Origin of the sequence: Cytobacillus sp. BC1816, from assembly GCF_051353635.1 — a bacterium.
GTDB classification, from domain to species: Bacteria; Bacillota; Bacilli; order Bacillales; family Cytobacillaceae; genus Cytobacillus; species Cytobacillus oceanisediminis_C.
The window spans coordinates 705,652-763,322 of record NZ_CP195611.1 but is presented as its reverse complement, the minus strand read 5'-3'; the positions used below and the strand labels follow the sequence as shown (position 1 = coordinate 763,322).

General features: G+C 38.4%; 53 protein-coding genes, 4 pseudogenes and 1 riboswitch (2 of these 58 only partly in view). Of the genes and pseudogenes, 13 read left to right on the top strand and 44 right to left on the bottom strand.

Features of this window, described 5'->3' with window-relative positions; all coding sequences use genetic code 11:
- On the bottom strand, nt 1-207 hold the start of the coding sequence (locus ACR42H_RS04120) for a PAS domain S-box protein (protein ID WP_436374805.1). It extends 567 nt beyond the left edge of the window; only the first 207 of its 774 coding nucleotides appear in the window; it begins with the start codon at nt 205-207; the stop codon falls past the left edge of the window.
- 431 nt (nt 208-638) lie between these two features.
- Here ACR42H_RS04120 and ACR42H_RS04115 point away from each other — a divergent pair, with 431 nt between their 5' ends.
- Nucleotides 639-1,184 (top strand): DUF1697 domain-containing protein, encoded by a 546-nt coding sequence (locus ACR42H_RS04115; RefSeq protein WP_113885457.1) that lies wholly within the window; start codon nt 639-641, stop codon nt 1,182-1,184.
- Nucleotides 1,185-1,735: 551 nt separating this feature from the next.
- Here ACR42H_RS04115 and ACR42H_RS04110 read toward each other — a convergent pair.
- Complete coding sequence (locus tag ACR42H_RS04110) at nt 1,736-2,416, bottom strand: DUF421 domain-containing protein (RefSeq protein ID WP_113885455.1); 681 nt, start codon at nt 2,414-2,416, stop codon at nt 1,736-1,738.
- A 527-nt stretch (nt 2,417-2,943) separates the two neighbouring features.
- Between ACR42H_RS04110 and ACR42H_RS04105 the strand changes: the two genes are divergently transcribed.
- Entirely contained in the window at nt 2,944-4,305 is a 1,362-nt protein-coding gene (locus ACR42H_RS04105) for a TrkH family potassium uptake protein (protein WP_113885454.1), read from the top strand.
- Nucleotides 4,302-4,511, top strand: a complete 210-nt coding sequence (locus ACR42H_RS04100) for a hypothetical protein (RefSeq protein ID WP_113885453.1) — start codon at nt 4,302-4,304, stop codon at nt 4,509-4,511. The genes ACR42H_RS04105 and ACR42H_RS04100 overlap by 4 nt, the downstream gene beginning before the upstream one ends.
- A 746-nt stretch (nt 4,512-5,257) precedes the next feature.
- On the opposite strand, the gene ACR42H_RS04095 is transcribed toward ACR42H_RS04100, so the two are convergent.
- From ACR42H_RS04095 to ACR42H_RS04070, 6 genes are all read right to left on the bottom strand, one after another.
- Nucleotides 5,258-7,339, bottom strand: coding sequence for a HAMP domain-containing sensor histidine kinase (locus ACR42H_RS04095; protein ID WP_436374804.1), 2,082 nt, complete (start codon nt 7,337-7,339; stop codon nt 5,258-5,260).
- Nucleotides 7,314-8,000, bottom strand: coding sequence for a response regulator transcription factor (locus ACR42H_RS04090; RefSeq protein ID WP_113885451.1), 687 nt, complete (start codon nt 7,998-8,000; stop codon nt 7,314-7,316). The genes ACR42H_RS04095 and ACR42H_RS04090 overlap by 26 nt, the downstream gene beginning before the upstream one ends.
- A gap of 349 nt (nt 8,001-8,349) precedes the next feature.
- The gene (locus ACR42H_RS04085) at nt 8,350-9,306 is read right to left on the bottom strand and encodes an ATP-grasp domain-containing protein (RefSeq protein ID WP_436374803.1); all 957 of its coding nucleotides are present in this window, start codon (nt 9,304-9,306) and stop codon (nt 8,350-8,352) included.
- Nucleotides 9,307-9,321: 15 nt separating this feature from the next.
- Nucleotides 9,322-10,371, bottom strand: a complete 1,050-nt coding sequence (locus ACR42H_RS04080) for an LLM class flavin-dependent oxidoreductase (protein WP_436374802.1) — start codon at nt 10,369-10,371, stop codon at nt 9,322-9,324.
- Between the two features lie 108 nt (nt 10,372-10,479).
- A riboswitch (SAM riboswitch) is annotated at nt 10,480-10,583 on the bottom strand.
- Nucleotides 10,584-10,696: 113 nt separating this feature from the next.
- Complete coding sequence (locus ACR42H_RS04075) at nt 10,697-11,680, bottom strand: ABC transporter permease (protein WP_436376834.1); 984 nt, start codon at nt 11,678-11,680, stop codon at nt 10,697-10,699.
- Nucleotides 11,681-11,687: 7 nt separating this feature from the next.
- Nucleotides 11,688-12,614: an ABC transporter ATP-binding protein gene (locus ACR42H_RS04070; protein WP_436374801.1), complete on the bottom strand. Its 927-nt coding sequence runs from the start codon at nt 12,612-12,614 to the stop codon at nt 11,688-11,690.
- 104 nt (nt 12,615-12,718) lie between these two features.
- Here ACR42H_RS04070 and ACR42H_RS04065 point away from each other — a divergent pair, with 104 nt between their 5' ends.
- Complete coding sequence (locus ACR42H_RS04065; RefSeq protein ID WP_436374800.1) at nt 12,719-13,492, top strand: SGNH/GDSL hydrolase family protein; 774 nt, start codon at nt 12,719-12,721, stop codon at nt 13,490-13,492.
- Nucleotides 13,493-13,622: 130 nt separating this feature from the next.
- Here the strand turns inward: ACR42H_RS04065 and ACR42H_RS04060 are convergent, their stop codons facing one another.
- The 7 genes and pseudogenes from ACR42H_RS04060 to ACR42H_RS04030 form a co-directional block, all read right to left on the bottom strand.
- Nucleotides 13,623-14,372 carry an ABC transporter permease gene (locus ACR42H_RS04060; protein WP_436374799.1) on the bottom strand — a complete coding sequence of 250 codons (750 nt, stop codon included), beginning with the start codon at nt 14,370-14,372 and terminating at the stop codon, nt 13,623-13,625.
- Nucleotides 14,373-15,134 carry an ABC transporter ATP-binding protein gene (locus tag ACR42H_RS04055; protein ID WP_113885444.1) on the bottom strand — a complete coding sequence of 254 codons (762 nt, stop codon included), beginning with the start codon at nt 15,132-15,134 and terminating at the stop codon, nt 14,373-14,375. It abuts the gene before it with no gap.
- Between the two features lie 172 nt (nt 15,135-15,306).
- Complete coding sequence (locus tag ACR42H_RS04050; RefSeq protein WP_009335229.1) at nt 15,307-15,648, bottom strand: DUF1048 domain-containing protein; 342 nt, start codon at nt 15,646-15,648, stop codon at nt 15,307-15,309.
- A gap of 71 nt (nt 15,649-15,719) precedes the next feature.
- Entirely contained in the window at nt 15,720-16,040 is a 321-nt protein-coding gene (locus tag ACR42H_RS04045; protein ID WP_019379484.1) for a PadR family transcriptional regulator, read from the bottom strand.
- 258 nt (nt 16,041-16,298) lie between these two features.
- Nucleotides 16,299-16,646: pseudogene (locus tag ACR42H_RS04040) on the bottom strand (VOC family protein).
- 114 nt (nt 16,647-16,760) lie between these two features.
- Nucleotides 16,761-17,408: a type A chloramphenicol O-acetyltransferase gene (catA, locus tag ACR42H_RS04035; protein ID WP_113885443.1), complete on the bottom strand. Its 648-nt coding sequence runs from the start codon at nt 17,406-17,408 to the stop codon at nt 16,761-16,763.
- Nucleotides 17,409-17,598: 190 nt separating this feature from the next.
- Nucleotides 17,599-18,216: an alpha/beta hydrolase gene (locus ACR42H_RS04030; RefSeq protein ID WP_436374798.1), complete on the bottom strand. Its 618-nt coding sequence runs from the start codon at nt 18,214-18,216 to the stop codon at nt 17,599-17,601.
- Between the two features lie 585 nt (nt 18,217-18,801).
- Between ACR42H_RS04030 and trmL the strand changes: the two genes are divergently transcribed.
- Nucleotides 18,802-19,272, top strand: a complete 471-nt coding sequence (gene trmL / locus ACR42H_RS04025) for a tRNA (uridine(34)/cytosine(34)/5-carboxymethylaminomethyluridine(34)-2'-O)-methyltransferase TrmL (RefSeq protein ID WP_113885441.1) — start codon at nt 18,802-18,804, stop codon at nt 19,270-19,272.
- Between the two features lie 80 nt (nt 19,273-19,352).
- Here trmL and ACR42H_RS04020 read toward each other — a convergent pair whose 3' ends face one another.
- The 6 genes from ACR42H_RS04020 to ACR42H_RS03995 form a co-directional block, all read right to left on the bottom strand.
- A complete protein-coding gene (locus ACR42H_RS04020) occupies nt 19,353-19,526 on the bottom strand; it encodes a serine kinase (RefSeq protein ID WP_436374797.1) in 174 nt (57 codons plus the stop codon).
- 129 nt (nt 19,527-19,655) lie between these two features.
- The gene (locus ACR42H_RS04015) at nt 19,656-19,943 is read right to left on the bottom strand and encodes a hypothetical protein (RefSeq protein ID WP_113885440.1); all 288 of its coding nucleotides are present in this window, start codon (nt 19,941-19,943) and stop codon (nt 19,656-19,658) included.
- Between the two features lie 65 nt (nt 19,944-20,008).
- Complete coding sequence (locus ACR42H_RS04010; RefSeq protein ID WP_436374796.1) at nt 20,009-20,899, bottom strand: alpha/beta fold hydrolase; 891 nt, start codon at nt 20,897-20,899, stop codon at nt 20,009-20,011.
- A 107-nt stretch (nt 20,900-21,006) separates the two neighbouring features.
- On the bottom strand, nt 21,007-21,630 hold the full coding sequence (locus tag ACR42H_RS04005) for an FMN-binding negative transcriptional regulator (RefSeq protein WP_436374795.1): 624 nt from the start codon (nt 21,628-21,630) through the stop codon (nt 21,007-21,009).
- A 22-nt stretch (nt 21,631-21,652) separates the two neighbouring features.
- A complete protein-coding gene (locus tag ACR42H_RS04000; RefSeq protein ID WP_113885437.1) occupies nt 21,653-22,171 on the bottom strand; it encodes a GNAT family N-acetyltransferase in 519 nt (172 codons plus the stop codon).
- An 11-nt stretch (nt 22,172-22,182) separates the two neighbouring features.
- Nucleotides 22,183-22,608, bottom strand: coding sequence for a MarR family winged helix-turn-helix transcriptional regulator (locus ACR42H_RS03995; RefSeq protein WP_113885466.1), 426 nt, complete (start codon nt 22,606-22,608; stop codon nt 22,183-22,185).
- A gap of 277 nt (nt 22,609-22,885) precedes the next feature.
- Here ACR42H_RS03995 and ACR42H_RS03990 point away from each other — a divergent pair, with 277 nt between their 5' ends.
- Nucleotides 22,886-24,661 (top strand): dihydroorotate dehydrogenase, encoded by a 1,776-nt coding sequence (locus ACR42H_RS03990; protein WP_436374794.1) that lies wholly within the window; start codon nt 22,886-22,888, stop codon nt 24,659-24,661.
- Between the two features lie 62 nt (nt 24,662-24,723).
- Here the strand turns inward: ACR42H_RS03990 and ACR42H_RS03985 are convergent, their stop codons facing one another.
- From ACR42H_RS03985 to ACR42H_RS03945, 9 genes are all read right to left on the bottom strand, one after another.
- Nucleotides 24,724-26,244: a DHA2 family efflux MFS transporter permease subunit gene (locus tag ACR42H_RS03985; RefSeq protein ID WP_436374793.1), complete on the bottom strand. Its 1,521-nt coding sequence runs from the start codon at nt 26,242-26,244 to the stop codon at nt 24,724-24,726.
- 62 nt (nt 26,245-26,306) lie between these two features.
- Nucleotides 26,307-28,643, bottom strand: coding sequence for an RNA polymerase recycling motor HelD (helD, locus tag ACR42H_RS03980; protein ID WP_436374792.1), 2,337 nt, complete (start codon nt 28,641-28,643; stop codon nt 26,307-26,309).
- 692 nt (nt 28,644-29,335) lie between these two features.
- Nucleotides 29,336-29,887 (bottom strand): DUF402 domain-containing protein, encoded by a 552-nt coding sequence (locus ACR42H_RS03975; protein WP_436376832.1) that lies wholly within the window; start codon nt 29,885-29,887, stop codon nt 29,336-29,338.
- Between the two features lie 44 nt (nt 29,888-29,931).
- Nucleotides 29,932-30,408 carry a GNAT family N-acetyltransferase gene (locus ACR42H_RS03970; protein WP_436374791.1) on the bottom strand — a complete coding sequence of 159 codons (477 nt, stop codon included), beginning with the start codon at nt 30,406-30,408 and terminating at the stop codon, nt 29,932-29,934.
- A 105-nt stretch (nt 30,409-30,513) separates the two neighbouring features.
- Nucleotides 30,514-31,137, bottom strand: coding sequence for a class I SAM-dependent methyltransferase (locus ACR42H_RS03965; RefSeq protein WP_113885431.1), 624 nt, complete (start codon nt 31,135-31,137; stop codon nt 30,514-30,516).
- A gap of 302 nt (nt 31,138-31,439) precedes the next feature.
- Nucleotides 31,440-32,930 (bottom strand): MFS transporter, encoded by a 1,491-nt coding sequence (locus ACR42H_RS03960; protein ID WP_436374790.1) that lies wholly within the window; start codon nt 32,928-32,930, stop codon nt 31,440-31,442.
- Between the two features lie 123 nt (nt 32,931-33,053).
- On the bottom strand, nt 33,054-33,491 hold the full coding sequence (locus tag ACR42H_RS03955) for an NUDIX hydrolase (RefSeq protein WP_436374789.1): 438 nt from the start codon (nt 33,489-33,491) through the stop codon (nt 33,054-33,056).
- 350 nt (nt 33,492-33,841) lie between these two features.
- Nucleotides 33,842-34,897 carry a flavin-containing monooxygenase gene (locus ACR42H_RS03950; RefSeq protein ID WP_436376830.1) on the bottom strand — a complete coding sequence of 352 codons (1,056 nt, stop codon included), beginning with the start codon at nt 34,895-34,897 and terminating at the stop codon, nt 33,842-33,844.
- A 179-nt stretch (nt 34,898-35,076) separates the two neighbouring features.
- Complete coding sequence (locus ACR42H_RS03945) at nt 35,077-35,604, bottom strand: CueP family metal-binding protein (protein WP_436374788.1); 528 nt, start codon at nt 35,602-35,604, stop codon at nt 35,077-35,079.
- A 179-nt stretch (nt 35,605-35,783) separates the two neighbouring features.
- On the opposite strand from ACR42H_RS03945, the gene ACR42H_RS03940 reads away from it, so the two are divergent.
- Nucleotides 35,784-36,737 (top strand): arsenic resistance protein, encoded by a 954-nt coding sequence (locus ACR42H_RS03940; RefSeq protein ID WP_436374787.1) that lies wholly within the window; start codon nt 35,784-35,786, stop codon nt 36,735-36,737.
- A gap of 103 nt (nt 36,738-36,840) precedes the next feature.
- Here the strand turns inward: ACR42H_RS03940 and ACR42H_RS03935 are convergent, their stop codons facing one another.
- Both ACR42H_RS03935 and ACR42H_RS03930 read right to left on the bottom strand, forming a co-directional pair.
- Nucleotides 36,841-37,380, bottom strand: coding sequence for a PadR family transcriptional regulator (locus tag ACR42H_RS03935; protein ID WP_113885425.1), 540 nt, complete (start codon nt 37,378-37,380; stop codon nt 36,841-36,843).
- A gap of 135 nt (nt 37,381-37,515) precedes the next feature.
- Nucleotides 37,516-38,748 carry a cytochrome P450 gene (locus tag ACR42H_RS03930; RefSeq protein WP_436374786.1) on the bottom strand — a complete coding sequence of 411 codons (1,233 nt, stop codon included), beginning with the start codon at nt 38,746-38,748 and terminating at the stop codon, nt 37,516-37,518.
- Between the two features lie 579 nt (nt 38,749-39,327).
- On the opposite strand from ACR42H_RS03930, the gene ACR42H_RS03925 reads away from it, so the two are divergent.
- Complete coding sequence (locus tag ACR42H_RS03925; RefSeq protein WP_436374785.1) at nt 39,328-40,170, top strand: alpha/beta fold hydrolase; 843 nt, start codon at nt 39,328-39,330, stop codon at nt 40,168-40,170.
- A 504-nt stretch (nt 40,171-40,674) separates the two neighbouring features.
- The gene (locus tag ACR42H_RS03920; RefSeq protein ID WP_436374784.1) at nt 40,675-41,124 is read left to right on the top strand and encodes a DUF1569 domain-containing protein; all 450 of its coding nucleotides are present in this window, start codon (nt 40,675-40,677) and stop codon (nt 41,122-41,124) included.
- Nucleotides 41,125-41,380: 256 nt separating this feature from the next.
- Here ACR42H_RS03920 and ACR42H_RS03915 read toward each other — a convergent pair whose 3' ends face one another.
- From ACR42H_RS03915 to ACR42H_RS03905, 3 genes and pseudogenes are all read right to left on the bottom strand, one after another.
- Nucleotides 41,381-41,755, bottom strand: coding sequence for a YciI family protein (locus ACR42H_RS03915; RefSeq protein ID WP_436374783.1), 375 nt, complete (start codon nt 41,753-41,755; stop codon nt 41,381-41,383).
- A 163-nt stretch (nt 41,756-41,918) separates the two neighbouring features.
- Nucleotides 41,919-42,246, bottom strand: a pseudogene (locus ACR42H_RS03910) (YkvA family protein).
- Nucleotides 42,247-42,402: 156 nt separating this feature from the next.
- Complete coding sequence (locus ACR42H_RS03905) at nt 42,403-42,753, bottom strand: YciI family protein (RefSeq protein ID WP_436374782.1); 351 nt, start codon at nt 42,751-42,753, stop codon at nt 42,403-42,405.
- Between the two features lie 460 nt (nt 42,754-43,213).
- Here ACR42H_RS03905 and ACR42H_RS03900 point away from each other — a divergent pair, with 460 nt between their 5' ends.
- A complete protein-coding gene (locus ACR42H_RS03900) occupies nt 43,214-43,768 on the top strand; it encodes a DUF3231 family protein (protein ID WP_113885795.1) in 555 nt (184 codons plus the stop codon).
- Between the two features lie 917 nt (nt 43,769-44,685).
- Here the strand turns inward: ACR42H_RS03900 and ACR42H_RS03895 are convergent.
- Both ACR42H_RS03895 and ACR42H_RS03890 read right to left on the bottom strand, forming a co-directional pair.
- Nucleotides 44,686-45,840, bottom strand: a complete 1,155-nt coding sequence (locus ACR42H_RS03895; protein ID WP_436374781.1) for a hypothetical protein — start codon at nt 45,838-45,840, stop codon at nt 44,686-44,688.
- A 54-nt stretch (nt 45,841-45,894) separates the two neighbouring features.
- On the bottom strand, nt 45,895-46,782 hold the full coding sequence (locus tag ACR42H_RS03890) for a hypothetical protein (RefSeq protein ID WP_436374780.1): 888 nt from the start codon (nt 46,780-46,782) through the stop codon (nt 45,895-45,897).
- Nucleotides 46,783-47,224: 442 nt separating this feature from the next.
- Here ACR42H_RS03890 and ACR42H_RS03885 point away from each other — a divergent pair.
- Nucleotides 47,225-48,137 (top strand): annotated as a pseudogene (locus ACR42H_RS03885) (IS110 family transposase); the annotation flags it as partial.
- Between the two features lie 191 nt (nt 48,138-48,328).
- On the opposite strand, the gene ACR42H_RS03880 reads toward ACR42H_RS03885, so the two are convergent.
- The 3 genes from ACR42H_RS03880 to ACR42H_RS03870 all read right to left on the bottom strand — a co-directional run bounded on the left by ACR42H_RS03880 (nt 48,329) and on the right by ACR42H_RS03870 (nt 50,796).
- A complete protein-coding gene (locus tag ACR42H_RS03880; RefSeq protein ID WP_436374779.1) occupies nt 48,329-49,609 on the bottom strand; it encodes a purine/pyrimidine permease in 1,281 nt (426 codons plus the stop codon).
- 123 nt (nt 49,610-49,732) lie between these two features.
- Complete coding sequence (cynS, locus tag ACR42H_RS03875; protein WP_436374778.1) at nt 49,733-50,182, bottom strand: cyanase; 450 nt, start codon at nt 50,180-50,182, stop codon at nt 49,733-49,735.
- Nucleotides 50,183-50,214: 32 nt separating this feature from the next.
- Nucleotides 50,215-50,796 carry a beta-class carbonic anhydrase gene (locus ACR42H_RS03870; protein ID WP_436374777.1) on the bottom strand — a complete coding sequence of 194 codons (582 nt, stop codon included), beginning with the start codon at nt 50,794-50,796 and terminating at the stop codon, nt 50,215-50,217.
- Nucleotides 50,797-50,982: 186 nt separating this feature from the next.
- Between ACR42H_RS03870 and ACR42H_RS03865 the strand changes: the two genes are divergently transcribed.
- Complete coding sequence (locus tag ACR42H_RS03865; protein ID WP_436376828.1) at nt 50,983-51,396, top strand: Lrp/AsnC family transcriptional regulator; 414 nt, start codon at nt 50,983-50,985, stop codon at nt 51,394-51,396.
- A gap of 500 nt (nt 51,397-51,896) precedes the next feature.
- Nucleotides 51,897-52,239 (top strand): annotated as a pseudogene (locus ACR42H_RS03860) (IS110 family transposase); the annotation flags it as partial.
- A gap of 227 nt (nt 52,240-52,466) precedes the next feature.
- On the opposite strand, the gene ACR42H_RS03855 reads toward ACR42H_RS03860, so the two are convergent.
- The 4 genes from ACR42H_RS03855 to ACR42H_RS03840 all read right to left on the bottom strand — a co-directional run.
- Nucleotides 52,467-52,817, bottom strand: a complete 351-nt coding sequence (locus tag ACR42H_RS03855) for an aspartyl-phosphate phosphatase Spo0E family protein (protein WP_436374776.1) — start codon at nt 52,815-52,817, stop codon at nt 52,467-52,469.
- Nucleotides 52,818-53,505: 688 nt separating this feature from the next.
- A complete protein-coding gene (locus ACR42H_RS03850; RefSeq protein ID WP_436374775.1) occupies nt 53,506-54,153 on the bottom strand; it encodes a hypothetical protein in 648 nt (215 codons plus the stop codon).
- Between the two features lie 51 nt (nt 54,154-54,204).
- Nucleotides 54,205-54,918, bottom strand: a complete 714-nt coding sequence (locus ACR42H_RS03845) for a hypothetical protein (protein WP_436374774.1) — start codon at nt 54,916-54,918, stop codon at nt 54,205-54,207.
- Between the two features lie 170 nt (nt 54,919-55,088).
- Nucleotides 55,089-57,671, bottom strand: partial view of a S8 family serine peptidase gene (locus ACR42H_RS03840; RefSeq protein ID WP_436374773.1) — the 3' portion only. 1,581 nt of this gene lie beyond the right edge of the window; the window shows 2,583 of its 4,164 coding nt (coding positions 1,582-4,164); the start codon falls outside the window, past its right edge; it ends in the stop codon at nt 55,089-55,091.

Genomic DNA, 57,671 nt, shown 5'->3' with positions numbered 1-57,671 from the left:
GGATATTCTCTTGGTTATTGATGGTTTAGAGGTGTCTTTAAATATATCTAAAGGACTGGCCCCAATTACTTGGTCCCTTGAAGCACGAAAAAATCTTTCTGCTGCTTCATTTATATATATTATCTTCAGCTGTGAATGCACAATTATTGGATCCAGTGCATATTCAATTACTTCTTTGTAATTAATGCCTTCAATATTCTCGTACATTTTCCCTCACTCCTTAAATTAAGGGTAGTTCATTTTATCGTTGTATACAAGGAGAATACTTTTTTATTCACATTCAGATTTTTTATTTTTAAGCTTATTGAACTAACCTGCCCCTTTTGTTTAATAAGAAAAGGCCATCAAATTTGGCAGCCGTATCTTCAATTAATACCCTATAGTGTAAGTGCATTACTTCACAAAGTAGTTTTTTATTTCAGGAATGCTGCCCTTTTATTTTAAGAAGAATGATCACAACGATATTAACCAATTAGATTTATTTAAGGTTCTGTATCCAGAACTAAAGAAAATAATAGATATATTACTTACATTAAATATGGAGAAAATCATACTGCGAGAAATTACTGGAATAGTATGACAAATATAACCACTAAGAATATAATGGGTTTATATAAAAGGATGAAAGGAGGATGGCTATGATTTATATTGCTCTTCTTCGGGGGATTAATGTGGGTGGAAAAAACAAAATTGACATGAAGTTGCTTAAACAAACTTTAGAAAAAATTGGGATGAATGATGTAGTGACATACATCAACACAGGTAATATTATTTTTTCGTACAAAGTCATATCAAAAACTGAACTATCTCGTATTTTGGAAAAAGCGATACATAATGATTTCAAATTACAAATTAAAGTAGTAGTTCGTAGTGTCGATGATATCAGAGAAATCATAAACGCTATTCCTGCCACATGGAAAAATGATAAGAATATGACAAGTGATGTCATGTTTTTATGGGATGAAATTGATGATGAATCAGTCCTTGAGAATCTGGTTATTAAACCAAATATTGACTCGGTAAAATATGTACCAGGTGCGATCCTATGGTCGGTTGACAAGAAAAATATAACCAAAAGTGGAAAGTCAAAGCTCATTGGATCAAAGATATACAAACAAGTTACGATAAGAAATGTCAATACCTCTCGTAAGATTTATGAACTGATGCAAGCTCAAAAAAGTTAGCTCTCCCGATAATAATTATATAATTGATTTTCATTAATTTGTTTGGAGCTCAGGGAATTAAAGGGACCACTCACTATTTACTAAAAGGTAATGGGGCAAGAGTTGAAGATCTAAGAGGTCGGCAGCTCTTTTTCTTCCTAAAGCAACCTGCCCCTTTTGTTGAATAAAAAGGGCGGTTGTAATGGAAGCCGTACTTTAAGCAGTGCACCCATTAGTTGAAGATAACTTTTACTTTTTTAAGACAGCAACTACACTTTTTTTAGTTATAAGTTTATTTCTTATGGACCTTAAACACCATATTGGACTGGAAAGTACAATAGTTTATTGGAAACCAATCGTTAAATTATCTGACTACGGAGAAATAGCGTTATCCGTCGTCATTAACCAACATATGAAGGCACTTCTGGGACTCAAAATAGCTCGACTACTCGCTACGACCCTAATATCACCTCTTACTTGAATATCATACTCTCAAGGGTGATTAAAGTAATCCTCATAGATTAATGAACTCCACTTCAAATCTTTTGGTATTTGGATTATATTCAAACAGTTTAATTCTCAAAAGGCTGTACAAATAGACCGTCGCCTTCAAGCCATTCTGCTATAAAAACATCTTTGTAGTCAGCAATATTTTGAGTATTTAATTGTGACTTTAACCAAAATTCATTAAATCCCAAATCAATAATTTCATCCCATAAAACCTTACCGTCTCTTATTAAAGTCACTGGAACTGAAACTACTTTTGAAGTCATATTAAAATCTTCCTGAGTTGTTTTTTGATACTTTGATTTTTTTAAAATACTAATCGAACCATTTGCCTCTAAATAACAAAAGGCAACCTCACGAAGTGAAAAGGTTTCACTCTGTCGAAGTAAACTTTGCAGCTGGTTTATATTCATTCTATTTTTCCTTAATGCTTCTCGGTCTACAATTCCATTTTTAATTAGTGCAGAGGGTTTCCCTTCAAAAACCCCCCTGAATGCAAGGAATTTTTGACCTAGATATTCAACTGAAAAAAGTAATCCTCCCCAAATGGTCATCGAATAAACAATATAAACTACTCCTATTTTATGATCGTATAAAGCATTTCCTAATAGTTCTCCCAATACAATAGATGCGATAAAAGTAAAAGGAGATATTTGATTAATGATTTTTTTACCCAAAAACTTTACCATTATAAATAGAAAAAAAAAGCCAACTATTAATTCAATTGTTAAGTACGATAATTTCATTTTCTGTGAACCCCATTCATCTTTGACTTAAAATTATTTTCTCAACTATTGTTTTAATAATAGAACTCATCAATATTTTCGCCATATATTTGGAAAATATAAAAAATGACTGCATGACACGGAGGTGTAACAGGGGTTGAGAAGTTATTCGGGGAATTGGATGTACAGTCCCTCCCCTTCCATAAAATAAACAAAATGATTATTTAGATTTGCTGAGACATACAAAGATTTATTAAACTGTCCTGCCCCTTTTTTCAACAATAAAATCCGCCTCAAAGCTACCTAGTACAGGAAATATATTATTACAATATTAACTTAGCTATAATCATGAAAAGTATTGCTATAAAAAAAAGCAAATGAAGAAAAATCCCAAATACCTTAACGGATTAGGTAATTCCTTTTAATCTATATCTGTGGGATACCTAAATAAAATCAATAATCTATAGGGTGAAATGAAACTTGAAATACATTTCTCATTTTTCTCCAATTTGCTATACTATCCCTATCTTGCTAAAAGGTTGTGTCATATGGAATTAACAAAAAACCAGGAAAAGTTAAAAAAAAGATTGTCGTCGGTACAATTAATTGTTTCCTTTTATTTAATTGCGGTTATTATGTCAACAATCTTGTTAAGTTTACCAGTCGCACATAGACCCCATGTTGAACTGTCATTAGTTGATGCGTTATTTACAGCTGTCAGTGCGATTAGTGTAACAGGTTTGGGCGTAGTCTCGACAGCTGATACGTTCAGTGTACCAGGTTATTTTATTTTGGCTTTTATTCTCCAGTTTGGCGGCATTGGTATTATGACCCTTGGAACGTTCATATGGATTCTCTTCGGAAAAAAAATAGGCTTAAAAGATCGGCAGCTCATTATGACAGATCAGAATCGTTCGACATTTTCCGGATTAGTCCAGTTAATGAGACAGATATTAATCATTATAATTATTATCGAACTTATTGGAGCCGTTATATTAGGAATTCACTTTCGAAACTATTTCCCTACATGGGAAGAAGCTTTTATACAAGGTTTCTTTGCATCAGTCAGTGCTACCACTAATGCAGGATTTGATATAACCGGCACTTCACTTGTTCCATTTGCACAGGATTATTTTGTTCAGTTTATCAATATGATTTTGCTTATCCTTGGTGCAATCGGCTTTCCTGTACTTATTGAGGTCAAGGAATTTTTAACACATAAAGGAGATATCCCTTACAAATTTACGTTGTTTACAAAACTGACAACCCTTACTTTCTTTATCCTTATTGTTGTAGGTGCTGTTTTTATCTTTTTATTTGACAGAAACCATTTTTTTGCAGGTAAATCATGGCATGAATCTTTGTTTTATTCCTTATTCCAATCCATATCTACGAGAAATGGTGGATTAGCTACAATGGATGTAAGTGATTTTTCAGATCCGACTTTGCTTTTTATCAGCGGATTAATGTTTATTGGGGCATCGCCAAGCAGTGTTGGAGGTGGAATTCGTACAACCACTTTTGCAATTATGATGTTAAGCATTTACTTCTATGCCAAAGGAAAAGAATCAGTTAAAGTATTCGGCCGTGAATTGCATCCAAGTGATATTCATGGATCTTTTATTGTTATAACAACCGCTGCTTTTATTTGTTCTTTTTCAATTATTTTAATGACTATCTTTGAACCTTCATTCAGCATTATTGAAATTGTTTTTGAAGTTTCATCCGCTTTCGGGACAACAGGATTATCAATGGGCATAACATCTTCTCTTAGCACTCCAGGGAAATTTATTATCATGGCACTTATGTTTATTGGCAGAATTGGTATCTTTTCATTCCTATTTTTAATAAGAGGAAACACCGTTAAGGATAGATATAAATATCCAAAGGAAAAGGTGATTATAGGGTGATAAAACAAGATGGTTTGATTGTGATATTCAGTTGGATGTTTGCAGGGATGCTTTTGGCGAAAGTATCTTTATTTTTAACCCTTGCTAACATCCATAGAGTATTATGGATTGAATACCATTCTTCTTTGACGATAATAACTATTACACTGTTATTTGGAATTTGCGGTTTTTTCTATGTCAAGGTTAAAAAAAATAAGAAAAGCTAATAGAGCTGCCGCTTTTAGGCAGTTTTTTTAATTTGGATATCATTTGGAATAATTATAAGCCTTATATTTTAGCAGCTGGGCTTTGAAGCATATGCACATGTTAGTTCAAGAATAAAATTTTTAAATACTCTGGAATTATCTGCTAATTTAAAGGAAGGAAGACATAAAAAAACAGGGGGCGGAGGAATTGAACTTTAGAATTTGTATTTTGCTAATAGGTTTTGAACGTGGTCTATTCTAAAGAAAAAGGCAATTTAATGGATGATGAATTTATAAAAAAACACGAAAAAAGCTCGGGGTCGAAAGTCTTGTATGATGTACGATGGAGAACCCTGGCTTTTAAGAATAACCTACAGTATTTTTAAAATAACGGATGGCATTGGTGATGGCGAGACCGAAGGCATAAACGGGGTAGATGTAAAATATAACGAAATTAAGACTAAGGGCACAAGTTGCTAGTAACCTTCTTTAATCTGAAGGAAGGCTCTTATGATTGAGTTTTCATTGAGAGAGGGATTAACCAAAGAAAAGGGATTCGAAATAGTCGAATTGTTAAATAAGAAAAGCCGCCTGGTTTAGGCAGCTCCTCTTGCATTCAACACTTATAGTGAACAAACTTTATCTATTTGTTGGATTAAAACTGTAATAAATTTATTAAATGGGTAAAAATACAATTTACTATTTATGAAACCAATTATTATACTAATAACTTTTTAAGATTTTTTTGAAACCCTGACTTTATATGATCATTCATTTCCAGGAATATGTTTCGGGAGATAGATTAAGGCCTTAAATAAATCTCCGTCAATTTGTATGTTGAATTTCCCTTTTTGTATTTCAATCAGGCTTTTCGCAATGGACAGTCCTAAGCCGCTGCCTTGGCTGGATCTCGATTCATCGCCTCTTTTAAAACGCTCCATTAATTCGTCTGCTGAGATATTTAACTCAGAAGCTGAGATGTTTTTGAAGGTAAGGAGGATTTCACTGCCCAATTCCTCAATAGATATATATACCCTTGAGCTTTTGAGGGCATATTTAAATATATTTGACAGCAGATTCTCGATGGACCTCCACAATAATTTCCCATCTGCTGTAAGATATACTTTCTCCCGTGGATAACTCAGCTTAATATCTAAATCCAGTAATTCAACCTTGTCATTCACTTCCCCTAGCCCCTGGGTTATTAAAGACACGACATCTATTTTTTCAAAATGGACCGGTATATTTCCGCTGGACGCCTTTGTAGCTTCAAATAAATCTTCTGCCAGTATTTTTAGCCTTTTTGACTTTTGATCCAGTACTTCAATGTAATCTTTTGCCTTCGATGGGTCCTTTTCATCTTTCAATAAATCAACATAAGTAATAATGGAAGTTAAGGGGTTTCGAATATCATGGGATACATTGGTAATTAGCTCCGTTTTTAACCGCTCACTTTTCAGTTCGTTATCTACCGCTTTTTTCAATCCATCCGTGATGCTGTTGATGTTGGCAGCAAGCCTGCTGAATTCTCCTTTTTCACCTGCTTCAATACGGTGATGAAGATTCCCTTCCTTAATTCTCTCTACCCCGCTCTGTATTGAGTTAAAGGTCTTGATTTTCTTAAAGGCAAACCAGGCTGCCAGGCCAATCGTTACCGGAAACATGAAGAACGTTAAAGCAATTACTATCGGATAGCCGATGACAAGCAGTACCGTCTTTACGCCGGTGCTTCCGCTTTGATAGACATCTCCTATAAATTTAACCAGGTTGTGGATCAATGTAAAAATCAATGTATGTTTGAAAAGCGTTCTATTTTTGAAATGCTTTACGAGTGATAGAATCAGCACGAGTCCCAGAGCGGCGAAAGGAATCGTGATGGGTATGATCATTTTTTCTATATTCTCAAACACATCATCGACTAAAGCAACCCAAAATACTATAAGCATAGTACATAATACGATTTTGATGTCATTGTATAATTTATCTGCTGGATGCAAGTGAAGTTCTTGGTCCTTAAATGACTTTCTGCCTATTATGAGCACAAGGTAAAAAAACGAAAGAATAAATCCAGCCAGGAATACAAATACTTGATATGCGTTTTTTCCAGCAATGGCTTTGTTTTCTTGCCACTCTTCTGTTTTAAGATCCAGCAATTCTTCCGGAAAAGCAACATACACAACTGTGTTTCCTGTATCCAATTCATCCATTTGCTCAGTTATTAAATGCAAATGTTCATTTTCTTCCGTTTCTTTTGGATAAAATACTCGTTTGTATCCCTTGAACAGCATATAAGAAGGATAGTTTTCAAACTGTTCTTTTTCGGTCTTTGTACTGTTTTTAAACACATTTGTACCATCACTGGCAAAAAACATCAGATCTGAATCCTCAATATTCTGCAAGAGCAAATGAAATTCTCTTAAATCCTCCCTGATCAGCTGATCATTTTCCTGAGAGAGTGTGTCTGCGTACTCTTCTTTAAACTTTTTGAAATTTTCTTCTTCACTTAATTCAGGACTATAACTTCTGGATTGGTTCCGAAATTCTGAATATAAATTCTCTTCCACACTTCTCCATTCATCCTGGCTGATTGTTTTGCCGCTTAAAATATGCTCCTCATTCTTATATTCTCCTAATAGTCTTGTGAGATCACCGATGAGAGCCTCATTTTCCAGCACATATGCCCTGCTCTCTAAATAATCGCCTTCAACCACGCTGCCAAATTCCCCATCATTTAAGATCTCTACTTCAACAAATGCTCGAAGGATTCCCGTAAAGCATAAGATGGCAATAATGAAAACAATTATTTTCGTAATGACAGAATGACTATATTTTTTCAACTTTATATCCAACTCCCCACACCACCTTTAAATATTTTGGCTCTTTCGGATTTATTTCTATTTTTTCTCTAATCTTTCTGATATGAACGGTTACTGTATTTTCAGGACTAAAGGATTTTTCATTCCATATCTTTTCATAGATCTCTTCGATGGAAAAAACTCTTCCGGCGTTTGCAGTCAGAAGCTTTAATATCTTATATTGTACGGGTGTGAGATGGACCTCCTTCCCATCAATCGTGACTGTTCTCCTTTCATCATCGATCATAAGTCCCCCAGTCTGATATACATTGCTTCTTGTTTCGAGACTTCCAAATGTCGTATATCGTCTCAGCTGTGATTTAACCCTTGCGATTAGCTCCAAGGGATTAAATGGCTTGGTGATGTAGTCATCTGCCCCTAAATTCAAGCCTAAAATTTTATCCGAATCCTCCGATTTGGCAGAAAGCATGATCAATGGGATATTATTTTCTTCCCTAATCTTCATGGTAGCTCTAATCCCATCCATCTTGGGCATCATAATGTCCATGATAATAAGATGAACCTCATGATCTCTGATTACTTCAATCGCTTCTTCTCCATTAAAAGATTTAAGTATTTTATAGCCTTCGTTTTCTAAATAAATGCCTATCGCATCTACAATGGCTTTATCATCATCACAAACCAATATGTTCATGAAAATTCACTCCTAAGTATGATTGTCAATATTAATCCCGTCCCTTTATTATTCCTGCTAATAGAATAATATCAATTAAATCTTAACAAACACTTTATGCAATTCTTAAGATTTTCTTAGTGTTTTAAAAGAAACAGCCATAAATCGGCCATCCGTATGTTTACTCATAATAAAAGGGATCAACATGATGAATCTCTCTCAATTTTTTTTAGCCATTATAAGAAACATATTAATCACCACATAATTAAAGAAGCAATCCCTTTCATCGCAGGATTGAGTGGGATTGCTTCTTTACAGAACAAGCTGCAGTAAAAGACAAAAGGACCTGCTAATGCAGGTCCTCGCAAAATTAAGCCGTTACGGATGCAGCGTATTTTTCTTCCAATGTCTTCTTTAATAATGAAGCTAATTCAAGCATTCCATATTTTCCAGCTCTCGCTTCTGCATCTGAGTTATAGTTTGTGTTGGTATTGATATCATAAGTGTAAATATCACCTTCAGCATTTCTAATAAATTCAATGCCAGCAACTTGAATATGATTCCTGGCAAGAACGTCTTTATATTTTTCTAAAATTTCGTCCTCAAAATCTTCAATGATCTGGAACTTAGGCTTCTCTTCAACCTCTTCTCCTACCGGGCAGAATAAGTCGCCAATCTGGCATGCGTCCGCTGGGCAAAGTTCAAATCCTTCCGATGTATCAACCCTAACGGCATAAACAAAATTGCCTCCGACAAATTCACAGCGGGTGATATAGCTTTCAGGAGATTGAATGTATTCCTGAATAAGGGTAATGCCATCAACAGGTTCTTCGAAGGAAGGTCCCTCCACATAAGCTTTTAGAGCTTCAATACTATGGAATAATTGAACACCCAGGCCTTTGCCGGCACGGTTATGCTTCGTGATAAACGGCTGTCCTGCAAATGCTTCGGCCGCCTTAATAATATGTTGTTTTCCCACCGCTGCAATTGTTTTTGGAGTCCTGACACTAGATTTGTTTAACTCCAAGTACTGCAAAACCTTGCTAACTTCCAACTTTAGAGCGCTCGTTCCATTTAACACTGTACGGCCATGTGCTTCAAGCCAGGCCAATACTTGTCCGGAAAATTCAGCCGCAAAACGATGATCGCGGGTATGAGAAGAAGCACTCATTCGGCTATAGAAGATTCCTTCCGGCGGTTCCGCCGATAAATCCAGCGTCCCTTCGTCTAAATGCCATTCTTCATAAGGAACACCCAGTTCCTCCAGCCTTTTTGTCAAATAGACTGTCCACTCACTATTTTCATGAATTACATATACCTTGCTCATTATTCAGGCCCCTTTCTAGCTCTTTATTAAACTGCGTTTTTGTTCCACTAATGGCATAACCGTTTTTGCAAAGCGTTCCATTTCCTCCAGCTGAGGTGAGAATTGCAATAATAGCAGGTCCAGGCCAGCTTCTTCATATTGTAAAATCCGATCAGCAATTTGCTCTGGTGTTCCTACTAGGTTTGGCCGCAGACCTCTGTTAGAGACAGAGTAATCCTGCAGCTGAATCTGCTGCTCTAATTGTGATTTTGTAGTGAAGTCCTTAAAGCCTGCATAACCGCTGGAATCCTTCACAGTCGTGACTTTTTCAAGGTCAGCAAGAGCCTCTTCTTCTGTATCACGGCAAATAACATAAGCAGCCATTCCAAAAGAACTGAATGGCGGATTGCCCGTTTGTTCACGCCGTTCCTTCATTTCTCCTATTTTCCGCTTAATCTCTTCAGCCGTTCCGCCGTGCATAACATAAGCATCACATTTTTCTGCAATGGTCTGCTTGCCTTTTTCACTTTCACCGCCTGCATAAAGAATCGGGTTAGGTCTTTGAACTGGCTTTGGAGCAAGCTTCGTGTCCTTTAGGTTGTAAAATTGGCTGGAATAATTGAAGGTTTCTTCCGTCCACAGCCCTTTTAGAACATCGATGAACTCCTCGGTACGGGCATAACGCTCATCATGCTCTGTAAAAATACCGCCATATTGACGGGCTTCTTCGGCCCACCAGGCAGAAACCACATTTAGAGTAAAGCGGCCGTTGCTGATTTGATCGATATTGGCTGCCATTTTTGCTGCTACAGCAGGATTATGAAAACCGGGACGGACCGCGGTCATAATTTCAATTTTTTCTGTCACGGCTGCCAGTGCTGCTGCCGTGGACCAGGCTTCAAGAGAATCATGATCCGGTCCTTTAATATCATTTAAATATAATTCAGCGATTAATGTAGTCGAGTATCCCCATTTTTCAGCCGACTGAATGACGTTTTTAGCATATTCAAAGGTTGGCGGCATTTTTTCGTCTTCCACATTTCGCAGCCATCCTCCAAAAATCGGCAGCCAGAAACCATATTTCATTTTTCTTCTCTCCTCTTGCATTCTAAATAACTACTTTTCGCATAATTTAAGTTGGATTTATAAACAATAAAAAAACTCTCCTCCTAAGAAGAGAGTTTTATAACCCTCTTCTCATCTTTCAAGCGTTGCGCTTGCTGGAATTGGCACAGTATTCATCAGAACCTGCTGCCGAGGCTTCAAAGGGCCAGTCCCTCCACCTCTCTGGATAAGAAGAAAAATATTCAATTTTTTAATTATTTAAAGCGATAATAATTTAAATTCATCAAAATGTCAACCAATTATTTTTGAACTCTAAATACTGTTAAGATTTCCCTTAATAAATGCACTAATACATATCCTTCTGAGTAAAATTCCAAAACGCAACAGCAAGACAGGCGGCAGCCCAAATCCCAAGAATGGTTAATGAAAATGGCAGTGACATCCCTTCAATCGGCGGAGCTTGACCTTCCAAGTAGTTAATCAGATCAAAGTTCAAGTTCACTAAATACTTGGAACTCGTCCAACTCGAACCGATAGAAGATAACAGGGTGCCTGCGATTAACACCGCCATCATTGCCCCGATTCCAGTCGCTGTATTTTTCACCAGAACTGATATCATGATGCTTATGGTTCCAACAACCGCTGTTACCACCCAGGCAAGCCCAACTGACATCAGCAGGTATTCCCACATCGGCAGGGTATGGATATATTCCGTTGAAAACTCACCAGATGCAGAAGCTTGAAATCCGGTCAAAATAGGTGCGGTCCAGCCATCATATCCGAGCACGATACCTGAAACCCCATAACAGACAATCACGGTTGCCGCCATCAGCATAGAGGTATACAGCAAAACCGTCAGCCATTTAGCCATCAGGATTCTCCATCGTTTAACCGGCCGGGACAGTAATGTTTTGATGGTGCCATCATTATATTCCCCGCTCACAATATCAGCCATTATAATAATAATGAATAAAGGCAGGACAAGTGTGATTCCCTGCGAGAAAAAGATGCGGATAAACGTAGGGGCTCCAGGATAGTTCGGGTTGATATCGTTGTCCAGATAATACTGCTTTTGCTTCAGATCAAATTCAAGGAACTGTCTGAACTCGTCCTGGATTCCACTCGAGGCCAGCCGATTTTGCCGATCGACAATCTCCTGCTGAAGCTCCACTCTCCAGTCCAGAGTGCCCTGCTTTTCGATTTTCTCCTGTATCTCCCGGTATTGTGCGTATGTAAACATAGAGACTAGAATGACTAAAATGACGATGACAACCGCCAGGCGTTTTTTGGAAGCAATTTTCATCACTTCATTATGAATCAGGCCAATCATATTTGGATTAGACAATATGATCGCCTCCTGTCAAACTAATAAATAGATCCTCCAATGTCTGCACTTTCCTTTCGATCGTCCATACTTCAATACCCGCCTTCATTAAAGCTTCATTCAGGATCGAGGTTCTGCCTTCATCCATAAGAGTGTGTATAGTATGGTCATCGTATAGTTCTGCAGCCTGGACATATGGGGATTCTTTAAAAATAGCAAGTGCACGAAAAGAATCACTGACTCTCCAATCCACACCAGATGACAGTGCACCAACTAAATCGCTTACGCTGCCGACCTTCACGATTTTCCCATGGCTCATAATAGCCACACGGTCAGCCAGCAACTCGATTTCACTTAAAATATGACTGGATACGAGCACCGAAAGGCCCGTATCATCGACCAGCTTCCTGATAAATGTCCGCAGAGCTTTGATTCCCATCGGGTCCAGTCCATTAGTAGGCTCATCCAGTATAAGCACATCCGGACGGCCTAACAATGCTTGTGCAATACCAAGGCGCTGACGCATTCCTAATGAATAGGTCCGAACCTGATCATCAATTCTTGCAGTTAGATCAACCAAATCAATGACCTCTTGGATTCGTTCTTCATCCACATCAGGCAGCATCCGTGCAAAGATTTGCAGGTTTTCGCGCCCGCTCAAATACTTATACAGCTCTGGGTTTTCGACGATAGAACCAAGCCGCTGCATCGCTTGAACAAATTGCTTTCTTACATCAAAACCGCAGATGTGAATCTTTCCGGACGTTGGCTTAATGAGCCCAACGAGCATCCGGATCGTGGTAGTTTTCCCGGCACCATTAGGACCCAGGAACCCAAATACTTCTCCTGGATAAATTTCAAATGATATATTATCAATAATCGTTTTCTTTCCAATTATTTTCGTTACATTTTTTAATTGAACTGTCGGCTTTAAGCTCATAGCATCACCCTTGTTCTATTCTAACTAAATTTTCGAATAATGACTCTTTTAAATACTCAATTTGAGAAGAATTTGGATACAATTATAAGAAAAAGAGAGGTCAAATGATGAAAAAATGGATGCGGCAGTTATTTTTAACACTATCCCTTGCACTGACAGTTCTTTTTGGGTATGGCCTATTCAGTGCCTACATGGATGTTACCAGCCCGCCCCGAGCGGAAATATTAGTGAAATCAGATGAACGTCCTGCCACACCTGGCGATACATATATCGCACTTGGGGATTCATTGACCAGGGGTGTCGGCTCATCAAATGGAGAAGGTTTTGTCCCGCTGATTGGAAATGTACTTAAAGAAAATCATACTGTTGAACGTTTCCAAAACCTAGGTGTAAGAGGTGCCAGAATTGAAGATTTGCTGGCCCAGTTAGAACAAAAGGAAGTCAAGAGATCTCTTAAAAATGCCAAAATCATTACCATTACAATTGGGGGAAATAACCTATTTAATAGCGGGGAGATCCTAAAAAGATATTCAGAAGAAACCGCCCTTGGCATCCTGGAGACCGAAATTCCGAATTTGGAAAAGACGTTTAAGCACATTCGTGAAAGTAATCCGAATGCAGTCATACTCTATATGGGGCTATATAATCCATTCAAGCAATCGCCCAACGGGGATTCATTTGATTCCATCATCCAAAAGTGGAATGAGTCTGCCCGTACACTAGGCTTGAAATACAGCGTTCAAGTAGTGGATACTTTCAATCTGGTCACGGATGCCAAACGTGATCTTTCCAGTGACGTTTTCCATCCGAATGATTCTACTTATCAGCAAATAGCTGATAGCATGTCACTTGTCATTGAAAAAAGTATCATACAATAGGAAAAAGGTGAATCCACAGTCCACATGAGGTCTGAACTGCAGATTCACCTTTTTCATTATTACATGCTTCATAAACCTTTATCCATAGTGTCCTATGGGCTATGATTCCGTTAATCCTATAATGGTGTACTTACCCTAACTGGCGTTTGAATTCTTTAACTGCGAAGAAGTAAGAGATGACCATGATGCCGACGCACCAGGCAAGCGCGATCCAGATGCCGCTGCCTACAGATCCTTCATACAAGAGGGCACGGATCGCATCCACGATTGAAGTCACGGGCTGGTTCTCAGCGAACACACGGACAACTTTAGGCATGGTATCGGTTGGAACGAAGGCCGAACTGATAAAAGGCAGGAAAATCAGCGGGTAAGAGTAGGCTGTCGCCCCTTCCATAGACCCCGCTTTTAATCCGGGAATGACAGCCAGCCATGTCAGCGCCAGCGTAAACAGTCCGAGTATCCCTGCTACCGCGAGCCAATCCAGTATATCGGCGCTGGAACGGAAGCCCATCAAGAGAGCTACGAGGATAACTACCCCAATAGTAAGCGCATTGGAAACAAGCGAGGTCAGCACGTGAGCCCACAATACCGATGAGCGCTTGATGGGCATCGTAATGAAACGCGCCATCAGCCCGCTCTTAACATCCGAAAACAGCCGCACGGAAGTGTAAGCGACGCCGGATGCGATAGCCATCAGCAGAATTCCCGGCAATAAATAATTGACGTAATTGTCCGATCCTGTCTCTATGGCCCCGCCAAATACGTACACAAACAGCAGCAGCATCATAATCGGCGTAATCGCCACCGTAATAATCGTATCCGGGCTGCGCATGATGTTGCGCATTAAACGGCCTAGTAATACCCCTGTTTTGCTTTTCATTTACATCTCCTCCTTTTTGCCGATGATTGCGAGGAAAATTTCCTCCAATGTCGGCTGCTTCTCGATATACTCCACTTTTGCTGGCGGGAACATCTCTTTGAGTTGGGCAAGTGTACCAGTCGTGATGATTTTTCCGCCATGCAGGATGGCGATTCGGTCCGCCAGTTGTTCGGCTTCCTCCAGGTACTGGGTCGTCAGCAAGATGGTCGTGCCGCTGCTGGCCAGCTCCTTGATGGTATCCCAGACTTCAATTCGTGCTTCCGGATCAAGCCCTGTCGTTGGTTCATCGAGAAAAATGACTGCCGGTGTCCCGATCAGGCTCATAGCGATGTCAAGCCGGCGCTTCATCCCTCCGGAATAATTGTCCGCCCGGCGGTTGGCCGCCTCGGTCAGGCTGAATCTCGCAAGCAGATTATCAGCGACTTGAGCGGGATTGGAAACTCCCCTCAGCTTGGCGATCATCATCAGGTTTTCCCGCCCGGTGAGCATGCCGTCTAAAGCTGCGAACTGCCCTGTCAGACTGATGCTTTGGCGAACATGATCCGGTTGACGCTGAACGTCAAAGCCGCAAATACCTGCTTCTCCGCCATCGGACTTCATCAGCGTCGAGAGGATGTTGACGGTCGTCGTCTTGCCCGCTCCATTTGAACCCAGCAGGGCGAAAATTTCGCCACGCCGCACCTCAAAATCCACTCCCTTTAAGACTTCCTTATCTTTAAAGGATTTTTTTAACCCTTTTACAGAAATCGCTGTATTGCTCATACTTTTTTCCTCCTTATAATTAGCGCCTTGCGGAGCTGGATTGTCTACAACCCTCTACTTAGTCTTACATATATTCTGCATGACTTAGTACCGGAGTAAAAATGAAACTGAATAGTGCAGGTGACAAATCACATTTGTAAAACACCTATTCAGTCGGTATTATCTAGTGAATTTACTTTTTTCCCAATCGCTTCATGATACTCTCATTCAAATCTTCCCGATACTTGGCGACATAAGTTTTAGCATTTGCCACTAGTTCGTCGGCAAAGGATGCCACGTCATCCCCGGTGATTTCAAGCACTTGTCTGCCTTCCGCCGCACCGGCTTCGAACAAATCGATTAATTCATACTGCATGTGCAGCATATCCATCCCGTTGCCCGCTGAGAAATTCCACATGTAGTTTTGAATTTTCTTAAATACAAACTGGTAATCCTCTGGAAGTGCTTCAACCCGTGCCATCATCATCTTGTATTCTTTTTTATCACCAATCATTTTTTTGAACATATCAAACATGTTATTTTTCCTCCTTTTTTATAAAGCTGAACAAGACACTCCAAAAATATCTGACAGAATATCTTATGAAACTAGGTTGACTTCAAGACGTTGATTTTTGATGATACAAAATCCCATTTTTCCCAAAATAATTCAAGTTCCTGGCGGCCCGCATCATTAAGTGAGTAAAATTTGCGGGGCGGCCCCATATCTGACGGTTTCTTTTCCACGTTCACCAGCTTTTTCTTTTCTAATCGCACGAGGATGGTGTAGACCGTCCCTTCCACGACTTCGGTAAAACCAAGCTGGTTCAGCCGGCGGGTAATCTCGTAGCCATAGGTTTCATGTCGGCTGATGATTTCCAGTACACAGCCTTCCAGCGACCCCTTCAGCATTTCAGTTAAATTTTCCATGTTCTGAGCCTCCTCTATTGTGTCTGACTTATATTCAGTATTACTTAGTACCAGGGGGGGGGGGAATTTTTACTGGACAGCTTTTGGGAACCTCCCGCTATTCAGTATTGCTTATTACAGGTACATTGTAACACCGAGTAGCGAAGGGTGTCAACTATTTATCATAAGAATAATTTAATTTGGTCAACTGCCCAACAAAAAACTGCTTGATTAACAGCTTATGAGCATCCAATGCAAAAACAAATAAATGACAACCCGCTATTTCTCCCATAGCTCGGCCAGCCGGCCTTCTGGGTCTTTGATCCAAATAAACTTTCCAAACTCACTATCCTCTTTTTCCTTAGCAAGTGGTACATGAATTTGTTCAAGATGCTTAATAGTCTCGTTTAAATTATCTACTTGAAAATTTAACATCACATGTTGTTCTGCTGGAAAATAACTGTCATTCTCGGCAAAGAAAGAAAAGATAGTCTCATTGCCTAATTGGGGTTAAATCAAAGTCCTTTTTCAATTTTCCATTTCAATCTTCAGCACTTCACTATACCACTTTTTTACAGCATCAAGATTCTTAGTTCTCCAAAATATCCCGCTGAGCCCTTTTATCATCGTAACTAACTCCTGTCACTTTTTATTTTTTCGCTTTCTTTACTAACTTTAGGATTTCTATAAAAAAAGGAACTGCTGCACACAGTTCCTTTTTTATACTCCTCCAATGACCAGCTAAATCCAGTCTGCACTTTCATCAGCAAGCCTTTGTAAATCATTCATAAAAACACCAGCATGATACCCATCACAAACAGCATGATGCATTTGTAAAGAGACTGGAAGGAATAATTCATCATTTACTTGTGAATACTTCCCTCCAGTTATTATGGGCAAGAGAAAATCCCCGCCATTATTAATATTTAAATTAAATGCGGTAAAAGAACTCCATGGAATCATAGAGATCGGAATAGTATTATCTGGTATAGGTGTTTTTGGAAATAATCGCCCCGTACCATTGTATCTTTCTTCATCATTTTCATATTGAGCATGAAACTCAGAAAAAATTGATAAGTTTGGTGACCAGATGCCAGAAAATGTGTGCGTCATCTTATCAAAAATGGTATAGAGAGGGCAAATCTCTGTCCAATAACCTAAATTACCTTCTGAGTTGAAATTCATTCTAAATTCTCTGTGGGCGTTAACGATTTTTGTCACTATAAAAATAAACGCAGGATATAACTTATAATTCTTTTTCTTTAAGTTCTTCATAAGTATTGTAATATTTATTTCATTCGTCAGACTGAATGTTGTCTGCTGCTGTAAATAGTGTTCAAAATATTCTTTTCGATCCCACTTATCACGATTAATACTGTTAAATTTCATACTCAACGCCTCCTAATATAATTAAATTTATCTTAGGAGGCTATTTTCACTGCTTTTTTCATGACAGTCATCCTTTTTTATTAAATATTTCTTTATATTATCAAGTATCCCTAACTAGTTTCAACAAGCTTTCTCCACTAACAAGCTCCTCAGTTCAAAAAGCAGTATTAAAGAATGGCCTCTTCCTATATTAAAACTCATTCATGTTTGATATGACACCTTTTAAGATTTCTATTGATTTTATTGGGTCATCATCAAGCTCTAAACTGTGATTGCCACCCTCAACCACTTTTAATATAAGAGTTTGGTTCTTTTTCAATTTTTCAAAGCGCTCCTCAATGAAACAACTATCCCGATCTCCCATTATACAAAGTCCCTTATGATCACTATGAATCATTGTGTTAAATACGTCATCTCTTTGCAGCAATGGCGTCAGCCATACGGCTTTTGCATCTTTAAACATGGTATTATCAAGCAGATAACTCAAAGCTATTGTTCCGATTGATTTAGCCACAAAATAATAATTACTGTATTTCTTGTTCTTGATGGCACTGTCGATTGCATGTTGTACATCTCTAGTGAAATCCTCTTCACTTAGAACAGACATCTCTTCCCTGCTAAATGTATAGTTAATGTGTAATACATCAAAACCCTTTGTGTAAAATAACCCTGTTGTAAAGTGCAGCAGCGGAGCTTTTGTTGTATAGCCAGCCCCAGGCAAGACAATAACTAACCTGTTTGTTTCTCTCTTTTGTTCTATCATTCTAAAAGGAATACTTTTTGAACCAGCAATACTACGATTAGTCAACGTTTACTCACTTCCTAAGTTTTTATTGGTATCTATTCTTGACCATTAGCCTATATTCCTTTTTCAAGTGAACTGCCCCCTTAAGCAACATGAAAACCAATTTAGAGCAGTAATCGAAATTTCCCTTTGCATTTTTTATATAAATAATCAGTGATCAGCTTATCGGATTGATGTTTTTTGTCAGTGCTTGTTCTACCCAATTAAATGGAGCATTCAATTGAGTTTTCACTGAGAGAGGGATTGACCAAAGATAAAGCATTTGGGATTGTTGAATCTAATATTGAAGAAACAAAGAAGTCACAATACATGTTGGGATGGAACTCTTCATTCCTCTCTCAATCGTTCATATTTTTGGATTGAAACCATTGCGATAATTCTTGCTGCTGCAAAGTATAAAACCCCAATCATCTTCATTGGCTTTTGTTCACTAAACAAGTATTCACTCCTGTTCTTTAGTCTAGGAAAGCGCTCCATAGGTGATGATAATAAAAAATCCAAGTATTGCTCCCCGTGAGCTTAATTTCTAATACGCCCAATCAATATGCTATAATTTGGAGGGTAAATTGAAGATAGAGGTGACAATCCTTGGCCATACATGTCGTACTATATCAGCCGGATATTCCGGCCAATACCGGAAATATTGCCCTTACTTGTGCTGCAACGGATACATCCTTGCATTTAATCCGGCCGCTCGGCTTTTCAACAGATGAAGAAATGATCAAGCGGGCAGGCTTTGATTTCTGGAACTCTGTGAACATAACGTATTATGATTCAATGGATGATTTTTTTTCAAAAAACCAAGGAGAGTTTTATTATATTGAAACCTTTGGTGAACAAGCACATTCATCCTTTGATTTCAGTGATCCTTCAAAGGAGCATTATTTTATGTTTGGAAAAGAAACAACGGGCTTGCCAAAAGACTTACTGGAAGAAAATAAAGATCACTTTTTAAGAATACCCATGAATAATAATGTACGTTCACTCAACCTTTCGAGCACAGCTGCTATTTTGGTGTATGAGGCTCTGCGCCAGCAGGGATTTCCCCATCTGAAATAAACATCTTCCGCGCTGGAAGATGTTTTGTCTTTTGCACTCTTATAAAGGACAAAACCCACTTCTTAAATTATGTATCTGTTTTAGACTGAATGCTGCCTTTCTTTCTTGTTCCTGGCAATAAGAACACCTAAAAAATTTAACCCGGACCCTATTAAATTCATTATGGTGTTTCCTGCCTTACCAAGTTCATCAATGGTTAAGCCAATCAAAAAACTTCCCAAAAGAATAAGTAAAATAACAGAATATAATCTCAAATCTGTTCAGTCCTCCTAGCTCCTATTAACTTCTATTGGTGAAATTCCCATTATCTCAATAAGAAAAAGCTGCCGAATGACAGCCCAGGATCCCGCTAGCGAATTGATTAAATGACACCTTCAGATCAGTCATTTTTCCGGTTTCAGAATAGTTCTTTGCAGGGGAACGCCCCCCATCGAAACATTGCGTTCTATAAAAATATAGGTCTTGCCATCAATAATGAATTTTCGATTCCCTATATAACTGGCATCTCTCCCTTGATTGACAAGTTCACTCTGTATTGCTTCAACATACTCTTTAAAATCCACATACCTCTCATCCAGATCAATGGTGATATGATTTTTTCTATAGCCCATAAGCCAATTAAAACCAATCAGGCATATACCGAGTATGGCCAAAAATAATATGATTTTCATATTAATGTATCACCTTCCTTTAAATTCTTTTTTCCGCCTATATCTAATGTATGATTTAGTAGGTGTTACGTTTCATTTAAAGAAAAAGATTCCTCTAGTTTATTTGACTTCAAAAAAGAAATAAGTTTCTCATCTCTTTCCCTTGATAACTTACCTAACCAGATTAAATGTCCCCAAGTATCAAGTACACTGATTTCAGAGTGTGGAATATTTTTGTGGGCATGATAAGGATGTTTCAGTGGAATAAAACCGTCATTTTTACTATGAAGAATCAAAACAGGACTGGAGATGGATCTTAAATCTCGGCTGGTTAATTCCTTGGTTTGTTTAATGTCAATAAGAAAACCACTGCCTGATCGCTGACGATTATTCATCTTGTTGAATTCCGCCACATCGGTGTCACCAATTCTTTGTTTAATGTCCTCTTTTGAGAGGGAACTAAACTGCGAAGACATCATGTTGAACATTAGCTTTGAAAAGGAATTACTGAAAAAACCAAGCATCTTCCATGTGAACCCTTCAACAGATGGCCGAAAGATAATGTGTGCTGCCTTATACTCCAGATCCTTAGGTGTCAGCCATTCCTTTGAAACCGCACTCTCTAAGGTAAGGCTTTTGACTCTTCCTGGAAATAAAGAGGCAAATCGGATTCCTGTTGGGCCGCCAGCCGATATAGCTATTACATGAGTTTGCGTAATTCCAAGATGATCTAACAACTTTGCATAATATTCACAAGAAGTGACTAAACTTTCTCCCAGTTCTTTTGAAGTCTTTCCATATCCTGCTCTCGATGGGGTAATAATGGAATAACCATTCTCCACTAAACCTTTATAGCCAAATTCTTCGTTGCAATTTGAGTGGCCTCCATGAAATACAAAAATAGGCTCCCCTTTCCCAATAACGGAATACTCGATGGTCATATCGTCTATTGAAAATAATTCAACACTTCTCTCCACACTTTCATCTCCCTGATTACTTATCTCTCTATCTCAATACTAACATAATATTCCAGACACTAAAAAAACAGAGGGCTATTTTAGTTCCTCTGTTTTTTCCTGCTAACCTATAATCCCTTTTTTACCTTCTGCTCCATCAGCTGGGCCACTTGCGCAGAATTAAGATCATTCTCTTCATAGAGTTTATGAATGATGTTTTGATAGTCTCTTACATTCCTGTTCTGGCTTAATTTATCGGCAGCTTGAATTTCCTTTACCTTAATCTTGAATCCAACAATTCCTTTTATCTGCTGTTCTAAAAGCTCCGGAGAAAGCTTATCCCATAAGACAGGATTTTTGCGATGTTTTTCATACTTTTGAAGCAGCATGGCCAGGTCCTGCTTTAATTCCTCTTCGCTCAGAATACTGGCTTCTCCATATACATGGACAGCCTGATAATTCCATGTCGGGACATTTTCTTCCTCATACCAGGAGGAAGAAATGTAAGCATGTGGCCCCTGGAACATCACCAGCACATCTTCAGAGGCTCGGAATGTTCTCCATTGCGGGTTTCCATAAGCCATATGCCCTGTTAAATAGAACGTATCTCCTTCTTTTATTAACTGCAATGGCAGATGAGTGGCAATGGGTCTTCCATGTTTGGTCGTGACCATCGTGCCAAACGAGTTATTTTGAACAAACTCCCATATTTCATCCGCACTTGTGACTTTATAATATTTAGGAATATACATGATCATCCGCCCTTCGAAAAAATCATTTGAGAATCTTGGCCATTATAAAATCTGTTTGTTCTTCATCACCCATATAAAAGGAGTGGGCTCCCGTTTGGACAAATCCCATTTTCTTATAAAAGGCAATTGCCTTTTCATTTTCTTCCCATACACCTAGCCAAATTTTCTTCTTATTGCGTTCTATCGCGAATTCCAGTGCTTTATTGATTAGGTATTTACCAAGCCCCTGTTTCTGAAAATGGCTTCTGATATAAACCCTCTCGATTTCGAGTGCTTCATCGCCCATTTCTTCAGTCTGAGCCTCATCTGTATTAACCTTTAAATACCCGGCAGTCTCGCCTTCAAATTCAACAAAGCAGAACTGTGATGAAACTTGAGATAGTTCGGTTTCTAATTGCTTTAGGTTAAATGCCTTTTCCAGATAGGCTTCCATATTTTCGGGTGAATTCTGTTCCTTAAACGTCTCATTAAAGGTTTCATAGCTAATTTCCTGAAGTCTATTTAAATCTTCAAGCGTACATTTTTTCATATTTATAGTCATTATGCCTCTCCTTAATAATTTCTCTTGTTCCCCTTTTTCACATATTCCCAGTCTTTCTCTACATTTTTTCTAACTCTTTGAAGCAGACTGAAAATGATATCTGCTTCTTTTTCGGTGAATCCCTCTAAGGCAATCGCATTGGAATAGTCATGTTCTCTTTTTATAAATGGAAAGGCTTTTTTCCCTTTCTCGGTTGGGAAGAGCTTCCTGATTTTTTTGTTTTGTTCATCCTCTTTCTTTTCTATAAATCCAGTCATTTCAAGCTTTTTAATCGCACGGGCTGCCGTTGTCCGATCTACTTTTATCATCTCAGCTAGCTTTTCCTGAATAATTCCTGGATTTTCACATATTCGCACAAGGTACAGGTACTGCCCTTTTGTAAGGTCAAGCTCTTTAAATTCGATATTGCTTATGGAATCCAGCGCCCTCGCGATCATGCCAATTTCACGGAGAATTTCCAGCGTACTCAACTCCTTAACTCATTTTTTGCTGTAAATGCAATAATAATGCTGTATATTTAAACTACCTTATTTTTGTTGCATTTGCAATAAAATAAGATGATTTGTAGTCCCGGCTATGAAATTCAATGGTCCAATTGTCAATGGACCTTTATTAACCGTTTGTTTAGATAGAAAGAGCACTCTTTCACCACAATAAACAACCTATCGCCCCATACGCATATGATAAAATAAATAAAAATGGGAGGTGTTTTATTTGCCGGATTGGTCGTATCATCCTATTTTTAAGCCCATACTCCAGAAGCTTCCGCCTTCCTTCAGCCGGGAGCTTATCCATCGCGGAATGAGCATGATTTCATCCAGCCGTATAGGGGATGGATTAATCGAATTTCTTGGTCATATGGAACCCTCCAGCAAGCTTGCAAAAAATTTATTTGGCGTTCATTTTTCCACTCCAGTCGGACTAAGCGGCAGGATTGATCCTCAATTATCGGGGATGAAGGCTTTTCAGAATCTGGGGTTTGGTTTTATTGAAATTGGCCCAGTTTCCATTCGAGGGTCATCAGAAGAACTATATATAGACCCGAAACAAGAGAAGATACATAGATTAACTGACGCTTCAATGGAGTTAACGGTAGCTAAGGAACAGCTGCTTTCTCTAAAGAAAAAGAAGATTCCGCTTCTTATAAACGTTGAAGGAACTCATCAGGAAGCCCTGCAAATTTGTGAAGAATTGCTTCCATTTAGCGACGGATTTATTTTGGGCAGCCATACTTTTCAATCAGCGAGCCAGTTTAACCAATTTAAATACGAATTAAATAAACCTATCATCCTTTCTATTTCTCAGGATGACACTCTCAGCCTGGACTATAGCCCGGACGGAATTCTTCTTACAGGCAATGATTCACTGGAAGAACTCATTTATAAGCTGTCAGCTCTCAGGAAGCTGTACAGCGAAGAATTGCCCATCATCACTTCAGGCTGTGTTAAAGAGCCTTCAGATTCTATTAAACTGCTGGAAAGCGGAGCTTCTTTAATCATGTTAGGAGATAAGTACATTTTCACTGGTCCTGGATTGCCGAAGAGGATTAATGAGGCTTATACAAGTACATTTCCGAAGGAGCCTGTCGAAGCGGATGGATGGCGCTGGTATTGGCTGTTTGGCTTAGCTATTGCCATTGCAGGGTTCATAGCCCTGTTTTTCAGCATGACTTCAGTGATCCTTCCCTATGATGAGAGCTTTCTGGGGATCTTTAGGAAAGATATTATTTATTTTAACCCTGCCATTTTATACTTTATGGCTCATGACAGAATGACGCTGTCAGGAACGATGATTTCAGGAGGAATCATCTATATGCAGCTTGCCAGGCATGGTATAAGAAATGGCCTCCACTGGGCAAGAAAAGCAGTAAATATAGCAGGAACTATCGGATTCCTGGGAATTGTCCTGTTTATTGGCTACGGTTATTTCGATTGGCTCCATGGGCTTTTTTGGCTTATTTTACTGCCCTTGTTTATATTGGGATATGCAAAATCCAGGACAGCAAGCGCATCTCCCTCCAGTTCAAATCTTTTCAACAGTACGCAGTGGAAGCTGAGCTTATTCGGCCAGCTTTGCTTTGTGATCCTGGGGTTTTCATTAGCTATTGGCGGGATCGTTATTTCCGTCATTGGAGCTTCACATGTATTTGTACCAACGGACCTTACTTATCTTTGCCTGACCCCGGAAGCTCTGAACGAGTTTAACGATCGGTTAATTCCTGTGATCGCACATGACCGTGCGGGATTTGGTAGCGCACTTTTAAGTGTGGGCTTGCTCGTCTTGATGCTGGCTTTATGGGGGATCCGCGAGGGGGAAAGATGGGTGTGGTGGACATTCGCCATTGGGGCCATTCCGGCATTCGCCGCCGGGATCTTAACTCATTTTTTTATTAACTATACGGATTTTATCCACCTGCTTCCTGCTTACTTCGCATTGCTTTTATATGTGATTGGCGTTATCACAACTGCCCCTTTTTTATTTAAAAAATAGTGGCAGCAAATAAAATACCGGCGGTGCCAGAACTGGACACCACCCGGTTTTCACCCTATTAATCATTCTTTAACAGCCGCTTCTTCACCTGTTTGATTTTCATGATGGGGTTTCACTCTTTTAATAAAGAAAGCAAGTATGAGTGCAATCACCGCAATCAATGCAGAAATGAAGAAAGTGAAATTAATGCCATGCAGCATCGCCTCATTCATGATTTGCTGCTGCATATCAGCTGCGGCCTGTGCAGAGGGCTGAGCTGCACTGGCACTCATATTGGCCAGTGTGTCACCAGCCAGTTCCTCTGCTTTTTCTTTCGTGCGGTTGTTCATGACGGTAATCAGCAGCGCGGATCCAATGGCGCCGGATACCTGCTGCAGCGTATTATTCATAGCGGTTCCGTGCGGATTATTTATCGCCGGCAGCTGATTCAACCCATTTGTCATGACTGGCATCATGACCATTGACATCCCGAACATCCGAAAGGTATACAGCAGAACAAGGGTAGAATAGGCCGTATTCATGCCGATTCTGCTGAAGTAATAAGATGTCACAACGGTAATGGCCAGCCCAATCACCGCCAAAACTCTTGCCCCATACTTATCAAAGAGTTTCCCTGTAATGGGAGACATGATCCCCATAACAATCGCTCCCGGAAGCATCAATAGACCCGAATCCATTGGTGAAATACCGCGGATGGTCTGTACATAGATGGGCATCAAAATCATCGCGGAAAACATAGCAACGGCTATCACGATTGAAATGGCCGATGAGAGGGCAAACATCGGATATTTGTAGATGCGAAACTCAAGCATAGGATCATCCATCCGAAGCTGACGAAGTATAAAGGTAATTAATGCAAGTGCCCCAATCACAATCGTGCCGTACACGAGGGGACTATCCCATCCTTTTTCCCCTGCTGAACTAAAGCCATAAAGCAACCCGCCAAATCCGATGCTTGATAAAACCAGGGAGATGAAATCAAGCTTAATAGCTCTCTGCGGTGTGATATCTTTTAATTTAAAGACTGCAAAAACTACGGTTAGCAGAGCAATTGGCAGAACAAGGTCAAATAACATTCTCCAGCTGTAATGTTCAATCAGCCAGCCTGAAAGAGTCGGCCCAATCGCAGGAGCTGTAATCATGACAAGACCAAACATCCCCATTGCTGCCCCTCTTTTTTCGACCGGAAATGCGGTAAGCATGACATTCATTAATAATGGCATCATAATCGCGGATCCTGAAGCTTGAATCATCCGAGCCCCTAATAACACACCAAATGCAGGCGCAATACTGGCGAGGAATGTTCCCAAAGTAAATAATGCCATGGCTGTAATGAATAACTTCTTATCAGAAAATCGCTGAATGAAGAATGCACTCGCCGGTATTAAAATCCCGTTAATAAGCATATAGCCTGTAGACAGCCATTGTACGGCAGTTGCATTCACCTCGAACTCTCCCATAATGGATGGGAGGGCAACGTTCAGCAATGTTTCATTCAATATCGCAACAAAAGCCCCGATAAATAAAATGGCGATCATGCCATATGGCGGTTTGTTTTGACCCGTATTGGTTTCCTGCGACATATAGAATCAATCCTTCTTTCTATGTTAAATATAGACTTGTTTATCGGATACACCCAACCGGGTCAGACCCGAATGAGGCCTTCCCGTAAAACGTTTTTCAAAAACGGGCTTGGTTCGCCTACGCTGTAGAGCTGCAAATCATGCATAGCTCTGGTGCAGGCGGTGTAGAAAACTCGGCGCAGGCTTTCATCACCATAGACATGCTCGGACGCATCATAAATGATGACGGCATCAAATTCGATGCCCTTGGATAAATACGACGGTACGACAACCACTCCTTGTTCATATTCAGTCGAGTTGCTTTTCAGGAGTTTAATTCCATCAACGCCAGTAAGGGCCTCATATGCACGCAAACTTTCTTCAGCCGATTTGCATATGATCGCAATACTTTTAAACCCTTGGCTTCGTAAATCCGCGACTTTAGAGGCGATACAGCTGTGCAGCTCCGCTTGATCGGCTATTTGTTTCAGCTCGGGCCGCTTGCCGCTGCGATCAAAAGGGATGATCCTTTCACCGTTTGGAACGAGTCTTCGCGTAAATTCAATGATCGGCTTTGTGGAGCGGTAGCTTCGTGCTATATTGATCACTTCTGTTTCATCCGGTCCGTAGAGACCGGCAAGCGGTTGAAAATCAGCCATTTCGCTGGCATGGGCAAATATCGCCTGATTAAAGTCGCCGAGGACCGTCATCTTGGATGCAGGAAACAGGCGCTTCAGAAACTCAAATTGAAAAGGCGAATAATCCTGCGCCTCATCAACGACGATGTGCCTAATCGAACTGTTCGTCTGAAATCCTTGAATCTGCTCCTTCAGATATAAAAACGGGGTAGCATCTTCATAAAGCAGGTGACCTTCATCCAGCATTTCCAGCGTCGCCTGGCAAATATCTGCCCATTCCTCTGGCGGCTCCCCTTCTGTCCATTGTTTGATCTGTATGGGATCAGCAAAAACCTGCCTGTATATCGCCTTGAAATCGATAACGCGCAACGCACGGATTCGTTTTCGCAGCGGCTTCAGCTTTTTCCGGACAATCAAGCGGGCTAACGCTTCAGGCTCGATTTCATAATCATGAATCGAATCTTCTTTAAAGCCGCGCTTTTTAGCGAGATAGGCATGTGCCTTATGATATTCCTCATTACTGAGCAGCTCGATTTCCTCTTGTACCCACGGCTTATTCCGTTCCGCCTTTTCAGCTTCATTGATACGGTTAATGAGCCAATCCATCAGCTTTTCAAGTCTGTTATGAAAGCGAAGTGAAGTGTCGCTGCTATAAAACCTCTCCGCCATTTGCTTCGAAGAAACAATCGGCTTTCCTCTGAAGATTATGTCCTTAAATAGCATTCCAGATAGCTCCAGCGACTTCATGTATGCATGGATCGCCTCAAAAAAGCGGGCAGATGCTTTGAATTGAATGCCTGCAACCCTTGCCCTGTAGGAAGAGGTATGGGCTGCAGTTAACACATATTCCAGCTGCCCGTATGGATTTTCAACTTCAAACTCTTTACTCAGCCGATGGTCCAAATATTCCTGGAAGGTGACCTGCTGCATATTCTCTTCACCAAGTTCCGGCAGCACATTGGACACATAACTGTTAAACATTGAGTTAGGCGAAAACAAAATAATTTGCTCCGCATTTAGATTATCCCGATCTTTGTACAGCAAATAAGCAATCCGCTGCAGGGCAGCCGATGTCTTGCCGCTGCCAGCCGCACCGTGAACAATGAGCAGCCTTCCCTGATCATGACGGATGATTCGGTTTTGATCCTGTTGAATGGTAGCTACAATATTGTGCATATGTTTGTCAGTGCCCTTGCCCAGAACCTCCTGCAGGATCTCATCGCCAATGGTGAGACTTGTATCGAACATGGACTGAAGAACACCGCCGCGGATAAGATATTGCCACTTCTTCTCCAATCTGCCCTGAATCGTGCCTCCGGGTGTTTCATACTTAGCAGGACCGGGCTGGTAATCGTAGTAGACACTCGAGATCGGTGCCCTCCAATCGTAAATAAGGAAATTTTCGCCGCTGGCATCTCTCAGCGAGCTGATGCCAATATAGATTTGTTCCTGTTCTGATGAACCTTCTTCCTTAAAATCAATACGGCCGAAGTAGGGAACCTCCTCCATCCGGCGCAGCGTGGACAATCGCTTGGATGCATGTCTATGAGTGCTTTGGCTGACCGAAAGAGCTTGAGCCTCCTGCCTCAACCCGATGATGGTCTCGAGGTAATCATCGAAGGTATCAATATTCACCCTGACTTCATCCCAAAAGTGTTTGCGGATATGAACCACTTCGTTTTTACGCCTGGAGGTCTCTTCTTCCAATCTGCTGACTTCCTCCGCAATTGTCCCCATGACATTGTCCAATCGTACTTGCTCCTGCTGAAGTTTCGTATTCATAGCAAACACTCCTTAAAAAAAATTTATAAAAGGGTTGACAAACGAATCGATTGCATTATATAATTAAGATAGGGAAAATATATTTAAATTTTATTATATAATGCACATCTATATTAATTTACCACAGGATTTCACTTTTTTCAATGGTATTTACTTAATTCTTTAATTGTCGATTTCGACAGAGCCGTATTTAACATTTCAAATGTTAAGTACGGCTCTTTTTATTTTTTAACACCCTTGTACTGATCCCCGCCACTTTAGCATCAGTACAATTTCTTAATAACTTTCCACATAATACAGCCATTGTTTCCACCATCGTTACTAATCGTATTCCTTTTTAATTTAATTAAGACAAAAGAATTCATGCAGGTCTATTCCCTTTATTCCCTCACCAAGCCCTTTCAATAACTGATGCCGAATCCCAAGGCAAGATCCACATCCGGATCCTCCCTTTTCCCAAAATAAAAAGCCGGCCATAAAGTAGTTTTGTGCATGACTTTGCACGAACTATTTTATGGCCGGCTAATCTTTAAGCAGGTTATCCTGCTAGTTATCCATCTCACCGTTATACTTTTTAAAAAGACATAGAGTCAGGCAATTATACATTATGTAACATCCATGAACTTTTATTTATATCATTATTGAGCGTAAACCCCTCTGACTTTAGGCTAACTGACTTTACGTAAGCTTTTTCACAAAAACCGCTCCAACAAAGGAATAAATTTCTCATGCGCATAAATGCCTTCAGATTCTGAAATAGCTTGAAAAAGAACAGCATGTAAAGATTCTGTTAATAGGTTTAAAGAATGCTGGACAGAACCATTCTCAAATTTCTCCAATGACTCAGGCAATTCATCCTCATCTAAAATAAAATATTCTCCATTCGGAAGCACCAGAATATCGATTATTAAATCTTCAAAAGATACCATTCTATCGCTTATCCATGTGTTTTTTACGATGTTAAAATAGGAGCCTAAATAATTTCCTTTATGGTCTCTCCAGAAATATAAATTATATGGGCGTTCTTTCCAGTAATAAGCAATTGTATAACTGCCTTTCGGTATAGTTAATTGAGCTTGATTGGTTTTCATTGTAAAAGTGTCTTCAATAATATGAAAAAGCACCACGTTTTTATTTTGTACAGTCAGCAGCATACAATTATATTCCACGACCTCGGAATCATACCTTATTTTTCTTTCTATTATTTCAGCCCCATTGAATTGATGAGTTCTTAGATTTGTTATAGCTCAAACCTCCCAACGGCAAATAAGAACCAGGCAATATGTATTTACAACATTAAATTCATTATGAACTGTTCTCCAATTGGCCCCATTTTTCTGCGTCCTGTATCCTGATATCCCACTTTTACATACAGTTTTTGGGCTGCAATGTTTTTGTAATTAACAGCTAATACAATTTCATTACAGTCAGGGAATTCGTCAGCAGTAAATTTTTTTAGTAATAACATAGCCTGCTTTGCATATCCTCGTCCTTGTTTAGCCTGGTTGATGGATAATGATGTTAACAGCATCGCCTGCGGATTGTCCGAATACTCCGTTACTCTTTCCGTTGAATGCAATAAAAAGAAGCCCACTGGTTCTCCATCAAAAAGGATAACGATCCGGTGCTGGCCTTCTGTTACTTCTTTATAATTGCTTGGCAGCGAAGTAAATTGAACCTGCTCTTCAGGAAGCTCAAAAGAATTTAAAATATCCATATGTTCACCAGTGAAATGTTTTAACTCCAAATAATTTGTTTTTTCCATTTATTCTCCCCCTCAGTTTAATAGTAAGACAAGAACAAATGTTTGTACAGTTAAAAATTTAGTCATTAAATCAAAACAAACAAGCTGCCTTGATGGCAGCTTGCACTATCTTTTCTTGCATTTTATCATGAAGAAATTTATTGATGGTTTATTTTTCATATCCTTATTTGGCTCGTCAACTTCTGAAATCTCTATCAGGCCATATTGTCCAAATTCTTGTTTTATGGTGTCAAAATCATAAAAAAACATTTTCACACCGTCCATGATCTCAAAATAGTCTTTATCCAACTGTTTGCCCTTGCCAAACATGGGGGCTTTTTTTGAAACAGCAGTAAAAATCATATAGCCATTTGGTTTTAACTGTTCATAGCAATCTTTAATAAACTTCTCTCTCTCCTCCTTATTTAATAAGTGAATAAGTGCATGGGAGAATACACCAGTGTAAAGTTGTTTATCAAAAGGCATGTCAGTTACTGAGCCATGAAAAATTCTGCTGTCAATCCCATGTTGCCTCGCCAGATCAATGGCTGTTTTTGAAATCTCAATACCTGTCACATTTATGCCATTTTCCTTAAAAACCTTCGCATTTCTTCCATATCCAAAACCCGGCAACAGTATATCCTTAACATTCTTTTCAAGGAAAAAGTCCTTTGTTAAGATAGCGGAATCTGCAGCCTCAAACCCCCACATCGTTTGCTTTTCTATAAAACTTGATTCCCAGAATTCCATTAATCCTATCTCCTTTATATTTTAATTTTTATTAGGGTGCTAAGATGCTAACACTTATTTAATATTTATAATAGATATAAAGACTCTTTAATAACTATAATTTGTTTTCTTCTTTTTGTAAATGTAATTACTTTACAGTATTTTCATTATTACACTTGTTGAGCTGGGCTGAAATTATCACATGTAGCTGATAACCAATGATTACAGCCCAGCCTGCCCCGTTATAAAGTAAGAATTATAGGTAAAAGAAAAAAGCTTACTCAATTCAGCTAATTGAATAGCTATGAGTAAGCTTTTAATAATTAGTGTTTTTGCAGTAAGCTGGTCATAAGCCCCTTATCCAGGCTGCCTTTTCCTGTTGGCTTTGGCTCATCATGCCACCAGTAGGCTTTTTCCGGATTTTTAAGGACTTCATTTACCTCACTCGGATGTTCAACGACTGGAGCGGAGCCGCGAAGCGACCTGCCTGCAGTCTCTCTTACAAACAGAGTGACAACTACAATTCCCAATGCACACATGCCCATCAGGTAAAATGCCGGTACCATTTTATTATCGGTTATACTCACCAGCCATGCCACAAGCAGCGGCGTTGTTCCTCCAAAAAGTGATGTCGCCGTATTATATGTGATGGCAAGTGCGCCGTAACGTACTTTCGTGAAGAATAAAGATGGCAGAGTAGCCGGCAAGGATCCCTGCAAGGTGGACAGCAGCGCCCCAAGGATCAGCAATCCAAAAAAGGCTGCATAAATATTGCCTGAACGAACCAGCATAAATGCTGGAATGCTTAGTATAATCGCTCCCAATAAGCCTGCTTTTAATATTCGGTTCCTGCCAAAGCGATCACTTAAATGCCCCATTGCCAAAACCATAGGAACCATTGCAATCATGACCAGCACAAGAAGCAATAAACCTTTCTGTTCACTGTAGCCAAGTTCTTCTGACATATACGAAGGCATATACGTGAGAACGGTGTAACTCATTACATTATAAAATATAACGATTGCTGTACAAATTAATAGCGCCTTCCAATGCTCAGCAAAAATCTCTCTTAAGGACGAATGTTCTTTTCTTTCTTCTATGGTTTGATTCATCGCCTCAAAAGCTGGAGTTTCATCCAAATGATTACGAAGGTAGAAACCGATTATGCCAAGTGGAGCAGCAATGAAGAAAGGTATTCTCCAGCCCCAATCCACCATCGTCTCACTTCCAAGAATAGATGTCAGCAGGGTTACAAGGCCGGCCCCCGCGATAAACCCTACCAGTGTTCCAACCTCTAATCCACTTGCCATAAAGCTGCGATTTTTATCGGGAGTGCTTTCCGCAATGTAGGTCATTGCCCCCGCATACTCACCTCCAGTTGAAAAACCTTGAACGAGTCTGGCTAATAGCAATAAGACCTGAGCAGTAATCCCAATTGTTGCGAAACTGGGTATTAAACCAATACTAAGGGTGGCAGCCGACATCAGAATCATGGTGATTGCCAGAACATTCTTCCGTCCAATACGGTCACCCATCATTCCAAAAAACATACCCCCGAGCGGACGTGCTATAAAAGCCACTGCGAAAGTAGCAAAAGCATATATTAACTGAAAGGATGGATCAATTTCCGGAAAGAAAACTTTCCCAATTGTAACGGCTAAGAAGGAATAAATACCAAAATCAAACCACTCCATCGCATTCCCGATAGATGTACCCATCATAGACTTCTTTGCGACACTGCTGTCCACTACTGATATATCTTTTTTCTCTACATCTCTTGGCTGCTTATTCACATTTCCCCTCCTGAGTATCATTTAATAGATAAAAGTTTTTTCCCTATCTCTCGCCTATAAAACAATACAAATTTTGGTAATATCCAAAAAACCTTTATCAATACCTTCGACTGAATTAAACAAAAAAGCCGCCTTATTTGGCAGCTAATCTTGAATAAAAGCGGTATTGTTTACGTCAAACCAATTAGTAGTTTTTCCTAAGATTAGATCGTCTTTGAATAATCCATCATATATAACAGATAATTCATCCGGAAAGTTCACTTTCCCAGCATCATTTACAAATCGGATTCCCTTTATCTTTTTTAGTTCATTCATACAAGGTACACCGCTGACAGAATCTGCAAAGTAGAAATAACCCGTCCACCGAGTATCGCTGAAAAAGAAATTTCCCTGATACACCTCAGTAAGTACATGAACGGTTAATCCGATTTCCTCTTTTACTTCCCGTTTTGCACACTCGGAAGGGGTTTCGCCTATTTCCTGTTTCCCCCCTGGAAAATTCCACAGATCCCCTCTATCTTGTACTACTAAAATATGATGGTCCTCATCTTTTATCAGGACGCGAGTAAAAATATTTTGCATATACGCTTTTTCCTCTCATTTTACGGTATAGAAGATACAGCTAAATGAATAAAAGCTGTTGCCAGAACTTAATAAACCATGGTAAAGCTAGAGTACAGTACCAATTTTGGCTCTCTTATTTGTTTATAAAGGATAAGGCCCGGCATAATCGAAATGATCCATGTAAACATGCCCGTAGGGAAAATAAAAAACCTGAATTCGCAATCCAAAGTATAACGACAATCAAATGAAAAAATAATAAAGACCAGGATAGTATTTTCATAAGTTCTCTCCAATTTGTATTGAAAGCAGCCGAATAAATTTTTGAATCTTATCACAGGAGTTACTCAGCAAAGGCACCTGCAATTATTTCACTTTTGGAATCTATTAGAAAGAATTGCCGAAAGCAAATATTCAGCGTCCAATCCTACTCCGCAAATCAAAGCCGAGCCTCGCTGATATTGCCAGGGTAAGCCTATAAAATATAGGCCCCTAACTTCAGTGATCCCCCTTTTATGTATTGGTTTTCCTTCATTAGAGATGACACCATTTATATTAATCCAATCGTATGAAGGAACGAAACCAGTGGACCAGATGATACTATCGAATTTCCTCCGAGTCTGATCTTCAAATAGAACTTCTATATCATTGACGCGTAAAACTTTAGGTTTTACATCAATCTTTTTGATTTTTATGTATTTTTTCAGTTCCTTTCCAAAAATCGGGTCCTTCTGTTTTTGAAACCAGCCGCCTTTTACTGTATCTTTTCCTGCAAACAGCAGACCGAGTTTATCCAGCCAATAAAAAATACTTCTTCCAAGTATTGTTAACGGCAAAAACTTCATACTGTGGCTTACGGCTATTGTGACGCTCTTATCTTTTGCTAATTCCACAGCAATTTGTGCCCCGGAATTGCCGCCGCCCACAACCAATATCTCACTTCCTGGCACTTTATCTGGCGAATGATATTCAGAAGAGTGAAGCTGAAAGGTATTTGCCCCCTTGTTTATGCCAAGAGGTATATAAGGTTTTTGAAATGCTCCAGTTGCAATGATTACTTGTTTAGCTATCATGTTCCCGCTATTAGTTTCTAAGAGAAATGCACCATCAGACTGTTTATTTAACTTAATTACGTTAGTGTTAAGCATGACTGGAAGATCAAAATGCCTAACATAGTCATTCAAATAGTCAGCCATCTCATCTTTCGATGGAAGTTCTTTTGATGAACCTCCCATTTGTAATCCTGGCAGACTGCTATATCGGCGAGGGGTAAACAAGACCAGGGAATGGTACCTTATTCTCCAGGAGTCCCCCACTTCCCCACTTTTTTCTAATATGACAAAGGATGCATTTTCTTTTTTTAAATAATATCCCATTGCTAATCCTGCCTGACCTCCACCAATAATGGCCACTTCATAATTTATTATAGTTCTCACTCCTCTCCCACAAAAGCTATTCAAATATCGATTTGAATATTATTATATATAATAACCAGAAAAAGGAATACACATTTTAAAAAGAAAAACAGCGGCCTCTTGGCAGCTGTTCATAAAAAAATGGAACTTATTATTAGATGGCTGAAATCTTTACTGAACCGGCGGCCCCTTTAAGTCAATTGCATAGTTGTAATACAAGTACCATCATTCTCAAAGGTTGAAATTTCTGATTCCGATGTTTTTCCATCATACTTAATCCTTATTTGATATGTTTCATCTCTTGGGAGCCATAGATCGAAAAACCCATTTCCCTGGGACTTTACTTTTTCGTTCAATATTACATTGCCTTCCGCATCTTCAATATATACATCAAAATCTGTATCAGCTAATTCACCTTGACAACCTGTCAAGCTATGATTAGTTCAAGGATGGGTTTCATTAACATAAGGTGCAATAGAAACGAAAAACTCTTCTTTCGGCAGATCATAGACTAATTCTTCACCATCCGCTTTTTTTACCACTAGCTGCTGTGAGGTAATCGAAGCAGACTCGCTCTTAATGTTTCCTGCACTATAATCATTCACCAATTCTTTGATGTTTTCAGCCTTCAAAGCGGCCTCATCATTTGAATCGGCTTGTCCACAGCCAGCTAATACAATAGAAATGACTAAGACAGCCAGAAATATTTTTACCTTCATCTTTTTTCACATCCTTACTCTGTTTCTCCTTATTAACTATTGCCAAAGTATACAATAGCAAATAAATATGGAGAAATTATGGAGAGATGATTTGGAGCACCCGCTGCTAACTAAGCAATTCGAATGTAACTATGCTAAAGTTATCTATGCATAGATATTTTCAGAGGCTGTGAGTCAAATTGAACTTAATCGAAAAATTATATACTCTTATAATATTTTTAGCAGTGGTTATTGGTATTAGTATAGGGCAAGCAGAGTTAATAAGAGCTAATGCGGAAAGTTTTATTATGCCTTTATTAGCAGCAATGCTATATATTACATTCTTACAAATCCCTATTGAAGATATCAAGATAGCTTTTAAGAACATAAAATTTACATACACTTCAATCATCATAAACTTTGTCTGGACCCCCATCCTAGCATGGCTGCTGGCAATGGTATTTTTGGGCGATACTCCAACACTATATATTGGATTTATTATGCTGATGGTTACACCATGCACTGATTGGTACCTAATCTTTACAGGCATAGCAAAAGGAAATGTTGCCTTATCAACTGCTATCCTGCCTCTAAACTTGATCTTACAGGTCATATTGCTGCCTATTTACCTCCTAATCTTTGGCAGAACGACAGGAGTAATAGAACTGGAGTTTTTAATTGAAAGTATTCTGGCTGTGTTAATCATACCGTTAGTTCTAGCTGTTTTAACCAAGATTCTCTTAAAAACCAAGAATCAGTTAAGAGAAAGCCTTGTATCCAACCTTAGCGTGCTGCCAATTGTTTTTCTTAGCTTTGCCATCGCTGCAATGTTTGCATCACAGGGACAATTATTGCTTAATCATTTAGATTTACTGTGGAAAATAACAATACCTGTCCTTTTGTTTTTTATAATTAATCTTTTTTTCAGTCAAAGAGCTGGACAGCTTATGAGATTTCCGAACTCCGACAGAGCCAGTTTGAGCTTGACTACTTTAGCCAGAAATTCCCCGATTGCTTTAGCCATTGCTATGACCGCATTTCCAGACCAGCCTTTGATTGCGTTAACCTTAGTAGTTGGCCCTCTACTGGAATTGCCTATCCTGGCCGTCATCACCCATATTTTATTATTTATCACTAAAGAGAAAAGAATATAAAAAAAAATGAAAGCACACATGTGTGCTTTCTTAACTTGCCTCAATAGCACAAAAAAGGGTTGTTAATCTAACATTTATGTGAATACATTAGTTATAAAACCCCTCATATCTTCCCTTCTCTAATCTGCCCAATCAGCTTCTCCAGCCAAAAAATAGCGTGCTCTGCTTTGGTCGACACATACCCGCCAAGGAATTCTATCAGTTTCTCATTATCTTTATCTTTTTCGATCAGCTGTTCAAAACTTTTATAATACTCCCACTTAGCCTTGGAGCTCTTTAATTTCTCTTCAAGGATTGCGATTGCTTTATCCTTATCCACATATTTGATGTTGGCCAATCCCACCATCATTTCACCGATCGAATCGGCCGTTTCAAACAATTTGTAGATTTTAATCGGCAGTTCTTCCCGGCCTTTAGCCGTGATTTCAAATATTTGTTTATCCGGCCGATGTTCTTCTTTAATTATTTCGACTGTTTCAATCAGGCCTTGTTTTGCCAATGAATCGAAATGGTAGTACAGCTTGCTCTCTGTTAATCCAGCAAGCTGATCAAATGGAATAGGCTCTGAAAGCTTCTTTTTTATATTATAAGGATAATTCTTACCCTCCATCAGTTTGGTTAATATAAATATTTGAATGGTCATTCTTTATGCTCCTTCAAGAGAATTACCCTTATTTTAGCAAAATAAAGCCGGCTTTTCAGCCTCATCCTTTACCTCTCCAATATTAAAACTCCCTTAAAGCAGTCAGTCCACCTGCCTTAAGGGAGCTTTTATTCCTTACTTGTACACTTTCATCGGCAAACTCGTTAAGGACTGGCCAGTGGCTGATGCCGTTAAATTTTTTTCTAATTCAAACCCTTTCACTGGTTCGATGCTGGAGAACTTTTTCACGAAGGTCTCCAGTGCTATTTTCATTTCCAGGCGTGCCAGGGGTGCACCCAAACAGAAATGCGGGCCATTTCCGAATGTTAGATGCTTTTTATTGTTAGGACGGTGTATGTTTATAGAAAAAGGTGCTTCAAACATCCGATGGTCCATATTGCATGCACTCATCCACGCAATAACGACATCCCCTTCTTTTAACTCAACGCCCAATAAATTGTTATCTTTTCTCACAGTACGGTCTCTTCTCGACATATGAAAACGGTAACGGAGCATTTCTTCAACTGCGTTTGGCACTAATTTCAGGTCTTTACGCAGTTCTCCATATAGAGACTTATCATCATAAAGCAATGAATAAAACGTATTGGCAATCGCATGACTGGTTGTTTCCACACCTGCGCCTAAAAGCAGCATGGTCACCTGCACAATTTCCTCATCGGTAAATTTTTCACCATCTACTTCAGCTTGAATTAAATCAGAGATAATATCATCCGAAAGATTCGACCGCTTTTGAACAACAATGGGATAGAGATATTGGAAATATTCTTTCGCAGCATTCTGTTTTTGAAGCTCTATGTCTTCCAGTCTATCTTTATCGTAAGGCTGGAAAAGGATATCCACCCATTCTTTGAATTGAGCCCTGTCCTGTATCGGTACGCCGAAAAGATCTGCAATAACCATACTAGGCAGCGGGGCTGCCAATGCCTCTACAATATTAACTTCAGTATTTTCCTGGATATTCTCTGCCAGCTCCTCGGCGATCTGCTCGATGCGCGGCTCCCAATTCTTCAAACTGCGGGGAGTAAAAGCTGCTGCTAGCAAGGAACGCCCTTTCCGATGATCCGGCGGATCTACAAGTGTAAGATTTGTTAAAGGCGACGCTTTCTCATGCTTGTCATTTGCTCCAACAAATATTGTTGTTCTCGGCCCGGCACTTGAAAAAAATTCATAGTTGCCCAGCACCTGTTTCACACCCTCATAGGTAAACACATTCCATGTATTCGTTTGTTCATGATAATACACCGGATGATGATGAAGCATGTCCTTGTACCACTCAATAGGAAAAAACTCCTCTGCACGTGACTGAAAATTTGTAATCTCGTTTACAGGAATGACTTCTTTCAACATACTATTTCTTTTCCTCCTTTAAGATGATGGGGATTCACTGGGCTGCACCAAAATAAGGGACCTGAGCAATTTTAAGGTTTAATAACCCACTAAGGTAAATGTACCTTCCGTTATTACATTACTCTAAACAAAGTAGTTTAAAAAGAGTATTTCTGGCTAAAGATTTCCACCTTTTATTTGAGGGAAAATTTATATATAGTCCATGTAACCTACATATAGGAAGAGGATATTTCAGAAACAAGATGTATCAGCTCCAAAAAATGCAGCCTCCTATGGAGTCTATATAGAGTCTGCAGCTCATGAGATAGGTACATTTTCGATTCATCTGCCCAGAATTAGTATGACAAGTGGCATATCCAGAAAAAACACAGGCGAATTTTAACTTTTAGGTGCTTAACCATATGTTAAGGTAATAAATATAGGGGTGAGTCCCTTGTTAAATTAGGTTTAAAAGGAGGCCTCGTCATGATTATCAAGCGGATTCGACACAGATAATTAACAGAGGCAGGCCAAACATACTCCAGAAAGAATTTGATCTGCAACATTAGGAACGGTGATAAGATAATACGGAGGTATAATATGAGTGAACAGATAATGAAGATAAATAAAGTGGAGATATGTACAGAGAGCTTTGGAAACTCTAACGATCCAGCAATTCTTTTGATCATGGGCGCAATGACTTCACTGGACTGGTGGGATGAGGATTTCTGTCTCCGCCTTGCTGATCAGGGGAGATTTGTGATTCGATACGATCATCGGGATCTGGGACGATCAACCATTTATGAACCTGGTACTTCCAATTATACAATAACGGACTTGGCTGACGATGCGGCCGGTGTACTGGATGCTTACCACATAGAGCAGGCACATATCGTTGGCATGTCCATGGGCGGTTTGACCGGCCAGATTCTTGCCTTAAGATATCCGGACCGTGTACGGTCACTTACGCTCATTGCATCAAGTGTGTTCGGGACCGAGATGGAAAAGCTGCCTCCAATGGATCAGAACATACTTGATTACCACGCGAAGAGTGCCTCCATCGATTGGTCGAATCGGGATGCTGCAATTGCTTATCTCGCGGGCGGATGGAAAACCTTAGCCGGCTCCAAACCATTCGAGCAGGAAAGAATATATAAACTTGCTGCAAGAGAAGCAGATCGCGCCAAACATCTGCCAAGCAGATTTAACCATGCCATGCTGCAAGGTGGAGACGTATATTTCGATAGAATGGATGAGATCTGTGTACCGGTTCTCATTATTCATGGCACGGAAGACCCAGCCCTCCCATACGAGCACGGGCTTGCTCTTAGGAAAGCCATCCCTCATTCGGAATTAGTGACACTTGATGGAACTGGACATGAAATTCATAGTGAAGACTGGAATCAGATTATAGATTCTGTTGTAAAGCTTAGTTCGAGATAAGAAGAATAAGTGGAATAAAATACCCCTTCACGACTGAAGTCTTGGTTTTAGTAGTATTTACGAGTTTTAATTTAAGGAAAGTTCAAAGCCCAATTTCTCAATGTTATTAACGGGAAATTGGGCTGCGTTTATTTCAGAATCACGGCATTATAATAAAGCAGCCACTGTGGTAAGTGCATTTGTTTACAAATTTCAGATTACACTCTATCAAAAAGGGCTAAAGCCTATCCAGCAATATTGCCCCTTTCATAAAGAAAGACTCATTTCTTATTTCAGAAAGCGGCAGATTGTTGAAGCACTTAATTACTATGACTTATGAGCTAAAGCACCCGTTTGTTTAAGTACATTCCTTGGAAAAACCTGTCATTTGCCATATCTATTATCACAGGAATGCTGCCTTTTCATATTAGCTCAACCAGCAGAAGGATAAAATAATGTTGATATTGAATATACATTAATAATCAATTACTGTTTTAAATCAACAAAATTAGAGGAGTTATCCTAATGAATAATATTTTTGAGGTCTTGTTTTCAGAAGAAATTTTAAAACGCATCGACAACTTAAGCGCAAATTCAAAACCATTATGGGGAAAAATGGATGTCGCCCAAATGTTAGCTCATTGCTCATCCTTCCAAGACATAGCTATGGGCTATTCTATGCCTCCAAGAGGTTGGTTAGGGCTATTAGTAGGTTGGTTTGCAAAAACCATGTTTTATAATGACAAGCCCCTACCACATAATATGTCTACTATTCCAACCATTTTAATAACCGATAAAAAAGATTTTGAAATAGAAAGAGAAAAATTGAAAGAAAAAATTACAGCCTTCCAAAAGAATGGACCAGAGGCTTGTACAAGTCACCCACATCCTTTTTTCGGAAAACTTTCTTCCGATCAATGGGGACATGGAATTTATAAGCATCTTGACCACCATTTAAAACAGTTTGGGGTTTAGTTACGGGAAATTAATTATGGACGTAAATCCTTAGATTAACACCCCGGTAAATTTGGATTGGATAATAAGGTTTGAGCTTCTACCATTAATAAATTGACGGATTTTCTTATACTAACCTGCCCCTTTTGTTGCATAAGAAAAAGCTGCCTGATTAGCAGCTGATCTTGGACGAAAGCACCCTTTAGTTGAATAAGGTAAATGCGACTAATAGCTATTGAGCTTCACACCTGATACTAGAAGAAAAATGACTTGACCATTATTCTCTCTTCTCGAAGTAGTGGATAGGGCGGATTTCAATCCTCCAGTTAAACTGCTCACCTGCATCCAATTGTGTGGTCGGATGTAAGGAGGCCACCCTAATTGCTTCCTTAATGTCAAGTGCCTCTATGATGAACACACTGCCTATCATCTCATTTGTTTTGGCAAAAGGACCCTCAGTAACCTCGACCTTTCCGTTCATCCGCTTCAAGCATTTTACTTCTAAGTCAACACCAACATCCATAATTACTTGACCGCTCTTGTAAAGTTCCTTTAGGTGGGGTTGACATTCGCTCAGCACAGTTTCGATCTCCGCCTTGGGCATGGCATCCATTTTCTCTGGGTTGAAGTAACCCAAACACAAGTATTTCATTTTAACGTCTCCTTTTTATAGAAGCAGTTTTTGATTCTAATGGTAATCTGTACTATTAAAAAAATTCGACTAGTCTTTATAAAATCCTTCTTGAACTATCCTGCCCTATAGTTGAATAAAAAGAACGGCTATAATGGCAGCCGTTCTTTAAGTAATGCGCCCGTTAGTTGAATAACTGATAAGCCTTTACAATAAGACATAAGATAATTAAGCTCCAAATCAAAACTATTAGTGAACCAACTATCCAATTTTTCGGCTTACCATTTTTCATCATTTCTTCTGCTTTAACTTTACAGTCAGACATTACATTTTTTGGTATCATCTTTAATGCAAACATAATTCCCAACGGAACAATAATTACATCGTCTAAATAACCAAGAATAGGTATGAAGTCAGGTATTAAATCGGCTGAACGCATATGCAACAACACAAGCTGTAAATGCCTTAGCATACCAAGGTGCTCTTTCATCTTTGTAAGCAAAATAAAGAATGAATACTTGCCGCTTTAAATTCTTCGCCCAAGCCTTTATTTTCTCCATTTTGTCTCCTTTTTACTGTTAAGATTATCTTTTCTATCATAACAACTTTAGTAAACAATACTTCCCCGTGTACAACAGTAAAACCATTCCGCCTATTACCTCCGATGCCTAAAATACTTGACGCAATTCAATCTGACCTTCCCCATGTCCTTGAGGGTCCGGCATCCGCATGGCCCATTCGATGGCATCTTCCCTCGACTTCACATCAATCAGAATGAACCCGGCAATCAAATCTTGCGATTCTGTAAATGGGCCTTCGGTAACCACCGGCCTTTCCCCTGAATTCGGAAAAGAAATGCGAATTCCATTTGAACTTGGATAGAGCCCTTTAGCCATAACCCGCACGCCTGCCTTGACTAATTCCTCATTGTACTTCGTCATGGCTTCCATAAGCTCAGGGCCCGGGAGCTGATCGGCTTCCGAATTCTTCGAGGCTTTGACAATCAGCATAAATAACATATAAATTTTCTCCTTCTTGTTTAGAGGCAAATCACTATTTTATTTCTTCTTCAACTATCCACTTCGTTAGTCCAATAAGGAATTCAACAATAAAGGCGGTTAATCCTTCTTGGATCAACGCACCCTTTAGTTTAAGTAGAAACCCTCACAATCTTTTCTCTTTACCTAACAATATCTAATCTCTTAAATGTGTTGGGGCATTACAAAAAGACGTCCTCTTATTAAAGAACAGCGCCCGAATACGGAATTTGAATAAAATATTACTTTGTCTGCCTATTTTACCTAAAGCTTTTTATGGGCAAAAAGCGATTAAGCGTCTTTTAGGTACTTAACATGTTTTTTCTTATGGCAACAATTGTTATCAATCATTCCCTAATTGCTCTCATTCTTACCATTTGAATAAATATTCATATGAAACAAACAATATAAGTAATTAAGCTGAAAAATCAGGAGGGATCACATGCTAAATGTATGGGAAACAGTTATGGATACCATGAAATCGATGACAGATCAAGATGAAGATCAACCTCTTCATGTAGGAGAAGTGATGGCATGCTGGATTTATTTAGCAGGCCTTGAATTAGCAAAGGTTTCTGTTCAAGCAGGTATAAACACCACTACGGATAACGAACTAAAAGCAATACTTGAAGAAGACATGAAACTAGGGAACAGTCAGAGAGAACGACTTCATGATTTTATGATTAAGGAAGGAATTACATTACCTTCTGCCCCTGAAGATATGCCAAAATCAGACCCTAACAGTGTTCCGCTCGGTGTTAAATTAACGGATGATGTAATTGCAAACGAATTATCTTTAAAAATTATTAGCTTAATTATGCGTGCTGCTAGTGCTGCTTCAGAATCGATTCGTTCAGATGTAGGTATATTGTTTATTCAGTTTCAAGCAGAAAAATTAGCTTTCGCGACTAGATTAAAACATTTAATGCGCAAGCGCGGATGGATTAAAGTCCCACCTTTTTACGTCCCACCTGGTTCTCAACAACCTTTAGGCTAAAATTCTATAGTGATATCTACATGAGTGATAAAGGTAGAAATTAGGAAAAACAAAAACAATCAAAGGAAATTTTAGGTTTACATAAACACAACTTTAAAGGTAGAAAAACGCCAAACCCATATGGATTGGCGTTTTATTTTTTCTTATTTTATGTAGAATTTTAAAAAACGTTGACGAGTCCTTTTTTCTGATTTTTCATAATACTTTTTACTACCAAAAAAGTAAGGATTTTTTTCAACCACTTAACTCATTACAACTACTTTCTAAATTATCCTAAATAATATGTACCTGGCACAAAAGACAAAAAAGGTACAATATAAGCCTTACCTCGATTTTTAATTTTAGAGCCCCCTTTAAGTGTGTCAATTCTCCATAAATTTAACCCAAATATCCTTTATTAGAGTTATTCCACAAAATGGCCCTTTAATTAAAGAATACTTCATAAGCAGAAGATCATTTATACAACATAAAAGTTATTATTAACTCTTTACGCAAATAAAAGACGCTTTCTTTATTTCAAGAAAGCGTCTTCTTTTCAGAAATAATCTTCCGTATTCTCGCCGTATTGCTAAGACCCTAAAAACAATATGTTATTAAGTTACGTGCCTGTTTGTTTAAGTACATTTATTCGCATTCTATACGTTTTTGTACTAAATGATCTGCACAGGACTTGCGACACCTTCCCCTGCCAAGATGTAAATTCAAAAGATTATAACTGCATGAAATTGTTTTACAATAAATGATTTATACCGAGGATATTCACGGCAGCTTGTTTTATTCTGCCGCCATCCCATCACCGTTTTTTTCTTTTACTATAGTCCAGAATGCATGCTGGAACACATGGGAGACTGAGGGAAAGAACGTATACAAAAAAAATCTATTAATCTCTAAATTTCCCCGCTCCCCCTTATATGTCGTTACGGAAGTTGCCAAGCTACATTATAGTCATCGTATCCACCATAGTACTGCCAGATTTCTGCCTGTTCGTCAGTACCCGGGAAATCCAGCCAATCTGGATTGCTCGTTGTTAAATCTGAAGGAATGGCAACTGGGTAATAAGCAACCCAATACGCACCCGGAGTGCTTGGTGAGAAGGTCCCCATTGTGATTTCCCAGCTCCATGGAGACGAATAGGTACCAGGTTGTACACCTTCTCCATGTTGATTTAGATATTCAACAAATGCGTTATATATCGATTGATTATTTGCATAGTCATATTGATTCATCCCCGTTAATGCGGGTTCTACATCAATAAAGATAACAGGTCTGACTTTCGAACCATAGACACTTTTCATAACTTCATAGGTTTCCAGTGCTAATTTTGCCTGTTGTTCCCCCCATAAAGTTGGAGAAATTCCTTCTGGCGACATTTGCATCCCGGATAAAAACCAATAACCATAAAGGTAGCTGGCATCATCTGCTCTTACACTACTAAAATAAATTCCACCGCCAGTGCTTGCGTCAAATTGCACCTTGCTGCCATAACCTAATTTGCCAATATAAAAATCTTCACCTTCAGGATTCGCTGATGTAGCGGAATCCGATCCGAATGCATACTCCGTCATAACATCCGGTTCATTCGAATCTTCCACTGGGTCATTGGAAAAAATGGCTGATTTTTTGGCTGCATGTATGACCGCTGTTTCACTTGCATGCTCACTTGCCTGCGATTTTCCCTTTTTGTTTTCTACCTTATGTTGATTCTCTGCTTTTCCTTCTGCTTTAGAGTGTGCAGGGACCTCAGGTCTTGCAGAATCTGCAGGAGCTGATTTTTCACTTGCATGCTCACTTGCCTGTGATTCAATCTTTTTATTTTCTACCTTATCTTGATTCTTTGTTTTCACTTTTTCTTTGGGCTGTGCAGGAACCTCAGGTTTTGCAGGGGCTACTGGAGTTGCTTTTTTGCTGGCAGTTTCGGGACTGTTTGCTTGTACAGCTCTAACAGGTTCCCCTTTTGTTTTATCAGGTCCAGCCGCTGCAGTGAAATGGCCTCCTGACAACAATCCAAATGACATTACTGTAGTGACTATAAAAGATTTTACAATTTTTTTTGTGTTAAGGTATTTTTTCATTCCAATTTTTCTCCTCTTCAATATCGTTACATGTCGCTAAATACGTAGTAAACGTTAAGAAAAAGGAGCTGCTTTTGGAGGTGGTGAAGGTGGAGCGTTCATCCATTGAGAATAGTACTGAATCTCGCGGGAATGATAGATTTTGCCAAGGGTCAAACCGAAATCCCAGTCAAACCAATGTGCATCAAAGCTTATTGTGCCTGCACCCGGTTTGAATGGCTCATGTGATTCCCCTCCAGACGTTTGCATGCGTTGTGGAGGATTAGTTACGATCTCAATATCCCCAGGGTGATTCCTATTTTCAGGTGGCGTCTTGTTTTCTTGGTCTTTTAACGGTTTCTGCGACCCTTTAAGAGAACCACTCGTCTTTATTGAAACGAAAGATCCAGTTTCTTCAATAAAGTCTTCTGACTTAGCATTTAAACTTGGAGTCTGGATGTTGGTTTCTGATGCCTCAGACTTTGATTGGTTTGAGGAGAGTGACTCAGATGACTTAGGGACCACTGGAAGCTTGTTCGTGACATCCAATGGCATCGCTCTTCCTGTTTTTCCTGCATCTTTCACCTTTGCAGCCGTTTCTGCAGATTCACTAGCCTTTACATTCTTATCTAAAGACGGAGGCACTACCTTTTCAACCCGCCTATTGGTCTTGTCTGGTGACTTTGAAACAGGCTTTACTGGTACGGTTTGATGGGTACCAGGATTCGTCTCTGGTTTTTGAACTATTCCACCTTGACTTTTACTTTCGTTTTTGGGTGTAACGGAAGCTGCTTTTTCCGTAGCCTTTGGTTTTTCGATAGTATCTAAAACGTGAGTATGTACTGCAGAGTTTTGAGGTTCCGTTTGATCGGCTGCTCTGTTTTTCTCTGCAAATGCATTATTTGGCAGGAAAGCGGCTGCCCCTAAAAATAAACCCATCAAAATAAAGTGTCGGATATGCATGATTTCACCTCCTTTCAAAAAGCAGAGAGTGATCACTTCTATAGACAGCATTCGACATTTTTAGTTAATTTTTGTCGGTTGTTTTGTTCCTTCAACAAAGAAAGAGTTATTTAAACCTAAGCTTGATCTATAATAAATAAGGCGAATTTCCTTGAACAAAAAAGGAGGATTTATTTATAAGTTATGACATTAGTTGTCTATCAAAATGAAAAAAACCGATCTTCAAATTTGAAAATCGACTCAAAATATTTAACCTAGACACCCGATCGTATTTAAAGTCAACCAGAAATAAAAATATTTCTGGTTGACCATTATTTATATCGATATATGATAACCATAGCCGGGGTAGAACGTAAGCACCCGTGGGACTTGATCCCGTCAACTAAACCGTTCACCCCCTACTTGTAGAAACATGATTGAGGCTGGTTGGGACGTTGATCTCGTTGAACACACTCTTGAAGGTCTGGAAAAACTGCATTCCTTTCTCTCAGAAGTTGAGAGAATATCTGGGGTAAAACCTCCATTAGTCATGGAGTCAACCAGTCACTATCATACTCCGGTAGTCCATTATTTTGAGGAAAGAGGATACTTGATCATTATTGTTAACCCTTTAGTCTCTTATCGGGCAAAGAGTTCAAGTTTAAGAAAGGTAAAGACAGATATAATTGATGCCAATCATCTCTGCGAGATGTATTACAAAGAGGATTTGGAACCTTATAAAACGCGGTATCCAGCTCTTGAACCTTCGAAACCTGACTAGACAGCACGAAAATATTACGGGGATTTATGTGCAAACAAAACTGCAATCCAAGCGTCTTGGATCAGGTGTTTCCAGTATATAGAGGAGTGTTTGGGGACTTATATTCTGTTGTCTCTCTACTCACCTTACTTGAATTCCCTACATCTCAAAGTATCTTAGAAGCAGGTGAAGAGACAGTTACTAACACATAAAATAGTTATGTCCAAGGCGCTCCATCAAGTGGGCTAAGACAAAAGCAATAGCCCTTTTAGCTGCCGCAAGCCAAAATCCCTTTAGGGAAGATCTCTACCAAAGCCACATTTTAAGCGTGGAAATGTATATAAAAATGCTTCTGGAATACCAAAAGCATCTATCCAAATTTGAAGAAGAGATAGATGCCTTAGCAAAAGATATTGAAGAATATAAAATCATCCATTCAATCCCTAAGATCGGAGAAAAGACCGCTGCAACGATCATTTCTGAAATTGCCGAGATTGAACGGTTTGATCACCCTAAAAAGCTTGTCGCATTCGCTGGTATTGACCCGAGTATCTTTGAATCAGGTAAATTCAGAGGAACCGTAAACAGGATTACCAAAAAAGGTTCAAGCCGACTCTGTTTGTTGGATTAAAAGCTGTTACTTCGAAGCTTAGTGAACAGGGGCTGCCGTCTTCAACAGTTAAATTAATTAAACTGTTTTTGACCGATAAAAATAATTCCCAATCTTTTTGTTCCCAATTTCACACTCAACCTTGTAGCCTTTATTTCTTAGATGTCTTGCCACTAATAATGATTCATCCAATATATTTACTCTTTCCAAAACTGTTCCAGTAGAATGACAATCATGGTACCTACCAGTAATCCATTACTTAAAACATATTGAAAGGAAGATGGAATTCCGTTAAATGCACTTTCTGGAAGAAACATGATTCCCAAACTGATTAATAATGTAATACCTAATATAGTTAATCGACGTTGATTTAATTCTTCACGTAAAATCGATTGAAATGAAATTCCTATCATTTGAACAAATGTTGCTAAAAGTGCGGCATTAGCAATGGGACCTGGTAGCAATGATATAAAGCTTACAATTAAGGGAATAAAAGAAATTCCCGCTAATATGAGACTTGCTATAAGGAACGACTTCACTTTTTTTTGTCCAGTTAATTGAATAAATCCTGCTGATGCAGGTAATGGTACAATTCCAATTGTAGAGAAAAACGACGAGATAATATGTGATATACCTCCGACCCATACACCGCGCTTCAGTGTTTGCTTTTCATTTTCTTTAGAAAACGGAGCCACTTGTTTTACAGCCGAAATAGCAGCAATCGTATTTGCAACTAAAAGAAATGTAAATAAAGTTGCAGTTAGAGTCATTCCAATATCGAATCTAGGCATGCCCCAAGCAAATATCTCTGGTAACTTAACTAACGATGTGTGAGAAGGCATATGAGACGATTTTCTTAATACAGCATACAAAAGCCAACCACATGAAATTCCAAGTAACACAGCGTAACTTTTCATCCATCCTTTCCCTTTAATTGATAAGAAAGTAATAATGGCAAAAACAAAGAGCGCAATAGTAGCTGTTGTATAATCAGGATGAGTTACAGCTCCTTGTAATCCCATCATTCCTTTAAGTAACACACCACTAAGCTGAAGAGCTAAGATTAATAGAAAAGTTCCTGTAACAAAAGGTGTAAATAAAAGTAGAATTCGATGCACAAGCCCTGTTATACCAAGAATGAAGAGTATTACACCTGAAATAATTAATCCACCTTCTAAAAGTTGTAATACATCTTTTGCACTTTGTCCCTGATACATAGCTACTTGTCCCAATATGACAAATATACTTACCCATGAACCGGCTGGACCATCCGCAATGGGATAACGATGCCCAAACCATGCTTGTATAAATGAACTTACTCCCACAATTAAAAAAGTTCGCTGCATTAATGTTGAGATTTCTTCTATTGATAAATGGAATATGCCACCAATAATGATAGGCAATGCAATTGCATTTGCTAATAAAAACACAAACCACTGGATGATACTAAAGCTGGTATCAAAGTATTTTTTATTCATATTATTCTCCCTTGTAGAAAAAGAATCTCATAGAAAAAATCCATCCAGTTATATTAAAAAGGATGGATTTTTTAGGTTTAAAATTATATTTGATGATAGATTTTTTTAATTAATTTTAATTAATTACCATCTACGATAAGGTAAGAATTTTCCGTTAAGTGTAATAACTACACGAGGGTCTCCACCATTTGGATCTTCTTGTGTGTCCACACCTAGTTGGAAATTAATTGCACTCGCAATACCTTCGCCAACTTTTTCTTGGATTAATTCTTTAATAGTTGGTCCGTATATTAATAACATTTCATATAATCGATATAAGATTGGGTCAGTAGGAGGCATTTGCATTACTTCACCTCTATGTGGAATTACTGTTAATGCTTGAACTACTTCTTCATCTAACCCTAATAGTTTACCCATTTTTTCGGCTTCTGCACGTGTCATTGTAGCTTGTCCTAATAACGCTGTTACAACCCAAGTCTCAGAGTTTTCACTTACTTTTGAAATTTCTTCCCATGTTAAACCTTTTTTAATTTTTGCTTCCATAACTTTTTGCGTAGCTTCTTTTCTATTCATATCTATTAACTTCCTTCCATTTAAGTAATAAATTATTTTGTTTCACCATTTAATGCTTTATATCCATCAACTACTAAATCCAATTTACCTGTATGAGGATCAATAACTAAACCATGTACAGGAACATCTTTTGGAATAAGTGGATGATTTCTTACTAAATCAACATTGGCTTGAGTTGAATCTTCGACATCATGGAATCCAAATAACCATTTTTCAAGGTCAACACCAGCATATTCAATCGCTGATAAAATTTCTGGTGAAGCTACTCCACGATCTAATATTTTTTGAAGTGTTCCTTTTGGATTAGTTTGACTCGCACCACATCTATGGTGTCCAATAAGAAAGATTTCATCTGCATTTAGATCATATACTGATGCTATAATACTTTGCATAACACTATCGAAAGGATCAGCAATCTTACCACCTGCATTTCTGATAACTTTTGCATCACCATCGTGTATATCTAAAGCTTTTGGAAGTAGCTCAATTAAACGAGCATCCATGCAAGAGACAACAACCATACGTTTTTTAGGCATTTTTGACGCTTCACAAGGAGTGTATTCCTTATGTTCTACAAATTGTTCATTGTACTCTAAAATATCTTGTAATAACATGTTTGTAACCTCCTTTAAATCTAGATGTATTTTTTTGTTCCGTCCTCTATGTTATAAGTAAATATAACTGATAAATAATGTGATGTAAGAGGATAAACTAAGTATAGTGAATTGTATCGATAAGCAGAATAAGTTGACGAAACACTTTCTGGCTTTCTACTTTCACGATGAAAGGATTGGTTTTATATCATTGATCAAACAGATTTTGAGATACTGAAATTATTAGGAGAAAACTCAAGAATACAATGGAAAGAACTTGGTCAAAAAATACATATGACGGGGCAGGCTGTAGGAAATCGAATTCGAAGATTAGAGGATTTAGGAATTATTGAACAATATACAATAGCAATAAACCGAATCAAATTAGGACAAATAGTGACTGCATTTGTTACTTTGTTCGTAACAACAGCTAATCATCAAGAGTTTATGAATTTCTTTCGAGAAGAAGAAGGAATTTCTGAAGTACATCGTATAAGTGGTGATGGATGTTATTTATTAAAAACACATTTTGCTTCCAATCAAGAATTGGATAACTTTCTAGGACAACTATTAAAGTACGGGAATTATCGTGTTAACCTATCAATAGGAAAGTTAAAATAAGATTGAATATGTCTAAATTGCAGGCACAACTTAACATCTAACTAACTCAGAAAACTCTTGAAATTTTGATTGGTTAACTTTCTCAAGTTAATTAAAGAAGTAACACTTATATTATTATGAATGTGTCTATCTTCCGATAAAATATACTAAAACAAACTGGTCTTTAGTTCTATAAAGCTAATATTGCTTATTTAGAGACTTTATAAATACCGAACAGTCCGAATACACTACGCTTAAACTAACCTGCCCGTTCGTTTTATAAGGTCACCAGATATTTCTGGTTGACCATTTTTATTTTGGTCTTATTATATCAGTAGCCAGGGTAGAACGTACCTGCCAGTGGGGCTTAGACCCCGTCAGCAAAACCGTTCGCCCCCTACTTGTAGAAACATGATTGAGGCTGGTTTGGGACATAGATCCCGTATAACAAGCCAAGCTGTGACACTGCATGGAGGATTAGGGGTTACTGGCAAATCACTAGTTTAGGAGGAGATTTAAGAATGAATCCAGTAATTGGTCTGAATATTTCAAAAGGGGAAAGTCAGGTTCAAGCATTTTTAGACAAAGGTAAACCTTATCGTAAAAGTTTTAAAAGCTTTTCATACGATTGAAGGTCTTGGCTTACTTGTAGAATTTCTGGAGGAAGTAAAGAGAGAAACAGGTCAGAAACCACCTATCGTCCTAGAAGCAACAGGGCATTATCACTCCCCTGTTGTTCAATACCTAGAAGACCGTGGATATTTATTGATTATCATTAATCCAATGATTTCCTATAAGGCTAAAAGTTCAAGTCTTTGGAAAGTAAAGACTGATGCGGTTGATGCTTCCCATCTCTGCGAGCTGTAGATTCACTTCTTGTTGATTTAGCATAAGTTTTAGTTGTTGTATTCATTAACTATTAGCTGGTTTTGTTATAAAAGAAAAAGGGAGCCATATCAGCAAGCTTTTGAAGAATGTCTCTTCAGAGTCGTGTTTGGTTCTATCATATCTACCGATCATAATATGATGTCCAGTTTTTTTGCTATTTCATTCTTGAAAGGTTTTTCTTAAATTACTGAACTCTCAAATAATTATTTCGTATACCTAAGCTGATGCGGATGCTTCCTTTTCTTAAGTGAATCTTTTAGATAAGATAGTATATAGTAATCTAACTCTTGACTAAGTTGCACTGTTAAACTATTAGTAATTCCATATTTTAAAATGCTATCAATCATGGAGCCCCTTTTTTCTTCAATGGCTTTATTTAGTTTAACTTGCTCGGATTTATATTTTAGTAGGTTATTTTCTTTTTCGGTATGAATGGATTCTCTTTCCATTATCTCAACTACAGTCTCTATATTATCCAATACCTCGGTATCTTTAATTAGTTCTTGCTTGTTTTCCGAAATTAAATTAGCTAAAGGGCGTTTTTTTGGTTTCATTTTTCTTCAACCTCTTATTTAAATTTGAATACAATTCTATAATTTCTAATTAGCTTAATCGATAATACACACGCAAGGTCTGGCCAAGATTTTTTAAATTCATAAAACCTAACAGACAAGCTGAGGCTCTATTACTTTTTATAGCTTTTCCTTTTAATACACAGGATTCATATGTGTATTGGTAGTTCATGTAAACCATTCGTCATTTCAGAAACAATAAAGGCTTTCCCTCTCTACATCAGCACAGGTTTCAGCAGAGAGTGCTTCTCTAAGACAGAGACATATATGTTCACGTCCTTCAGAGGGTTAGATCAGGAAGGGCCCTACAAAAGTGACGTGTTTTAAACCTTTATAAAATTTCAAATTTTCTTTTTGGAATTTTACAAAGAGCTTGTACTTTGAAACATACCTCTGCACTTTTGGCAAATGTAAGTAATCTTTATTCTACACTCCTCACTTGTGATTAATTCTAGTTATTTTTGGATCACTCATCATTAAAACGTGATCTTCATTTGTCCATCTAAGGTCAAGCTTTTAAATTAACTAGTTGATATACTTCAATAATTTAACATCAATTGTTTTCGGCTCTTCAACCTTGTGCATAATTCTATTAACCGATATACCTTCGCGGAACAATATCTGCTCCCACCAATTCAATATAGTATATATAGTTAATTTGAGTGGTCTTCTAATTCTCATTTCTTTCGTTTCTATCGTCTAATGAATGATCAATTTTTTCATTGGAAATCACTGGTTGTTCTTGTTGCTCGTCCCCGTGATCATTTTCAGTTTGATCATTTTTTTCTTCTTCATCTGATATTGGTGGCTGGTTTGACTCAGCTTGATTTTTTTCATCATTATCTTCTTCAGGAGCTTTATTATTTGTATACTCTTTCTCTATTTCTTCAGTCTTACTAACCGTTGCTAAAAGCATATCTCGATTGAGAGGAACTTGGATCACCTCATCAATATAATGGTTTAGTCCAATTAGATGATAGCCCACTTCATTTACCATACACGAAGTATTCTGCTTTACCGAAGTTTGGAACGATTCTCCCGGATATAATAATTTATTATTATTTACAAGTTTAATAGGGATTTTTATGTCTGAAATGTTCTTTATGATGATTTCTTGAGAAATCTTACAATTGTCGTGATAGGTAATGTCACTAGTTGAAATTGTTAACAAGTCTTTTGTTGTGGCATTCGTTATTTGTCCACTTGATTTAATTTCAGATGTAAACCAAGCATATGTATGAAATTTACTAGCATAGAAAAACATGCAAAACATTAATATATTGAATTGAATGATTAATAGAAAATGATACCTTCTCATACAACTCGCTCCTCTAAATTAAGGCAGCCGAAAAATCGACTGCCCACCTAATTACTCCCCGTCGTACTTGGAACCTTCATCCGCTTGTTTTGCTTGTACTTTCAAATCTGCAGTGTATTTCACACCTTGGTATGCATTGTTTGCAGTTTCATCCAATTTAATCGCAAACATGACGTCAATATATTGATCAGATTTCAATCTCCAAAATGGTTGATTTGTCCCTTCTCCAAGCATCCACTCTTTATTTGATAAAGCTTTAAATCCTGCTGCTACATCTTCCCCAACTATACCCGTTACCGCAGTAACACCCGGTGCAACTTCAATTTCATCAGCAGCCACATTAATTGTATCTACTACATTCGTCGTTCCTTCAAATAATTTCTCAAGTTTAATTTTTGATGCCTTTAATACATCTTCATTTGGCTTTTCTTTATATTTCAAAGCAATATAGCCAACTTTATATTTTTTAATATTTATATTATTGTCTAACGATTGATTTAATGTTGCTTTAATATGAGTATTTTGTGATCCAGTATTGTCAATCGTCATCCATTCTCCGTACTTTAATTGGGAAGGAGCAAAATCCACACCATCAATAATCTTTTCCGTTATATTTTGTCCATTATTCAATTGCAGTGTTCCGTTCACAATTTCTCCTGCTGCACTGGTCTCTGAAGTGAACCAAGAATACGTGCCGAACCCTGCTGATACTACTAGAGCTCCTACTAAAGTCGTACCTAACAATGCGTTCTTTATATTCTTCATAAGAAAACCTCCCTTTACTACTTAATGAAACAATTATTATAATAGATAGTCTTCAATATAAAAAAAGTGAATAGCGGTTCAACTATCTTTCGAAAGGATTTTTATATTGGTAGATTAATTGTTTTAAAGACGAATCCCCCCGCATTGTTCTGGTACAGCATGTTATACTTTTATTTACTATTTGGCTCAAGACCTAAAGCACTTAAAATATCTTCTAATCCTTTCTTACCAAGCTTCTCCTGAGGTTTCTCATTTTTCTTGGCTGCTGCACCTATTTTTAAGAAGTTCTTTTCGATTAAACGTACATCCTTTTCATCGACAATGCCGTCTTGGTTGATATCTTCTTTGTTATGCTTCTTCCCGTAGAAGGCAGCAACTTGGATAAGATCGTGAATATCGATCACTTCATTGCCATTTACATCTCCAGCTTGATTGACCTCCATTCGAGAGCTATACAAAGTCCCAACCAACTCACCATCTACTGTTTTACTAAGCTTGACGGTTTTTATACTCGTTAAATGACCAGGAACTTCAACATAAATATCATAATCTTTCTTAGAAACAGGAATTCCATGAATTTCAGCATATCCTCTTTCGTCTATCGTCCCTTGATATTTCTTTCCATTCCCTGCTTGCGCATATACTTTTGCTCCTATTTTTGAATAGTCAATATAGGCATTTGTACCATCTTCATTTAAGAAGCCTTCAATATTCACATAGCCTCTTACAACTGAATGCTTCGGAATAATTGAAAATTGATCATTTGTAAATCCAGGAATCGTTGTTAACTCAGAAGATCCCATTTTTCTATATGAAAATTCTTGAACGTTAAATCCTCCGATTCCACTATACTCTTCATCATTCACTACTTTAAAGCTCACATCAAGGAATGGCGTATCTCCATCAAAGCCTTGGAAATCTTTTTGTTCAATGTCTGCTCCGACATTCACCGTTTTGTACCAAAGATCCTCATCAAAGGTAGGATTCTTAAGATTAACTTTTAAATTATTATCTTTTGCATATTTTTCAAACGTTTTATTAACCTTTACATCTTTAAATTCAAACAATTGTTTCGAATATTCAACCCCAAATGAACCAGCTAAAAGCTTTTTCACATTATTTACATTTAGAGTCATTGTTACTGTATCGCCAAGCTTTACTTTTTCTTTATCATAACTAGGCAATACATATTCTGTCCCTTCTTTAACGAAGGTATAGCTGTTTTCTCTTCCGAAGAAGTTAGCAGCCGTTGCAGTATCAACTGGTAAAAGCTTCAAATTAACAGGTTTTTCAATTTCCTCTGGCAAGACACCAAATTTGATATCTCCATTTGGCTGTACTGGCAACTTACCTGATGGAAAAGGTGAATTTTGATAGTAATAGAGTGAATTTGCTGACTGATCATATGGCAGTCCTTTTGATTTTAAAACATCAATGGTAGAATCATAGACATTTGCATGGACCCATAATGCATGATGCCCATCTTCATCTGTATACATGGAGTCATCGACTTCATAGAAGTTTGGCTTATAATCTTCATACGAAACTTCAGGTGCTTTATTATCTACAACAATTACTTGATCGTTAATAAAAGATTTTCCTTTTTCATCCGTTGCGATCGTTTCAAATATATATTCTCCATCCTCTAAGCGAGTTGACTTATCAGCAATTGGATTGGAAGGATCATTTGTGAATGGATAAACATTTCCTGTAAACGCCCATAATAACCATTTATTTACATCTGGTTCAATTTTATCAGCCTCAAAAATAGAACCGATGAAGCCTACAGGCTGACCCGTTTTTCCATCTTTCACAAGTATATCAATCGTTTTCATCGGACTCTTTAATTTAAATGAAGCATGTGCAAATGGAACTAAGAATGGATGAAATTTCGTTGTATCCGTTGCCACTGCTGGTCTATCTAGTTCAACATAATCAATTCCTTGATCTGTATAACGGATTGCAAATGGAATTTGATAGCTTTCCTCGTTATTTTGTGGATTTACAAAATGGATATAACCTTCATAATTTCCCTTTGCCGCATCCTTTGGAACATGTATAGCCGGTAGAACTTCCTTCGTTTGACCCGGAGATACGGAAATAGAATCAGGTATTTTTATCTCTACACCATTCTCCTTTGCATCTTGAATACCAGCTTTTGCTGGTAAAAACTCTACTTCAACCTTAAATTCTTTATCTTCTTTTTCATAATTTTCAATCACTACCTTTTTTTCTAAATCTATTGATTCCTCTTTTTGATAGTAACTTCCAAATGCGATAGAACCCGTTTCTTCATCAATTTCAACGATATCATTTCCTTCTACATTCTCTGTTTTATCAAGAACCTTTAAAGTAACACCTGCATGGGCTGCTTCGTAGATATCAATTCTACCTGCCCCTACTTCATTCACTGAGTATTTTTCTTTCATCTCATCGGCAGTGTTCATCAAAGCAGCTTTTACATCGAATGGTGTATATTCCGGATGTTCCTGTAAAAGTAAAGCAGCTGCACCTGCAACATGTGGAGATGCCATAGATGTTCCTTGCATACGTGTGTACGCAATATCATAATTCTCCCCATCTTTTGGATCATTCATATATTCAGGATAAGTAGAAAAGATGGCTACTCCTGGTGCCACAACATCTGGCTTAATATCATAATTTTTTGCAATAGGACCACGGGAGCTGAAATCTGCTAAATAATCGCCTTCGGTTTGAACACTACCCATTGATTCGAAGATAAATGGGACATT

Coding starts and splice junctions, on each gene's coding strand:
- ACR42H_RS03915 (WP_436374783.1), bottom strand. CDS start 41,755: ATGAAATACTTGTGTTTGGGTTACTTCAACCCAGAGAAAATGGATGCC.
- ACR42H_RS03895 (WP_436374781.1), bottom strand. CDS start 45,840: ATGAAAAAATACCTTAACACAAAAAAAATTGTAAAATCTTTTATAGTC.
- ACR42H_RS04045 (WP_019379484.1), bottom strand. CDS start 16,040: ATGGAAAATTTAACTGAAATGCTGAAGGGGTCGCTGGAAGGCTGTGTA.
- ACR42H_RS04000 (WP_113885437.1), bottom strand. CDS start 22,171: ATGACTATAAATATGAAAAAATGTACGCTTGAAGATTTAAATAGACTT.
- ACR42H_RS04015 (WP_113885440.1), bottom strand. CDS start 19,943: ATGAAAATCATATTATTTTTGGCCATACTCGGTATATGCCTGATTGGT.
- ACR42H_RS03920 (WP_436374784.1), top strand. CDS start 40,675: ATGAATAATATTTTTGAGGTCTTGTTTTCAGAAGAAATTTTAAAACGC.
- ACR42H_RS03850 (WP_436374775.1), bottom strand. CDS start 54,153: ATGAGAAGGTATCATTTTCTATTAATCATTCAATTCAATATATTAATG.
- ACR42H_RS04090 (WP_113885451.1), bottom strand. CDS start 8,000: ATGAACATATTGGTTTGTGATGATGATAAAGCCATTGTAGATGCGATA.
- ACR42H_RS03930 (WP_436374786.1), bottom strand. CDS start 38,748: ATGTTGAAAGAAGTCATTCCTGTAAACGAGATTACAAATTTTCAGTCA.
- ACR42H_RS04050 (WP_009335229.1), bottom strand. CDS start 15,648: ATGTTTGATATGTTCAAAAAAATGATTGGTGATAAAAAAGAATACAAG.
- ACR42H_RS03970 (WP_436374791.1), bottom strand. CDS start 30,408: ATGGAAAAAACAAATTATTTGGAGTTAAAACATTTCACTGGTGAACAT.
- ACR42H_RS03870 (WP_436374777.1), bottom strand. CDS start 50,796: ATGTTATTACAAGATATTTTAGAGTACAATGAACAATTTGTAGAACAT.
- ACR42H_RS03905 (WP_436374782.1), bottom strand. CDS start 42,753: ATGTTATTTATGCTGATTGTCAAAGCCTCGAAGAATTCGGAAGCCGAT.
- ACR42H_RS04080 (WP_436374802.1), bottom strand. CDS start 10,371: ATGAAATATGGTTTCTGGCTGCCGATTTTTGGAGGATGGCTGCGAAAT.
- ACR42H_RS04075 (WP_436376834.1), bottom strand. CDS start 11,680: ATGATTGGCCTGATTCATAATGAAGTGATGAAAATTGCTTCCAAAAAA.
- ACR42H_RS03995 (WP_113885466.1), bottom strand. CDS start 22,608: ATGATCGCGAGGGCGCTGGATTCCATAAGCAATATCGAATTTAAAGAG.
- ACR42H_RS04065 (WP_436374800.1), top strand. CDS start 12,719: ATGATGAAAAAATGGATGCGGCAGTTATTTTTAACACTATCCCTTGCA.
- ACR42H_RS03880 (WP_436374779.1), bottom strand. CDS start 49,609: ATGAATAAAAAATACTTTGATACCAGCTTTAGTATCATCCAGTGGTTT.
- ACR42H_RS04105 (WP_113885454.1), top strand. CDS start 2,944: ATGGAATTAACAAAAAACCAGGAAAAGTTAAAAAAAAGATTGTCGTCG.
- ACR42H_RS04085 (WP_436374803.1), bottom strand. CDS start 9,306: ATGAGCAAGGTATATGTAATTCATGAAAATAGTGAGTGGACAGTCTAT.
- catA (WP_113885443.1), bottom strand. CDS start 17,408: ATGAAATTTAACAGTATTAATCGTGATAAGTGGGATCGAAAAGAATAT.
- ACR42H_RS04110 (WP_113885455.1), bottom strand. CDS start 2,416: ATGAAATTATCGTACTTAACAATTGAATTAATAGTTGGCTTTTTTTTT.
- ACR42H_RS04055 (WP_113885444.1), bottom strand. CDS start 15,134: ATGAGCAATACAGCGATTTCTGTAAAAGGGTTAAAAAAATCCTTTAAA.
- ACR42H_RS04005 (WP_436374795.1), bottom strand. CDS start 21,630: ATGTATATTCCTAAATATTATAAAGTCACAAGTGCGGATGAAATATGG.
- ACR42H_RS03965 (WP_113885431.1), bottom strand. CDS start 31,137: ATGGAATTCTGGGAATCAAGTTTTATAGAAAAGCAAACGATGTGGGGG.
- ACR42H_RS03925 (WP_436374785.1), top strand. CDS start 39,328: ATGAGTGAACAGATAATGAAGATAAATAAAGTGGAGATATGTACAGAG.
- ACR42H_RS03890 (WP_436374780.1), bottom strand. CDS start 46,782: ATGCATATCCGACACTTTATTTTGATGGGTTTATTTTTAGGGGCAGCC.
- ACR42H_RS03935 (WP_113885425.1), bottom strand. CDS start 37,380: ATGACCATTCAAATATTTATATTAACCAAACTGATGGAGGGTAAGAAT.
- ACR42H_RS03985 (WP_436374793.1), bottom strand. CDS start 26,244: ATGTCGCAGGAAACCAATACGGGTCAAAACAAACCGCCATATGGCATG.
- ACR42H_RS03900 (WP_113885795.1), top strand. CDS start 43,214: ATGCTAAATGTATGGGAAACAGTTATGGATACCATGAAATCGATGACA.
- ACR42H_RS04070 (WP_436374801.1), bottom strand. CDS start 12,614: ATGAGCTTAAAGCCGACAGTTCAATTAAAAAATGTAACGAAAATAATT.
- ACR42H_RS04060 (WP_436374799.1), bottom strand. CDS start 14,372: ATGAAAAGCAAAACAGGGGTATTACTAGGCCGTTTAATGCGCAACATC.
- ACR42H_RS04115 (WP_113885457.1), top strand. CDS start 639: ATGATTTATATTGCTCTTCTTCGGGGGATTAATGTGGGTGGAAAAAAC.
- ACR42H_RS03855 (WP_436374776.1), bottom strand. CDS start 52,817: ATGAAACCAAAAAAACGCCCTTTAGCTAATTTAATTTCGGAAAACAAG.
- helD (WP_436374792.1), bottom strand. CDS start 28,643: ATGAATACGAAACTTCAGCAGGAGCAAGTACGATTGGACAATGTCATG.
- ACR42H_RS03845 (WP_436374774.1), bottom strand. CDS start 54,918: ATGAAGAATATAAAGAACGCATTGTTAGGTACGACTTTAGTAGGAGCT.
- ACR42H_RS03960 (WP_436374790.1), bottom strand. CDS start 32,930: ATGATACTCAGGAGGGGAAATGTGAATAAGCAGCCAAGAGATGTAGAG.
- cynS (WP_436374778.1), bottom strand. CDS start 50,182: ATGAATAGAAAAGAAGCTACGCAAAAAGTTATGGAAGCAAAAATTAAA.
- ACR42H_RS03955 (WP_436374789.1), bottom strand. CDS start 33,491: ATGCAAAATATTTTTACTCGCGTCCTGATAAAAGATGAGGACCATCAT.